This window comes from Arthrobacter glycogeni, assembly GCF_054511155.1.
The window spans coordinates 1-54,983 of record NZ_JBTNDE010000009.1 but is presented as its reverse complement, the minus strand read 5'-3'; the positions used below and the strand labels follow the sequence as shown (position 1 = coordinate 54,983).

58 protein-coding genes, 1 pseudogene and 5 riboswitches (1 of these 64 running past the window's edge) are annotated in these 54,983 nt (G+C 62.4%); of the genes and pseudogenes, 30 read left to right on the top strand and 29 right to left on the bottom strand.

Annotated features, from left to right (window positions below; translation table 11 throughout):
* From ACX80O_RS07940 to ACX80O_RS07930, 3 genes are all read left to right on the top strand, one after another.
* Positions 1 to 246: the end of an MOSC domain-containing protein gene (locus tag ACX80O_RS07940; RefSeq protein WP_459333103.1), read on the top strand. It extends 327 nt beyond the left edge of the window; 246 of the gene's 573 nt are visible here — the last part of the coding sequence; the start codon falls outside the window, past its left edge; its stop codon occupies positions 244 to 246.
* 95 nt (positions 247 to 341) lie between these two features.
* Positions 342 to 1,388 (top strand): NAD(P)-dependent alcohol dehydrogenase, encoded by a 1,047-nt coding sequence (locus ACX80O_RS07935; protein ID WP_459306487.1) that lies wholly within the window; start codon positions 342 to 344, stop codon positions 1,386 to 1,388.
* A 68-nt stretch (positions 1,389 to 1,456) separates the two neighbouring features.
* Positions 1,457 to 2,035 carry an HhH-GPD-type base excision DNA repair protein gene (locus ACX80O_RS07930; RefSeq protein ID WP_459333102.1) on the top strand — a complete coding sequence of 193 codons (579 nt, stop codon included), beginning with the start codon at positions 1,457 to 1,459 and terminating at the stop codon, positions 2,033 to 2,035.
* Between the two features lie 94 nt (positions 2,036 to 2,129).
* On the opposite strand, the gene ACX80O_RS07925 is transcribed toward ACX80O_RS07930, so the two are convergent.
* Positions 2,130 to 2,975: a nitrilase-related carbon-nitrogen hydrolase gene (locus tag ACX80O_RS07925; protein WP_459333101.1), complete on the bottom strand. Its 846-nt coding sequence runs from the start codon at positions 2,973 to 2,975 to the stop codon at positions 2,130 to 2,132.
* A gap of 115 nt (positions 2,976 to 3,090) precedes the next feature.
* On the opposite strand from ACX80O_RS07925, the gene ACX80O_RS07920 reads away from it, so the two are divergent.
* From ACX80O_RS07920 to ACX80O_RS07890, 7 genes are all read left to right on the top strand, one after another.
* On the top strand, positions 3,091 to 3,264 hold the full coding sequence (locus ACX80O_RS07920; RefSeq protein ID WP_459306482.1) for a hypothetical protein: 174 nt from the start codon (positions 3,091 to 3,093) through the stop codon (positions 3,262 to 3,264).
* On the top strand, positions 3,261 to 4,721 hold the full coding sequence (locus tag ACX80O_RS07915) for a purine-cytosine permease family protein (protein ID WP_459333100.1): 1,461 nt from the start codon (positions 3,261 to 3,263) through the stop codon (positions 4,719 to 4,721). Before ACX80O_RS07920 ends, ACX80O_RS07915 begins: the two co-directional genes overlap by 4 nt.
* Entirely contained in the window at positions 4,718 to 5,815 is a 1,098-nt protein-coding gene (locus ACX80O_RS07910; RefSeq protein WP_459333099.1) for an alcohol dehydrogenase catalytic domain-containing protein, read from the top strand. The genes ACX80O_RS07915 and ACX80O_RS07910 overlap by 4 nt, the downstream gene beginning before the upstream one ends.
* Positions 5,816 to 5,841: 26 nt before the next feature.
* Positions 5,842 to 6,477: a TetR/AcrR family transcriptional regulator gene (locus ACX80O_RS07905; RefSeq protein WP_459333098.1), complete on the top strand. Its 636-nt coding sequence runs from the start codon at positions 5,842 to 5,844 to the stop codon at positions 6,475 to 6,477.
* 160 nt (positions 6,478 to 6,637) lie between these two features.
* Positions 6,638 to 6,755, top strand: a riboswitch (SAM riboswitch).
* Positions 6,756 to 6,957: 202 nt separating this feature from the next.
* Positions 6,958 to 7,839 (top strand): MetQ/NlpA family ABC transporter substrate-binding protein, encoded by an 882-nt coding sequence (locus ACX80O_RS07900; protein ID WP_459306475.1) that lies wholly within the window; start codon positions 6,958 to 6,960, stop codon positions 7,837 to 7,839.
* Positions 7,840 to 7,908: 69 nt separating this feature from the next.
* Positions 7,909 to 8,937, top strand: a complete 1,029-nt coding sequence (locus tag ACX80O_RS07895; protein WP_459333097.1) for a methionine ABC transporter ATP-binding protein — start codon at positions 7,909 to 7,911, stop codon at positions 8,935 to 8,937.
* On the top strand, positions 8,937 to 9,596 hold the full coding sequence (locus tag ACX80O_RS07890) for a methionine ABC transporter permease (RefSeq protein ID WP_459333096.1): 660 nt from the start codon (positions 8,937 to 8,939) through the stop codon (positions 9,594 to 9,596). The genes ACX80O_RS07895 and ACX80O_RS07890 overlap by 1 nt, the downstream gene beginning before the upstream one ends.
* A 20-nt stretch (positions 9,597 to 9,616) precedes the next feature.
* Here ACX80O_RS07890 and ACX80O_RS07885 read toward each other — a convergent pair whose 3' ends face one another.
* The 7 genes from ACX80O_RS07885 to ACX80O_RS07855 form a co-directional block, all read right to left on the bottom strand.
* Entirely contained in the window at positions 9,617 to 10,366 is a 750-nt protein-coding gene (locus ACX80O_RS07885; RefSeq protein ID WP_459333095.1) for an endonuclease/exonuclease/phosphatase family protein, read from the bottom strand.
* Positions 10,348 to 11,817: an MBL fold metallo-hydrolase gene (locus ACX80O_RS07880; RefSeq protein ID WP_459333094.1), complete on the bottom strand. Its 1,470-nt coding sequence runs from the start codon at positions 11,815 to 11,817 to the stop codon at positions 10,348 to 10,350. The genes ACX80O_RS07885 and ACX80O_RS07880 overlap by 19 nt, the downstream gene beginning before the upstream one ends.
* Positions 11,807 to 12,709, bottom strand: a complete 903-nt coding sequence (locus ACX80O_RS07875; protein WP_459333093.1) for an HAD family hydrolase — start codon at positions 12,707 to 12,709, stop codon at positions 11,807 to 11,809. The genes ACX80O_RS07880 and ACX80O_RS07875 overlap by 11 nt, the downstream gene beginning before the upstream one ends.
* A gap of 10 nt (positions 12,710 to 12,719) precedes the next feature.
* Complete coding sequence (locus ACX80O_RS07870) at positions 12,720 to 14,066, bottom strand: extracellular solute-binding protein (RefSeq protein WP_459333092.1); 1,347 nt, start codon at positions 14,064 to 14,066, stop codon at positions 12,720 to 12,722.
* 74 nt (positions 14,067 to 14,140) lie between these two features.
* Positions 14,141 to 15,112, bottom strand: a complete 972-nt coding sequence (locus tag ACX80O_RS07865) for a carbohydrate ABC transporter permease (protein ID WP_459333091.1) — start codon at positions 15,110 to 15,112, stop codon at positions 14,141 to 14,143.
* A gap of 56 nt (positions 15,113 to 15,168) precedes the next feature.
* Positions 15,169 to 16,203, bottom strand: a complete 1,035-nt coding sequence (locus ACX80O_RS07860; protein ID WP_459306462.1) for a carbohydrate ABC transporter permease — start codon at positions 16,201 to 16,203, stop codon at positions 15,169 to 15,171.
* Positions 16,204 to 16,459: 256 nt separating this feature from the next.
* Positions 16,460 to 17,098, bottom strand: a complete 639-nt coding sequence (locus tag ACX80O_RS07855; RefSeq protein ID WP_459306460.1) for a hypothetical protein — start codon at positions 17,096 to 17,098, stop codon at positions 16,460 to 16,462.
* Positions 17,099 to 17,339: 241 nt separating this feature from the next.
* On the opposite strand from ACX80O_RS07855, the gene ACX80O_RS07850 reads away from it, so the two are divergent.
* Positions 17,340 to 17,939, top strand: a complete 600-nt coding sequence (locus ACX80O_RS07850; RefSeq protein WP_459306458.1) for a sigma-70 family RNA polymerase sigma factor — start codon at positions 17,340 to 17,342, stop codon at positions 17,937 to 17,939.
* Positions 17,936 to 18,604, top strand: coding sequence for a zf-HC2 domain-containing protein (locus tag ACX80O_RS07845; RefSeq protein ID WP_459306457.1), 669 nt, complete (start codon positions 17,936 to 17,938; stop codon positions 18,602 to 18,604). Before ACX80O_RS07850 ends, ACX80O_RS07845 begins: the two co-directional genes overlap by 4 nt.
* 57 nt (positions 18,605 to 18,661) lie before the next feature.
* Here the strand turns inward: ACX80O_RS07845 and thiC are convergent, their stop codons facing one another.
* The gene (gene thiC / locus ACX80O_RS07840) at positions 18,662 to 20,392 is read right to left on the bottom strand and encodes a phosphomethylpyrimidine synthase ThiC (protein WP_459333090.1); all 1,731 of its coding nucleotides are present in this window, start codon (positions 20,390 to 20,392) and stop codon (positions 18,662 to 18,664) included.
* Positions 20,385 to 20,494, bottom strand: a riboswitch (TPP riboswitch). It overlaps the preceding gene by 8 nt.
* Positions 20,495 to 20,601: 107 nt before the next feature.
* Positions 20,602 to 20,709: riboswitch (TPP riboswitch) on the top strand.
* On the opposite strand from thiC, the gene ACX80O_RS07835 reads away from it, so the two are divergent.
* Positions 20,702 to 21,994: an MFS transporter gene (locus ACX80O_RS07835; RefSeq protein WP_459333089.1), complete on the top strand. Its 1,293-nt coding sequence runs from the start codon at positions 20,702 to 20,704 to the stop codon at positions 21,992 to 21,994. Its footprint overlaps the riboswitch before it by 8 nt.
* 15 nt (positions 21,995 to 22,009) lie before the next feature.
* On the opposite strand, the gene thiD is transcribed toward ACX80O_RS07835, so the two are convergent.
* From thiD to ACX80O_RS07805, 6 genes are all read right to left on the bottom strand, one after another.
* Positions 22,010 to 22,873 carry a bifunctional hydroxymethylpyrimidine kinase/phosphomethylpyrimidine kinase gene (thiD, locus tag ACX80O_RS07830; RefSeq protein WP_459306451.1) on the bottom strand — a complete coding sequence of 288 codons (864 nt, stop codon included), beginning with the start codon at positions 22,871 to 22,873 and terminating at the stop codon, positions 22,010 to 22,012.
* Positions 22,870 to 23,541, bottom strand: a complete 672-nt coding sequence (gene thiE / locus ACX80O_RS07825) for a thiamine phosphate synthase (RefSeq protein WP_459306449.1) — start codon at positions 23,539 to 23,541, stop codon at positions 22,870 to 22,872. Before thiE ends, thiD begins: the two co-directional genes overlap by 4 nt.
* Complete coding sequence (gene thiM, locus ACX80O_RS07820) at positions 23,538 to 24,371, bottom strand: hydroxyethylthiazole kinase (RefSeq protein WP_459333088.1); 834 nt, start codon at positions 24,369 to 24,371, stop codon at positions 23,538 to 23,540. The genes thiE and thiM overlap by 4 nt, the downstream gene beginning before the upstream one ends.
* A riboswitch (TPP riboswitch) is annotated at positions 24,363 to 24,465 on the bottom strand. (Overlaps the previous gene by 9 nt.)
* A gap of 61 nt (positions 24,466 to 24,526) precedes the next feature.
* Entirely contained in the window at positions 24,527 to 24,994 is a 468-nt protein-coding gene (locus ACX80O_RS07815) for a VanZ family protein (protein ID WP_459306445.1), read from the bottom strand.
* Positions 24,995 to 25,343: 349 nt separating this feature from the next.
* Positions 25,344 to 25,685, bottom strand: coding sequence for a TfoX/Sxy family protein (locus ACX80O_RS07810; protein ID WP_459333087.1), 342 nt, complete (start codon positions 25,683 to 25,685; stop codon positions 25,344 to 25,346).
* A gap of 55 nt (positions 25,686 to 25,740) precedes the next feature.
* On the bottom strand, positions 25,741 to 26,238 hold the full coding sequence (locus tag ACX80O_RS07805; protein ID WP_459306442.1) for a DUF4188 domain-containing protein: 498 nt from the start codon (positions 26,236 to 26,238) through the stop codon (positions 25,741 to 25,743).
* 68 nt (positions 26,239 to 26,306) lie between these two features.
* On the opposite strand from ACX80O_RS07805, the gene ACX80O_RS07800 reads away from it, so the two are divergent.
* Complete coding sequence (locus tag ACX80O_RS07800) at positions 26,307 to 26,885, top strand: TetR-like C-terminal domain-containing protein (RefSeq protein ID WP_459333086.1); 579 nt, start codon at positions 26,307 to 26,309, stop codon at positions 26,883 to 26,885.
* A 177-nt stretch (positions 26,886 to 27,062) separates the two neighbouring features.
* Here ACX80O_RS07800 and ACX80O_RS07795 read toward each other — a convergent pair whose 3' ends face one another.
* The 9 genes from ACX80O_RS07795 to ACX80O_RS07755 all read right to left on the bottom strand — a co-directional run bounded on the left by ACX80O_RS07795 (position 27,063) and on the right by ACX80O_RS07755 (position 35,374).
* Positions 27,063 to 27,647 carry a dTMP kinase gene (locus ACX80O_RS07795; protein ID WP_459306439.1) on the bottom strand — a complete coding sequence of 195 codons (585 nt, stop codon included), beginning with the start codon at positions 27,645 to 27,647 and terminating at the stop codon, positions 27,063 to 27,065.
* Between the two features lie 34 nt (positions 27,648 to 27,681).
* Positions 27,682 to 28,065, bottom strand: a complete 384-nt coding sequence (locus ACX80O_RS07790) for a winged helix-turn-helix domain-containing protein (RefSeq protein ID WP_459306438.1) — start codon at positions 28,063 to 28,065, stop codon at positions 27,682 to 27,684.
* Between the two features lie 102 nt (positions 28,066 to 28,167).
* Positions 28,168 to 29,271, bottom strand: a complete 1,104-nt coding sequence (locus ACX80O_RS07785; RefSeq protein ID WP_459333085.1) for a TerC family protein — start codon at positions 29,269 to 29,271, stop codon at positions 28,168 to 28,170.
* A 238-nt stretch (positions 29,272 to 29,509) separates the two neighbouring features.
* Positions 29,510 to 29,893, bottom strand: a complete 384-nt coding sequence (gene rbsD / locus ACX80O_RS07780; protein ID WP_459306434.1) for a D-ribose pyranase — start codon at positions 29,891 to 29,893, stop codon at positions 29,510 to 29,512.
* Complete coding sequence (locus ACX80O_RS07775) at positions 29,890 to 30,855, bottom strand: ribokinase (RefSeq protein ID WP_459333084.1); 966 nt, start codon at positions 30,853 to 30,855, stop codon at positions 29,890 to 29,892. Before ACX80O_RS07775 ends, rbsD begins: the two co-directional genes overlap by 4 nt.
* Positions 30,852 to 31,793 (bottom strand): substrate-binding domain-containing protein, encoded by a 942-nt coding sequence (locus ACX80O_RS07770; RefSeq protein WP_459333083.1) that lies wholly within the window; start codon positions 31,791 to 31,793, stop codon positions 30,852 to 30,854. Before ACX80O_RS07770 ends, ACX80O_RS07775 begins: the two co-directional genes overlap by 4 nt.
* 62 nt (positions 31,794 to 31,855) lie before the next feature.
* A complete protein-coding gene (locus ACX80O_RS07765) occupies positions 31,856 to 32,836 on the bottom strand; it encodes an ABC transporter permease (RefSeq protein ID WP_459333082.1) in 981 nt (326 codons plus the stop codon).
* Positions 32,829 to 34,364 carry a sugar ABC transporter ATP-binding protein gene (locus ACX80O_RS07760; RefSeq protein WP_459333081.1) on the bottom strand — a complete coding sequence of 512 codons (1,536 nt, stop codon included), beginning with the start codon at positions 34,362 to 34,364 and terminating at the stop codon, positions 32,829 to 32,831. Before ACX80O_RS07760 ends, ACX80O_RS07765 begins: the two co-directional genes overlap by 8 nt.
* Positions 34,361 to 35,374, bottom strand: a complete 1,014-nt coding sequence (locus ACX80O_RS07755) for a LacI family DNA-binding transcriptional regulator (protein ID WP_459306428.1) — start codon at positions 35,372 to 35,374, stop codon at positions 34,361 to 34,363. Before ACX80O_RS07755 ends, ACX80O_RS07760 begins: the two co-directional genes overlap by 4 nt.
* A 170-nt stretch (positions 35,375 to 35,544) precedes the next feature.
* On the opposite strand from ACX80O_RS07755, the gene ACX80O_RS07750 reads away from it, so the two are divergent.
* From ACX80O_RS07750 to ACX80O_RS07715, 8 genes are all read left to right on the top strand, one after another.
* Positions 35,545 to 35,889 (top strand): lycopene cyclase domain-containing protein, encoded by a 345-nt coding sequence (locus ACX80O_RS07750; RefSeq protein ID WP_459333080.1) that lies wholly within the window; start codon positions 35,545 to 35,547, stop codon positions 35,887 to 35,889.
* A complete protein-coding gene (locus tag ACX80O_RS07745; protein WP_459333079.1) occupies positions 35,886 to 36,236 on the top strand; it encodes a lycopene cyclase domain-containing protein in 351 nt (116 codons plus the stop codon). Before ACX80O_RS07750 ends, ACX80O_RS07745 begins: the two co-directional genes overlap by 4 nt.
* A gap of 170 nt (positions 36,237 to 36,406) precedes the next feature.
* The gene (locus ACX80O_RS07740) at positions 36,407 to 37,042 is read left to right on the top strand and encodes an AmiS/UreI family transporter (protein ID WP_459333078.1); all 636 of its coding nucleotides are present in this window, start codon (positions 36,407 to 36,409) and stop codon (positions 37,040 to 37,042) included.
* A 32-nt stretch (positions 37,043 to 37,074) separates the two neighbouring features.
* On the top strand, positions 37,075 to 37,365 hold the full coding sequence (locus ACX80O_RS07735; RefSeq protein WP_459333077.1) for an FmdB family zinc ribbon protein: 291 nt from the start codon (positions 37,075 to 37,077) through the stop codon (positions 37,363 to 37,365).
* Positions 37,366 to 37,396: 31 nt separating this feature from the next.
* The gene (gene fmdA, locus ACX80O_RS07730; RefSeq protein WP_459333076.1) at positions 37,397 to 38,653 is read left to right on the top strand and encodes a formamidase; all 1,257 of its coding nucleotides are present in this window, start codon (positions 37,397 to 37,399) and stop codon (positions 38,651 to 38,653) included.
* 98 nt (positions 38,654 to 38,751) lie between these two features.
* On the top strand, positions 38,752 to 39,669 hold the full coding sequence (gene ypfJ, locus ACX80O_RS07725) for a KPN_02809 family neutral zinc metallopeptidase (protein WP_459333075.1): 918 nt from the start codon (positions 38,752 to 38,754) through the stop codon (positions 39,667 to 39,669).
* Between the two features lie 126 nt (positions 39,670 to 39,795).
* Positions 39,796 to 40,653: an acetamidase/formamidase family protein gene (locus ACX80O_RS07720; protein ID WP_459333074.1), complete on the top strand. Its 858-nt coding sequence runs from the start codon at positions 39,796 to 39,798 to the stop codon at positions 40,651 to 40,653.
* Positions 40,654 to 40,714: 61 nt separating this feature from the next.
* Positions 40,715 to 41,185: an acetamidase/formamidase family protein gene (locus ACX80O_RS07715; RefSeq protein ID WP_459333153.1), complete on the top strand. Its 471-nt coding sequence runs from the start codon at positions 40,715 to 40,717 to the stop codon at positions 41,183 to 41,185.
* Between the two features lie 14 nt (positions 41,186 to 41,199).
* Here ACX80O_RS07715 and ACX80O_RS07710 read toward each other — a convergent pair whose 3' ends face one another.
* Positions 41,200 to 41,343, bottom strand: coding sequence for a hypothetical protein (locus tag ACX80O_RS07710; protein ID WP_459333073.1), 144 nt, complete (start codon positions 41,341 to 41,343; stop codon positions 41,200 to 41,202).
* Between the two features lie 174 nt (positions 41,344 to 41,517).
* On the opposite strand from ACX80O_RS07710, the gene ACX80O_RS07705 reads away from it, so the two are divergent.
* Positions 41,518 to 41,730: a helix-turn-helix domain-containing protein gene (locus tag ACX80O_RS07705; RefSeq protein ID WP_459333152.1), complete on the top strand. Its 213-nt coding sequence runs from the start codon at positions 41,518 to 41,520 to the stop codon at positions 41,728 to 41,730.
* A gap of 11 nt (positions 41,731 to 41,741) precedes the next feature.
* On the opposite strand, the gene ACX80O_RS07700 is transcribed toward ACX80O_RS07705, so the two are convergent.
* Positions 41,742 to 42,014, bottom strand: a complete 273-nt coding sequence (locus tag ACX80O_RS07700; RefSeq protein WP_459333072.1) for a hypothetical protein — start codon at positions 42,012 to 42,014, stop codon at positions 41,742 to 41,744.
* 1,075 nt (positions 42,015 to 43,089) lie between these two features.
* A riboswitch (cyclic di-GMP riboswitch) is annotated at positions 43,090 to 43,166 on the top strand.
* A 9-nt stretch (positions 43,167 to 43,175) separates the two neighbouring features.
* On the opposite strand from ACX80O_RS07700, the gene ACX80O_RS07695 reads away from it, so the two are divergent.
* The 3 genes from ACX80O_RS07695 (at position 43,176) to ACX80O_RS07685 (ending at position 45,594) form a co-directional block, all read left to right on the top strand.
* Positions 43,176 to 43,565, top strand: a complete 390-nt coding sequence (locus tag ACX80O_RS07695) for a hypothetical protein (RefSeq protein WP_459333071.1) — start codon at positions 43,176 to 43,178, stop codon at positions 43,563 to 43,565.
* Between the two features lie 66 nt (positions 43,566 to 43,631).
* Positions 43,632 to 45,206 carry a signal peptidase I gene (locus ACX80O_RS07690; RefSeq protein WP_459333070.1) on the top strand — a complete coding sequence of 525 codons (1,575 nt, stop codon included), beginning with the start codon at positions 43,632 to 43,634 and terminating at the stop codon, positions 45,204 to 45,206.
* Positions 45,207 to 45,456: 250 nt separating this feature from the next.
* Positions 45,457 to 45,594: a helix-turn-helix domain-containing protein gene (locus tag ACX80O_RS07685; RefSeq protein WP_459333069.1), complete on the top strand. Its 138-nt coding sequence runs from the start codon at positions 45,457 to 45,459 to the stop codon at positions 45,592 to 45,594.
* Between the two features lie 211 nt (positions 45,595 to 45,805).
* Here ACX80O_RS07685 and ACX80O_RS07680 read toward each other — a convergent pair whose 3' ends face one another.
* On the bottom strand, positions 45,806 to 47,392 hold the full coding sequence (locus ACX80O_RS07680; RefSeq protein ID WP_459333068.1) for an alkaline phosphatase D family protein: 1,587 nt from the start codon (positions 47,390 to 47,392) through the stop codon (positions 45,806 to 45,808).
* Positions 47,393 to 47,672: 280 nt separating this feature from the next.
* On the opposite strand from ACX80O_RS07680, the pseudogene ACX80O_RS07675 reads away from it, so the two are divergent.
* From ACX80O_RS07675 to ACX80O_RS07660, 4 genes and pseudogenes are all read left to right on the top strand, one after another.
* Positions 47,673 to 48,104 (top strand): annotated as a pseudogene (locus ACX80O_RS07675) (phosphodiester glycosidase family protein).
* A 154-nt stretch (positions 48,105 to 48,258) separates the two neighbouring features.
* Positions 48,259 to 49,110, top strand: a complete 852-nt coding sequence (locus ACX80O_RS07670) for a phosphatidylinositol-specific phospholipase C/glycerophosphodiester phosphodiesterase family protein (protein WP_459333067.1) — start codon at positions 48,259 to 48,261, stop codon at positions 49,108 to 49,110.
* Between the two features lie 372 nt (positions 49,111 to 49,482).
* A protein-coding gene (locus ACX80O_RS07665; protein WP_459333066.1) for an IS3 family transposase occupies positions 49,483 to 50,666 on the top strand; the annotation gives its coding sequence in 2 pieces (ribosomal slippage) (positions 49,483 to 49,744 and positions 49,744 to 50,666; 1,185 coding nt in all).
* Positions 50,667 to 50,905: 239 nt separating this feature from the next.
* Positions 50,906 to 51,301, top strand: a complete 396-nt coding sequence (locus ACX80O_RS07660) for a hypothetical protein (RefSeq protein WP_459333065.1) — start codon at positions 50,906 to 50,908, stop codon at positions 51,299 to 51,301.
* Between the two features lie 139 nt (positions 51,302 to 51,440).
* Here the strand turns inward: ACX80O_RS07660 and ACX80O_RS07655 are convergent, their stop codons facing one another.
* Positions 51,441 to 54,002, bottom strand: coding sequence for a sensor domain-containing protein (locus tag ACX80O_RS07655; RefSeq protein WP_459333064.1), 2,562 nt, complete (start codon positions 54,000 to 54,002; stop codon positions 51,441 to 51,443).
* Positions 54,003 to 54,252: 250 nt separating this feature from the next.
* Positions 54,253 to 54,459, bottom strand: coding sequence for a DUF1059 domain-containing protein (locus tag ACX80O_RS07650; RefSeq protein ID WP_459333063.1), 207 nt, complete (start codon positions 54,457 to 54,459; stop codon positions 54,253 to 54,255).
* Positions 54,460 to 54,983 lie beyond the last annotated feature (524 nt).

Here is a 54,983-nt window from a genome sequence, read left to right as displayed (position 1 = left end):
GAGCTGGAGTCCCGCGGCGACGTCGTACGGTTGAAGGCCGGACGCCCCGCACATCCGTGCGTCTGGATGGATCGCATGCTCGCCCCCGGAGCCCACGCGGCAATGCGCGGCCGTGGCGGAGTGCGCTGTCAGCCGTTGTCGGATGGGGTGTTGCACCGTGGTCCGGCGGTATTGATCAGCCCGGTTCCCCTGGAACCGGATCGTGCCGGCGAAGCCACGCTCCGGCAACCATCCCGGTTGCCCTGACAACTTTTCGCTACTGGTGAGGAATACGTCGTCGTTCGCTGGCGTTGAGACAGGGGAAGTAAATTTTCCAGCACCCTAATCTGCAGGAGTCATCTATGCCTACGACCGTAAACGCCTACGCAGCCCCATCTGCGTCCGGGGACCTCGTCAAAACCACCATCGAGCGCCGCGACGTCGGCCCTGATGACGTGCTGATTGACATCAAGTTCGCTGGAATTTGCCACTCTGACATTCACACCGTCCGCGGCGACTGGGGACCCCAGTCCTACCCGCTGGCACCGGGCCATGAAATCGCCGGCATCGTCACCGAAGTCGGCTCCAACGTCACCAAGCACTCCGTGGGTGACCGCGTGGGTGTCGGCTGCATGGTGAACTCCTGCGGCGAGTGCAAGAACTGCGAGGCCGGCGAGGAGCAGTACTGCCTCGAGGGCAACACCGGCACCTACGGCGCCAAGGACCGCGACGGCACGATCACCCAGGGCGGTTATTCCACCCACATTGTGGTGACCGAAGCTTTTGTGATCCGCATCCCCGAAGGTATTGAGCTCGACGTCGCCGCGCCCCTGCTGTGCGCCGGCATCACCACGTTCTCACCCCTGAAGCACTGGGGCGCCGGACCGGGCAAGAAAGTCGCCGTCGTCGGACTCGGCGGACTCGGCCACATGGCCGTGAAGCTGGCCGCCGCGATGGGCGCCGAGGTCACCGTCCTTTCGCAGTCCCTGAAGAAGCAGGAAGACGGGCTCCGTCTGGGCGCCAAGCATTACTACGCCACCAGCGATGAGAACACCTTCAAAGACCTTGCCGGTTCCTTTAACCTGATCATCAACACGGTCAGTGCGTCGCTTCCCATCAGCGACTACCTCGGCCTGTTGGACCTGGACGGTGCGCTGGTCAACGTTGGTGCGCCAGCCGAACCGCTCCCCGTCAACGCTTTCGCGCTGATCGGTGGGCGCCGGTCGTTCGCCGGGTCCCTGATCGGTGGCATCCGCGAAACCCAGGAAATGCTGGATTTCTGCGCCGAACACCACCTGGGTGCCGAGGTGGAGGTCATCTCCGCTGACAAGATCAACGAGGCCTACGAGCGCGTCCTGGCTTCGGACGTCCGCTACCGTTTCGTCATCGACACCTCAACGCTGAACTAGCGTTTGGCAGTGGCGAACCCCCGGCAGGAGCTACTCCTGCCGGGGGTTCGCGCGTTAAACTGGGGTTCATGACTGCGCACCTGAACATCACCGACGACCCCGACGCCGACCGGCTACTCTCCGAGGAGCCGCTCGCCCTGCTGATCGGGATGCTGCTGGACCAGCAAGCGGCCATGGAAACTGCGTTCATCGGTCCCGCGAAGATCAGGGACAGGCTCGGTGCGTTCGACGCTGCTACGATTGCCGGTCACGATCCGGATGCCTTCGCGGAGCTGTGCCGGACGCCGCCCGCCGTCCACCGCTATCCGGGGAGCATGGCGGCGCGCATCCAGACCCTTTGTGCCACACTGCTCGAAGACTGGGACGGCGACGCCTCCCAGATCTGGACCCGGGACGACCCCAACGGCGCGGAAGTGTTCAAGCGACTGAAGGCGCTGCCTGGGTTCGGGGAACAGAAAGCCAGGATCTTCCTCGCGCTGCTTGGCAAGCAGTACGGGTACGACGGCGACGGCTGGCGAACGACTGCCGGAGCCTACGGCGAGAAGGGCAGCTACCGATCCGTCGCCGACATTGTGGATCCGGAATCCCTGACAAAGGTACGGGAGACAAAGCGGGCAGCGAAGGCCGCCGCGAAGGCGAAGGGCTAACCCCCAACCCCCTACCTCCCAGCCCCCTCCCACCTTCCGTTGAGAAGTCAGATCGGGCGACTCGGCGGATTCAAGCGCCCGGATCCGCCAGATTTCACCCCTCGGCGGTGGGGTCTTGCGTCAAAGTGCCTGAGGGAGCGCCAGAGGTGGGGTAAGCGTCCTTCACATCATCGAGGTACGTGTTGATGCGGCGGGCACGCCGCACCTCCTCGGCGTCGACGTCCGCCATGATCAGCACCTCAGCATGGCGAGCCTCTGCCAACAAATTCCCGTGCGGACCGGCGATGCAGCTCAGACCGGTGAAGTGCGGCGGCGTGTGATTGGCATACGCCACGTAGATGCCGTTTTCCAGCGCGCGGGACGGCACCATGAGGGTGGAAATGCGTTCCGCGTTATATGTCCGGTCTCCTGGTAAGCCGTCGACATCACCCGTGAACGGCACCGCCGTGGGAACGAGAAGCGCGTCGGCGCCGCCCTGTGCTGCGGCTCTGACAAACTCCGGAAATTCGACGTCGTAGCAAATTCCCAGCGCCAATCGCAGGCCTGCATAGTCGAACACCCGCGGGGGTTGGACACCAGGGTGGAAAACTGACTTTTCCTCGGGTCCGAACAGATGAGATTTGCGATACCGGGTCCGCTCGGAACCTTCGTCGTCGAAAAACGAGGCGCTGATATAACGCTGCCCATCCTCGTCATCAACGCTGGACCCGACGATTGCGATCTGACGAAGCCGGGCAATGTCGCTTATCTGCTCGCGCACGGCCTTGCCGTCAGAAGCGCACATTCGTGCCGGCGCATAGCCGGTGACGAACAGCTCAGGAGTGACGACGACGTCCACCCCCTGGCGAGCCGCGTCAGCTGCCATCTGATCCAACCGCGCCAGATTCTCCTCAATCTCGGCTACCTTTCCGGTAGCTTGCCAGACGCCGATCCGAGCCACGGTATCTCCTTCACATTTGGATAGATTTGATTAAGTCTATTGACACCGCCCAGCTTTAGGGCTCTCATGAACCAGGAAACCGAAAGATATTCGATTATTTGAAGAGGAGGCAGACGTGGTCAGAGATTCCGCCCAGGTGCAACAGGAACTGCAGCGCCGTATAGAGGTGATTCGCACCGTCGAGGCCGCTGACCCGGCGCGACGCGCACTCAGCCGTAACGACCTGGCCGTGTATGTGGGCACCACCGTCCTGATAAGCCTGCTCGGAGTGCTGGTGATGGTCCTGTGACCGGGTCTAAAAGCACCGCTGCGGAAGAAGTAACGAACGCCAATACTTTCGGTTCCCTCCCCCTGCTGAAATCCGAGCGAGTATGGACCGCACTGGACTTCAGCTGGGTGAACGTGGCGCTCGCTATCGCGACATGGGCGTTCCTGGTGGGTGGCGCAACCGCCTCGTTCGTGGGCTTCCAGCAGGGTGTAGCTGCGATGATCATCGGAAATGCGATCGGGCTATGTTTTATGGTCCTCGCCAGCACCGTAGCCAGCCAACGGTACGGAGTAGAGCAGTACACCATTCTTCGGCCGGTCTTCGGAGTAGCGGGGGTTGGGGTGCTGGTCTTTACAGTTGTGCTGATCACCGAGATGGGGTGGTCGTCACTGCTGGGCATCATGGTGGGTCGTGCCACAACCCAGGTAGCAGGTGTTGCTAGCGGGATGGAATTCGATGAGTATGGCCTGATGGTCACTTTGGGGGCCTTGGTGGCGCTCGGCGTTGCCTGGTATGTCCTCTCCCGCGGCCCCATCACGATCGGCCGTCTGAACAAGTTCATTGCACCTGGGCTTTTGATCGTCACCGCGTTGCTGATGGTCTTTCTGGTCCTTAACACTTCCTGGACAGCACTGCTGGAAGCAGCACCGCTCGCGCCATTCGATGATCCCCAGCTGAACTTCATGATCGCGGTTGAGTTCAATGTTGCTGTCGGCGTTTCGTGGTACCCGGTGATGGGCTCGCTCGCTCGGATGACCACGTCGCCGAAGGCCGCCATCTGGCCTGCCTACGGTGGACTGCTCATCGCCACCCTGCTGGCGCAGATTGTCGGCATGGGAGCGGCCCTGACCCTGGGTGACTCGGATCCCACGGTGTGGATGATCCCCTTCGGCGGTCCGCTCTTGGGTGCGTTTATCCTGTTGTTCATCTGCTTCGCCAACATCACCAGCATGTCCTCGATTGTCTACTCCACAGTGCTTGCCCTAAGGCAGTCCAGCGGTCAGTTACTCACCGGTCTGCATTGGAAATGGCTGTGTGCCGGGTTTTTCGTATTGCCTGCGTTGCTGGCGTTTTTCCCCCAGTTTATGTACGAACGATTCGTCTTATTCGTCACGCTGAGTGGTGCATTTCTCGCTTCAATGTGCGGGGCAATCATTGTTGACTACTTCATCCTGCGGAAGCAGCACATCGACTTGGCCGAGCTCTATGCCCCCGGAGCCAAGAGTGCTTATCACCTGCCCGGCGGGGTTAACTGGGCTGGCATGGCAGCCGTGATTGCAGGCGCTGTGTTCTACCTATGGATCTATAACCCCGTCACCCTCGAAACCCAACCCGCGTTCAACGTCATTTCCGCTTCGCTGCCCGCCGCCGTCGTCGGAGGAATCGTGTATTGGATTCTGGCGGTCGCGCTTTACCAGCGGCGAGGAATTGGTGGCTATGACCTGGCAGAACCAACCGATGTGGAGTCGCACTCATGAGCATCAGCTCGCGTGCCGCGGTGCACCGCGGCAGTGGATCCGCTCTGGAGATCATCCGGATTGACGTGGCCGCGCCCGGACCGGGAACGGTGCTGGTTCGACTCGGCGCGTCGGGCGTCTGCGGCTCCGACAGGCACGTTCTCGACGGTGAATGGGAGATGCCGTCTCCCACCGTGATGGGCCATGAAGGCGCGGGTGTCGTCGAGGCTATTGGCGGGGGCGTCGAGGACGTAGCTGTTGGGGATCATGTGGTGCTCAGCTGGTTTTACCCGTGCCGGCGCTGTACCGCCTGCCTTTCCGGGAGGGCCTTTGTGTGCACTGGTAGTCGCTCGGAGGAATGTGTGCTGCCCGACGGGAGCACGCCACTGTCGGAGAACGGTGCCCGAGTGTTTCCCTATCTGGCGGTCGGGTCGATGAGCGAATATGCGGTCGTTCCCGAATCGGCGGCGGTGAAAATCCCGGCGGAGGTGCCCTTTGATGTTGCTTCACTTCTGGGATGTTCCGTATCCACTGGCGTTGGAGCAGTAGTCAACGACGCGCGGGTGGCGCCCGGTCAGTCCGCCGTCGTCGTCGGGACCGGTGGGGTGGGCCTGTCCATCATTATGGGGCTGAACCTGGTGGGAGCGTCCCCAATTATCGCTGTCGATCTGAGTGAGGAGAAACTTGCGATAGCGAAACGGTTCGGGGCCACTCATACGGTGATCGCGGGTTCGGGTACCGAGCAAGTGATCCGTGAGATCACCGGTGGGGGAGCGGACTATGCGTTCGAGGCGATTGGCCGGAAAGAAACAATTGAATCGCTGCCCGGGCTGCTCGTGCGAGGGGGCACTGCCGTCCTGGTTGGTCTGCCCCCGGCCCACGAAACTATTAATTTCGATGGGCTGGCCTTGGCTGAAGGCGGGCTCCGGATCGTCGGATCCAATTATGGGTCGACTGTCCCCGGGCGTGACTTCCCCCGGCTGGCCGAACTGTACCTGGCCGGAAAGCTCCCAGTGGACGAGCTGATCTCAAACCGTATCGGTCTTGACGACGTCAACGAAGCATTCGATGCGATGCGTCGTGGGGAGCGGGCACGCAGTGTCATAGTGTTTTAGCCTCCTCCCAACCACAAAGGAAGTCGATGGCCAGGCCCAGCACCCGAATCCTCACTCGCGGAAAAATTTTCCGGGCAGCCTTGGAACGGTTCGATGAGAACCGGGAGTTTTCGATACCCTTGCTGGCCAAACGGCTCGGTGTTAGTCCTTCCTCTCTCTACCACCATGTGAAGGGAGGAAGGACTGAGATCCTTGAGGGCATTCGTGCTCTCATCAGTCAGGATGCGCATGACCGGGGGGACTTCCCCCGCGGCGGTGGGAGCTGGCAAGAACAGACGCGCCGCTGGGCGATCAACTATCGCTACGCCATGGGACTTCACCCCATGGTCATTCCAGCTCTCGTTGGCGAATCAGTTGACGACGAGCCAACGTTGGAAATTTATGAAGCTCTGGCTCAGATCCTTGAGACGGCTGGGTTCCGCGAAGGACTCCTGCTGGACGCGCTGTCCGTCGTGGACCTGCTCGTTCTTGGCTCCGCGATTGACGCAGCCTCCCCTGAACCGCCCTGGGAACCATCAGAACACGACCACCCCGCCCTGTCCCGGGCATTGGCGGCTCGCGCGGATATCGGGCGTCAGGATAGCGCTTTCACCCTCGGGCTCGATGCGGTCGTCACCGAACTGGAACGAAAGCTCAACACCCCAACCCCCTCCGCCGGGTAGTTACTTCCGACGACTCACAGGCGCTTTGATGGCGGATCCACCCGATCTCACACCTCGGCGACCCGGTCAATGAACGGAATGGGCTTGACAAGGCATTTTATGACGATCCATAACGCCAAGGTTTTGACCCGACAAAATTTCTGCTTTAGCGTGATCTCAGAATCAAGAGTTCAACCAACGGCTCCCTGGCCGGTTGAACAGCAACCCTCTCCCGTAGTGGGGTGCTTCAGGTGAAGATTCGGCCACCGGAACAAATCCCCGGACGGCAAGTACGGCGTACCCGGTACCGACCCTCATTCAGGGCTCGTAGTGGCTACCGCCCGCGATCTTGAAGCGAGCCAGCATGTAACCTCTGAGCCACCTCCACCCGAATGTCGTTGCAGTTCTCGCAGCACTTCGCACACCTTCTTATCTGCCGACCCAGCGGCCGCGCCCATCCAATATCCCCGGCCGGCTGGACTCCACTCAAAGGAAACCATTATGAAATCCCGCAAACTCCTCACCATCGCCATCGTCCCCTTTCTCGTCTTCACCGTAGCGTGCGGCGCTGCAGAGGGCTCCGAGTCCGGCAATGAGAGCATCAAACTCGGCGTCGTCGGCGCCAGCGACCCGGAGTGGGGCCTGCTGACCGAGGCCGCCGCCGAGGAAGGCATCGACCTTGAGGTCATCGACTTCGCCGAATACACGCAACCCAACCCCGCGCTGAGCGAAAGCGAACTGGACCTGAACCAGTTCCAGCACCTGGTATATCTGGCCCGCTACAACGTCTCCAGCGGTGAAGAACTCGCCCCGATCGGCTCGACCGCCATCTACCCGCTCGGCCTGTACTCCACCCAGTACGGGTCGGTGGAGGAAATACCCGAAGGCTCAACGGTCGCCGTCCCCAACGACGAGAGTAACCTCGCCCGCGGTCTGCTGGTGCTCCAGTCCGCGGGGCTGGTGGTGCTCGACGACGGTGGCAGCGCTTTCTCCACAATCGACGACATCGACGAGGAGGCCTCCAAGGTCACCGTCACCACCCTCGAAGCCTCACTGACGCCCACATCGCTGCCCGACGTCGCGGCCGCCATCATCAACAACGACTTCGTGCAGGATGCTGGCCTGAACTTCGAGGATGCCATTGCCCAGGATGATCCGGCCGATCCGGCAGCCGCCGCGTACGTGAATGTGTTCGCAGCCCGCGCCGGCGAGGAAACCAACGAGACCTATCAGAAGCTCGTCAGTATCTACCAGGAAAACCAAGAGGTGCAGGACGCCGTTCAGGAGACCTCGGGTGGGACCGCCGAGTTCCTCCAGGTCACCCCCGAGGAGCTGCAGACGACCCTCGGCACCGTCGAGGAAGACACCCGCGCCCAAGGCTAATTAGCCCTCTCTCTCCTGTGGCCGGCCGGTGATCCCGGCCGGCCACAGGGTCTTTCACCAAGGAACTTCATGCCTCTCATTTCACTGCAGGGCGTCACCAAAAGCTTCCCGCCGGGCCGCCGCGGCGACGCCCCGGTACACGCCATCGACAATGTCAGCCTTGACATCGAGGCCGGGGAAATCTACGGGATCATCGGCTACTCCGGTGCGGGTAAAAGCACCCTGGTCCGCCTGATCAACGCCCTCGAAAAGGCCACCAGCGGAACCATCATCGTCGACGGTCAACAGGTCACCAACGTCCCGGATAGACAGCTCCGCAAGCTGCGTCTCGACATCGGGATGATCTTCCAGCAGTTCAACCTGTTCAACGCCAAAACGGTCTGGAACAACGTCGCCTACCCCCTGCGCGTCGCAGGGAAGAGCCGCGACGAGATCCGGGCGCGCGTCACTGAACTCCTCGACTTCGTAGGGCTGGCAGACAAGGCCTCCAACTACCCTGAACAGTTGTCCGGGGGCCAGAAACAGCGGGTCGGCATCGCCCGGGCGCTGGCCACCTCACCGAAAATCCTGCTCGCCGATGAGGCGACGTCGGCCCTGGATCCCGAAACCACCCACGAAGTGCTCCGGTTGCTGCGCCGGGTCAACGAGGAACTGGGCATTACCATTGTGGTGATCACCCACGAAATGGACGTGATCCAGACCCTCGCCACGAAGGTGGCGGTGATGGACAGCGGCCGGATCGTGGAGCAGGGTGACGTGTTCGACGTCTTCTCCACCCCTCGCGAAGCCTCCTCGCAACGGTTCGTCGCCACCGTGGTGCGGGAGATCCCCTCACCCGACGAACTCGCGGTCCTGCAGGAACGACATCTCGGCCGGATTGTCACCTTCTCCTTCCGCGACGGCGACTCCTCCCAGGCCTCGGTCTTCCTCGAACTGGCCGCTGCCGGCGTCGAGTTCGAACTGATCTACGGCGGTATCAACGACATTCGGGGCCGGGCGTTCGGCCATCTCACCCTCGCACTCACCGGGCCCGACGGCGCCATTGACGCGGCGCTCACCGGGCTGGCCGGACGTATCACTGTGAAGGAGCTCAGCTGATGGATTCGCTCATCACCCTCACCCCGGAACTGTGGGAGGCCACCTACGAAACCCTTTACATTGTTGGGTTCAGCCTGCTCTTTGGCGGGTTCGGCGGGCTCCTGCTCGGCATCGGCCTTTACACCACGCGGGCCGGCAGCATTCTCGGTAACAGCGCCGTGTTCAGCACCCTGAACATCATCGTCAACATCTTCAGGCCCATCCCCTTCATCATCTTCCTCGCCGCCGCGCAGCCCCTGGCCCGGGCGGTCACCGGAACCGGGATCGGCAACAGTGCAATCATCTTCACCCTGTCCCTGGCCGCTGCGTTCGGGATCAGCCGCATCGTCGAACAAAACCTACTGACCGTCCAGCCCGGGGTTATTGAGGCGGCACGGTCCGTCGGAGCCGGACGCCTCCGCATCATCCTGACCATCCTCATCCCCGAGGCGCTTGGGCCGCTGATTCTCGGCTACACGTTCATCTTCGTGGCACTGGTCGACATGTCGGCGGTCGCCGGTTATGTGGGCGGCGGCGGGTTGGGCAACTTTGCTATCCAGTACGGCTACCGGCAGTTCAACCCGTGGGTCACGTGGGCTGCGGTGATCGTAATCATCCTGCTGGTCCAGGCGGTGCAGTTCCTCGGCAACGTGCTCGCCCGGAAGGCGCTCAGGCGTTAGCCGACCGAACGCGGCCCGGCTCAGAGATCGAACCCGTAAGTGGTGACCACTGGTTTATGGTCGGAGGGCGCAATATCCCCCTCGAAAAAATCCACGATCTCAGTGCTGAGAGCGCGGATATTTCCATAGTGGAACTGGAAGTCAATGACCCAGGGTGTGGTTGGTTTCGGCCAAGTGGGAACCGTGGGCCAAGTGGGGCCGGGAGTTACTCCAAGAGCAGAGTAGGAATCCTGTAATCCCGCGGCATGCAGGATCCGGGTGACGTGCCACGACTCGTTGAGATCGCCCATGAACAGTACGGGATCCCCGTGCGCACCCAGCAGGGTGACTGCAGCCCCTGCGGCTTCGGACTGGGCGATCCTCGGGTTGATGTGCTCGGTCAGCTCGCGTTCCGTCCCGGGGAAACAGAAGTGGGCGGTACTGACAACGAAAGTGGTCCCGTCCCGGGCGGCGAGCCGAACCCAGAAGAGCTTCCGGTCGCGGTGGATCTCGTCCACCCCGATACCGATGTCCAAGGCGCCATGCTCCACCTCGGTGAACAACCCGGCGTCCCACCAGATAGAACTTTCGTGGGTCCAGCCTCGGTCTTCGTCCTCGACCCGACTGTGGTGAGGGAGTTCACTATCGATCACTGCGCGGGTGGCTGGACGAAGTTCCTGGACGGCGTAGATGTCGGGACGACGTGTGCGCAGCAGCGCCCGGAGCGCGGGTTCGCGTTCTGGCCATCGGGTGTCCGCCCAGATGTTGTGGGTCATGACAACGAAACGCATGGAATCATCGTCCTTTCTGAATCGGCGCCGCGTGCGCCGGGCGCGAAGGGGCCGGGCTGGGATAGCTGGAAGGACTGGCCGCGTGCGGGAAGGATGAGGGGTGTGGAGGTGCGCGGGAAGAGGTTCGGGTGGGAACTGTGCACGGCCGCGACAGCTCCCGGACGAATGGTGTCCACGAGCCAGGCGAGGTCATCTGGACTTGCATGCCCGCCGGAGTCGAGCCAAACAAAGTCCAGTCCGAGCGTTGCCACCCAGGCCTGCAATGAGGTCCATTCCGGGGCCCAGGCGCCCAACGGCTCCCCATTGGAGTGAATCAGCACATCGCCCCGGCCGGCCCCGGCGGCCAGCGCCACCCAGCGGTCTGGTACCTGCAGTTCCACGAGGAAGCTACCGCGGTTCCGTTGAAGGTCGTCGATGGTTACCTGCGTCTCACCGATGGTGACGCGGTCCGCATCGCCACCTGTCGCAAGGACGGCGACGGCGGCGCCGTCGTCGTCGGGGTGGGGACTGCTCAGCCCGTGACGCACCGCGGCGCGCCAGCCTGCGAGAGTTTCCGGACGGAGTACCAGGGTGCGCCCGTTCGCGATGGCCGCATCACGCAGACTGGCCAGGCGGCGCAGGTTACGGGGGTAAGGGGTAACGAACGCCAGCCCGTCGGTGGACGCCAGGATTCCGTCCACCCGCTCGGACACCTCAGCTTCGGATAGTGGCCTGACCGGGCTGGTGTCAGGTCTGAGGGTGGTGCCCTCGGTGATGAGCAAGTCGACCCCAGACGCGCGCTTCGCGAAGGCTGCCATGCGTTCCGGTGCGTGCCCGTGGCCACGCCAGTCCCCCGTCCAGGCAATCCGCCGGTCCCCTGCGCGGAGAACAAACCCGGCCGCGCCGGGGACGTCATGATCGACGTGCACGAGTTCCAGATCCAGGTCACCGACGAGCACGTGTTCACCTTCGTCCAGACCGCGGACCGTGGCCGGAGTGCCTGGCAGAACCCCCACCTCTGTCAGGCCCGCGTGCAGCGCTGCACCGTCGGAACTCATCAACACGGGAACCGCCGGGTTGACGAAGGGGAGGAGCGCGCAGTGGTCATTGTGGTTGTGGCTGACGAAAATGCCCATCGCCTCGGGCTGTTGCAGGAGGGAAGCATTCTCCAACAGTCGTCCAGGCGTCCGCATCGGTTTCACCGCGGACGCAACACTTCCTCCGAAAGGGGCAAGTTGGTCCGGGTCATAAAGGCCTTCCACCAATGGGGCCATTCCAGCCCGCAACTGAGCCACGAGGTTTCCCTCCGTAGGTGCGGGGGAGGTGCGGGAGAACAAGGAACCGGTGGGATTCGGGGTTGTCCCGAAGTCGAAGAACAGGGTTGAGGTGCCCAATTGGATGGCGGCTTGGACCCCGCCGATGGTGGTGGTGCCATTGAAAAAGGTCAGGATCGGTTCGTGGTCAGATGCCATCGGGTATCTCCTTAAGTGCGGTGGCGAACGAGGAAAAATCAGCGTGCCGGGCGCTGGACCAGCGCGCGCCCGGATCAATATTCAGCGGGTCGATGTGAACGGTCAGGCAGCCCCGCTCCGCGGGCGGCAACAGGTCATTCCACAGGTTGTCCCCCACGACCAGCACCTCTCTTGGGTCTGTGTCCCAATGGTCCTTCGCATGGGTGATGAGTTCCGCGCATCCCGCCGGCTTGTGGGCGTCAAACCGCACCATTTCGAATGGCTCGCGCAGGTCCAGTCGTTGCACCAAGGGGCCGGCGAGCTCCTCAGGAGTGTTGGTGGCCAGCAGCAGCCGGCGTCCCTCTCCGAGCCGCTGCAAAACATCATCCAGGTGTTCGGATCGGAGGAGCGAGGTTGCCTCAGCGTTGATGAACCGGCGGGCGCCGGTGAACGCTTCACGCAACAGACGCTGGTCGGCTCCGCGCCGGGCAGCCAGCGCTCCGATGATTTGCCATTGATCGCCGAGATAGCGCAGCGGTCCGTCATGGCTCACGCCACCGTGCAGGTCGTCGGGAAGGGGCACCGGGTTGCCGGCCCAGTCCGTGGCAGTGGTCGCCGTCCACTCGGGGGCGTGGACGACGACGCCGCGGGTTGGCTCGACGAAACAGCCCGGAGCTAGGGCGGGGTGGGTTCGTCGAAGCACAGCAGCAATTTCTCCCCGGAAGCTCTCGCCATCCCCGTTGGGTAGCGACTTCTCCAACGCCGCAGCGTAATGGTCCGTCATGCGCGGGTCATCATGGAGGGTGCCGTCCAGGTCAAACAGCACCACCTTGATCCCGGCGAGGTTCTCGAATGGTGCGGGAAGCGTCGCCCCAACCCGGGCCGGTAGAAGATTCGCGGAACGTTCAGGCATGGTGGAGACCTCAGTTCTGGGGTGCGGTTTCGAGGAGACTGGTTGCCTCACTATCCATCCGCTCCGCCGCTTCCTGCGGGGTCAGCCGACCCAGCACCACTTCTTCGACAACCCCGGTGACCATGTCGTCGATGGCGTTGCCGGCAGCGGTGGGCGGCATGATCTGGGCGTTGACGAACACGTTGTCGAAAGCTTCAGCCTTCTGCGGGTTTTCCTTATAGTTGGTACTCAGAATGTCGGTGTCGAGGGCGCTTTCCACGGCCGGTGAATAGCCGGTGCGGGCCGCATAGATGGACTGGGCTTCTGTATCGGCAAACCACCGCATGAAGAGCCACGAGGCAAGTTCCTGCTCAGGATCATCGGAGGAGAGGATCACGTGATTCCCACCGAAGAGCTGAGTGATGGGTTCGGCCGATTCCTGCGGCGTCATGGCCACGGACCACTGAAATTTGTCCTGAATCTGCTCGATTTTCGTTGAGGTCCGGGCTGTGGTGCCCAGTTCGGAAGCGGTGCGCTCATTGGTGAATTCCTGCTCGGTGTCCGCCGCAGTGTAGACGAGTTCCTCTTCGAAAAGGAGGGCAAGCAGCTCCAGGGATTCGATGGATTCGGGTGAGGTGAACTGGGTGGTCGCTGCTTTGGGGTCATACGGGTCAATGCCTTTGGAGCGCAGCATGTTGTAGAAGACGCCGTTCTTGCCGGTGCCCATGGCGGAATAGGGTAGCCCGGTTTTGTCCTTCATCTGACGTGCCTGTTCCAGGAATTCCTCCCAGTCAGCGGGGGGCGCTTCGATGCCCGCCTCGGCGAAAAGGTCGGCGTTGTAATACATTCCCATGCTGGAGTTGCCGTGGGGCCAGGACAGTGTGCTTCCGTTGTAAGCGTCCACCCGCTGCCGGGCCAGGACGCCGTCGACCAGATCATCCATGTCCTCGTCGGGCACGCCGTACTGTGTGCTTTCAAGGTACGGATCCAGGGGTTCGATCACACCGTTTGCCACGTACTCGAGAGTGTCATTTTCGTAGGCCATTGTGACATCGGGGGCGCCACCGCCGGCCAGGGATGCGCGGACGGCCTGGTTGAGTTCCTGGTAGGAGCCCTTGAAGGACTCGTTGACCACGATTCCCCACTCATTCGTCTCGTTGAACTCCTGAACCATTTCGGTGATCGCTTCACCGTAGATGGTGGCCTGGATGTGCCAGAAATCTATTTCCACCCCCTCCGGAAGCTCGATGCTGTCGATACTTTCCGTACTGGCTGCTGCGTTTTCCGAGGCACCTGCGCCGCCACCGGCGCAGGATGTGATCACCAGTGTGCTGGCGAGAAGAAAGGAGGGAAGGGCGGCTCTTTTGGACAGACTCATGGGACGGGCACCTCCGGTGCGGTTAGCTGGTTGTTGTGCGATGAGTGGGATGGTCAGTGGACGGGCGGATAATCTCAGCCCTTGACGCCGAAGGCAGTGAGGCCTTCAACGAAGCGGCGTTGAACAAAGAGGAAAAAGATGATGCCCGGTATGGCGACCAGTGTCGTGGCAGCCATCAGCAGGTGGTAGAGGGAGCCTTCGTCGCCGGAGAACGCCATCAGTCCGAGCTGGACCGGTCGGATGGACTCGCTCTGGGTGGCAATTAGGGGCCACAGCAACTCGTTCCACCTGCCAATGAACCCGAACAGCACCACGGTGAGTACCGCGGGCATGGTCATGGGAACCAGTACTCGCCACAGAAAGGTCCAGTGGGATGCCCCGTCCATGCGGATGGCGTCCCAGTAATCGCGCGGCACCGCCATGAACGCCTGTCGCAGCAGGAAGATTGCGAATGCTCCGGCGACGCCGGGCAGGATCATCCCGGCATAGGTGTCGTATAGCCCGGATCCGCCTTCCCCGAAGAGATCATTACCGCCCACGAGCGGGATCTGGCGGATCAGCACATAGTTGGGCACAATTCGCGCTTCGAAGGGGATCATCATGGTGGCCAGCACCACCAGGAAGAGGAGATTGTTGAACCGGAACTTCATCCGGGCGAAGGCATAGGCGGCCGTGATCCCCGTGACGAGCTGCAAGACGGTGCCGAGCACTGCCACTATCAGGCTGTTGAGGAAATAGCGCCCGAACCCGGACGGCGGCCCACCCCAAGCCTCGGCGTAGTTGGACCATTGCGGATCCGATGGCAGCATCGTCGGCGGCGACAAGTTGACCTCCTGGAAGGTCTTCAGGGAACTTGTGATCATCCAGGCGAAGGGGAACATCATGACGGCCGCCCCGGCGATCAATGCGGTGTACAGGACAACCCTTCCGGCGATCCGGCGCCAGCGCTGGATCGCGTAGGTCCGGTTGGGCTGGTTGGGAGGAGCGGCCGGATGTGGGGTGCTGGTAGGGACGTCAGTCGTACTTTCGATGGTGTGCAGTGCCACGGACAGTTCCGCCTTCTCAGTCTGATGGTGGTGAGGTCTGGAATTCCGAAGGGGACTCAGTCGTAATGCACCCGGCGCTCAGCGAACCGAAATTGCACCAGGGTGACGATCAACAGAAGGAGGAACAGGAGCATCGACAGCGCCGCGGCGAATCCCACCGAGCTGGGACGCTCGTAGAGGTGGCGGAAGATGAGCACCGGTAGCGTCAGGGTTGAATCCAGTGGCGAGCCTGCACCTGCCCCGTAGCCACCGCCGCTCGTGAGAACGTATACCTCATTGAAACTCTGGAAAGACCGGATGGTGGACACCACCAGGAGCAGGAACAGGGTTGGTGAAACCAGCGGCATGGTGATGCGGGTGGCCATCTGCCAGGAGTTCACCCCATCCATCCTCGCGGCCTCTTTCACCTGAGGATCGATCGTAATCAAGCCGGCCAGGATGATGACGACGGCGAAACCGAGCGTGTTCCACACGCTGAACGCCATGACGCACACCAAGGCAACGCTGGGACCCGCCAGGAACCCGGGAACGCCGTCGGGCCAGCCAATACCCGCTGCACCGAGCAGTTTGGGTACTAGAGGGTCGGGGTCCAGAAGCCACTGTTGCGGGGGCAGTCCCAGCCATTCCATGACCGAATTGAGGACTCCTACCTGGGGATTGAGCAGCCAGACAAACGCCAACCCCGCCGCGACTGTGGACGTGATATACGGGACAAAGTAGGCGGTACGCAGCGCCGCCAGGAACCGAACCTTCGAATTGAGCAGATTAGCTATCACGAAGGCGATCACGATGGTCGCAGGTACGGTCCCCAGGACGTAAAAGCCGGTGACCACAAGGCTCTGGCCAACTTCCCCGGGGGCACCTCCCGGGCGGTCACCGATCTGCTCGGCAATCCTGATGTAGTTGTCCAGACCGATGAATTGCTCGGGCTGGATGCCCCAGCGCCATAGGCTCATCCACGCGGATAGAAGAATCGGATAGATGTCAAAGGCCCACAGCAACACCAGGGTGGGGGCCAAATAGATTGCCGGTAGCCACAGGCGCTCCATGCGCTGCCGCTTTCGCCGCCGCACAATTACTTCTGATGCCATGTGGTCCGCTTCTCCCATCACAACTGCCTGATGAGAGCAACGCTATGGAGCTAGAGCGAATCTGAGATCAACCCCGGGTGACCTCGAAGGAAACAGTGGGCAACGTCCTGAAAGCCACGTTACCCACAGCATTGCGCGGGCGCGCAACGACTGGCGGGGAGTTCGGCAGAGTGTTCCGGCGGTCACCGCTGGCGCGGTGGGTCGCAGCCGATGATGTGGCTGCAGAGGCCCTCGCCTCCGCAGCCACGTCACTCGGTTAGCGGCTCCAGCTGTAACGGTCGCCGGTGGGCTGCCCGTTGTTCCAGTCAATCCTGATGTCGTCCTTGACGTCCTCGTCACGGCAGCCGTTCCTATCGGCGTCGGCGCACCATACGACGTACTGGCTGCCGGTGGTCGTGGTGTTGTTCAACCGGGCGTGGAACTCGAAGTCCCCCGCGGTTCCCCGTGTCTGATAAGCGGATTGGAAGCAGAGGTCGTTTCGACCGTCACCGTTGGTGTCGCGAAGGATGGCGAACTCGGGTCCAGCGCCGTCGGGGTCCGGGCAAGCACTGATGAACCCGGCACCGAAGCTTTGATAGGACGCCGGGCCGCTGACCTTATTGCCCCGGTTATCGAGGAAGCAGGCATCGTTGTGGACGTTACGGTTGGCGGTGCCGGGATCGCTCAGGCGCTGGTCATCGCGCTGGTCGGGGGAAAAGCAGGACGAGTCCCGGTTGACGTCGGCGTTCTCCGTCGCTGCGCCGATGTCCGGGTTGATGTAGGAGGCGGCCTTGACGCCTCCACGATCGTAATCTCCCCAGCCGCCGTCGTAATTGGCGAAGGCGAGTGGGGTGCCCAGGCTCAGGGCAGCGACGGTGATAGTCGCAATTGCTCCGGTACGGTTGCTGATGCGCATGAGGGTCTCCTACGGTTGTCGGCCGGTACGGCCGGTCCCAACGGCGTGGGTACACCTGTAGATACGTCGGCGGGTAGGCAGCCGTTGAAGAACTTGCTGACGAGTTTTTCCCATCGAGGTTCAACGCGGACTCCACCGCCTCCGTACATCCTATTGACAACGCGCTAGCCAGGTAGGAATCAAAAGGGGAGTCTCGTGCACAACCGACGAAGATCGACAGTCCGAAGGGCAGTTGTTTTCGATGGATCACCTGTCCGGGCGACGTGAAGCGCAACTGCTGAAGATGAGAAACCTGATTCGAGCGGCTAACCGAACGCCCTCGCTGTCACGCGAGGAAGGTGTGCATGATGCCTACGTCGCCCATGGTGCCGAGCTGTACCGGTTCGCGCTCAGGTCCTTGGGCGACGACGGCGTTGCCCAGGACGTGGTCCAGGAAACCTTCCTCCGCGCCTGGCGGGCGAGGGACCGTTATGATCCGTCACTGTCATCGCTGCGGGTGTGGCTGTTCTCGATCGCCCGCAACGTGGTCATTGATCACTCACGCGCCGCGGCCGCGCGTCCGTGGCAGAGTAACGTCGTGGATCTGACGTTCACCGAGCACACTGGACCGGTGGTACCCGACCCCAGCGATCGTCTATTGCGGGGATGGATCGTAGAGGAAGCACTGAGACGGCTGGGCCAGGAACACCGGCATGCCCTTACCGAAACCTACCTGGCCGACCGCCCGTACGCCGAGGTAGCAGCCGAGCTGGGGATCCCCGTCAGCACCTTGCGTAGCCGGGTGTTTTACGGGCTCAAAGCCCTACGAATTGTGATGGAAGAATTGGAGATGACCCCGTGACGGACCACCCCGATCATCGCGGACTGCGCGAATCCCTGGGCGCGTACGCCCTCGGCCACCTCTCACCGGCCGAGGAATACGACATGAGGGTCCACCTGACCGGGTGTCCCACCTGCCGCGCCGAGCTTGAGGAGCTGGCGGCGGCCGTTTCAGCGCTAGCCCTGGTACGGGGCCCTGTTCCCGATCCGGTGATGCCTCCCCTCGGACTGGGACAGCAGATCGAGGACCTGATCAAAGGGGAGGAACACCGGTCAGGCATGAACGGGACCGCCCGCACCGCGCTGGTCTCGGCGTTGGGTGCCGCAGCCGCTACGGCCGCCGTCGTGATCGGATTGAACCTTGCCGCGGCGGATCCGCAACCCAGGGTGCCCCTTGAGGCTGTCCAAATCGTCGAGACAGCAGACATCGAAGCAACGGCAGACCTGATCGACCATACGTGGGGGGTGGAAGTCCAGCTCACTGCAACGGGACTCCAGCCAGGCGGGCGCTACGAGGTTGTGGTGCTTGGAGAGGACGGGGCGGAATACCCCGCCGGGGCCTTCGTAGGCACCGACGGGGAGGTCCGCTGCAACCTTAACGCCGCCGTGCTGCGTGATGAAGCTGTCGGTTTCATCGTGCGCGACCAAGGTGGGGGTCAAGTGCTCTCATCCGACTTTTCGGCTTAATCCGGAGTTGAACCGACCCGCCGTCTCCACTGCGCTCCTTGGCCCGCCCGCTGACTCCTAGTTTCGGGGGAGGACCGGCGCGGGAAGATAGACCTTGCCCCCGGCGGCGCGAAATTCGGCGGACTTACCAGCCATCCCGGCAATAGCTTCCTGCGCCAAGGCGCCTCCAAACTGGTCCCTGATGTCCTGGGAGATCCGCATGGAACAGAACTTCGGTCCGCACATCGAGCAGAAGTGGGCAGTCTTCGCCGGTTCGGCGGGAAGTGTTTCGTCGTGGAACTGCTCAGCAGTCTCGGGGTCCAACGAAAGCGCGAACTGGTCTCGCCACCGGAACTCGAAGCGTGCCTTCGAGATGGCGTCGTCCCGATCCCCGGCGCCCGGGTGTCCTTTCGCCAGATCGGCGGCATGTGCGGCGATCTTATAGGTGATCACTCCGGTCTTGACGTCGTCCCGATTGGGCAGGCCAAGGTGTTCCTTCGGCGTCACGTAACAGAGCATTGCGGTGCCATACCGGGCTATTTCGGTCGCTCCTATTGCTGACGTGATGTGGTCGTAGCCTGGCGCGATATCGGTGACCAGGGGGCCAAGGGTGTAGAACGGCGCACCGTCGCACAATTCCTGCTGCCTTTCCACGTTCTCCCGAACCAGGTGGAAGGGGATGTGGCCGGGTCCCTCCACCATGACCTGGACGTCGTAGGCCCGGGCCCGCTTCGTGAGTTCGGCGAGGGTGTCCAGTTCGGCGAACTGCGCGGCATCGTTAGCGTCGGCGATGGAGCCGGGCCGCAGGCCATCTCCGAGTGAGAAGGCGACGTCGTATCGGGCGAAAATTTCGCATAATTCGTCAAAGCGCGTGTACAGGAAGTTTTCCTGATGGTGGGCCAGGCACCACCCGGCCATGATCGACCCGCCGCGGGAGACGATGCCCGTGACGCGCTCTGCGGTGAGCGGAACGTAGCGGAGCAGTACCCCGGCGTGGATGGTCATATAGTCGACGCCCTGCTCGCACTGCTCAATAACAGTGTCACGGAAGATTTCCCAGGTGAGGTCGCTAGCCTCCCCGTTTACCTTTTCCAATGCCTGGTAGATGGGTACGGTGCCAATGGGCACCGGGGAGTTACGGATGAGCCACTCACGGGTGGTGTGGATGTCATCTCCTGTGGAAAGGTCCATGACGGTGTCCGCGCCCCACTGGGTGGCCCACTGCATCTTGCTGACTTCCTCGGCGATCGAGCTGGTAACCGCCGAGTTGCCGATATTGGCGTTGATCTTGACGAGAAAGGCCTTGCCGATGATCATCGGCTCCGATTCGGGGTGGTTGATGTTGTTGGGAATGATCGCGCGCCCGGCTGCGACTTCGGCCCGGACCAGTTCGACGTCGCAGTTTTCGCGCAACGCGACGAACCTCATCTCCTCGGTGATGACCCCGCGACGTGCGTAGTGCATCTGGGTAACAATCCTGCCGTCGCGGGAACGCAGTGGGATGGACTGCACACCCTTCCACTCCCGGGAGGAACGCCCGCGACGGATCGCCGACTTGCCGTCGTCGAACAGGTTCCGTTCGCGCCCCTGGTACTGCTCGACGTCGTTCCGGCCGGTGATCCAGGGCTGCCTCAGTGGCGGCAGGCCCACCACCGGGTCGCTGCCGGGGCCGGCGGTACGGTAGACGCGGAGTGGTTCGTTGGGACGGTTGCCCGGCGAGTTTTCGAGGGCGATTTCGGTGACGGGCACAGCAATGCTGTGCCCAGAATCGTGGACGTATGAAAGGGACTGCGAATTAACGGCACTCAAGGTTCCTACTTCCTTCGCCGGCATGACCCGGACAGGTTCGACGGTCAAGGGCTGCATCAACCCAATCTCAGCCCTTGCAATAGGGCACCCGTGTGGATGTCACGACACTAACATCCCGTCCGCCCATGTCGGACATGACGCAGGCACCTGGGGCTGTTCAAAGGAAAAAAAGTCGGAGAAGCGTTCAACGTGCTCTAGTGTTTGCAGAACAAACATCACACGGGAGCCCGCGCCACGGGCTGAGAGGAAGCTGAAGCAGCTTCGACCGTTGAACCTGTCCGGGTAATGCCGGCGAAGGAAGTGAGATCGATGCCTCATATCCGCGCACTTGACGCGCCCAGGAAGACCATGCCGCTCGATGCGCGGCGAGCCGTACGCGGTGGGATCTTCGGCAACTACGTCGACCAGTTCGACATTTTCCTACCCGTCATCGCCCTGGCACCCGCGGCCGCCCACCTGTTCGGTCCGGAAAATCTGGCAGGCAACGCAGGACTGATTTTCATTGCGACCCTCCTTGGAAGACCGTTGGGGGGCGCAATTTTCGGTCCGATAGCGGATCGGATCGGCCGAACCGCCACGACCCAGGTGGCGCTGTTAGGCATCGTGGTGACGACCCTGCTCATCGCCCTGGTTCCCGGTCATACCGTTCTTGGCGGCGGGACACTGGTGGCTATTGTTGCCCTACGATTCGTCGGAGGGATCTTCCTGGGCGGCGAGTACACATCGGCGATTCCGCTCGCGATGGAATGGTCGGAACCAAGACGACGCGGCCTGATCAGCGGACTCATCATGTGGATGTCGCCGTGGGCCAATGCCAGCATTGCGGCCCTGGTGTTCGGCCTTCTCACCGTGCTGGACGAGGACGCGTACAACGTTTGGGGTTGGCGGATCCCGTTCCTGCTCGGATCCTTGCTGGCATTCGGCATGCTGGTCTTCTACCGGAAGCGTGTTGCGGATTCTCCCGTCTGGAAGCGTTCGCCCAAGCGGGTAAACCCACTGAAGGACATTCTGGTTGGTGAGCACCGCCGCGAGCTGTGGCAGGTCTTTTTGTTGATGAGTGGCTTGTGGCTTTTCACCTATATGGCGATCCCCACGCTGACCAGCGAACTGGCATTGGATGGGCTCCTGGGTGCGAAAGCCATTTCTTTCACAATGATGTGTGCCACCGCGGCGTCCGCTGTGTTCATGGCGGCCTGCGGTCACGCGTCGACCTACACCGGGCGGCGCTTCTTCTTCATCGGGTTCGGTCTGCTTGGAGCGGTTCTGGCCCCGATAACGTTCCTCGGCGTGTTTTCCACCACCAGCATCGGCGGCTTGGTGGTGCTGGTGGTGGCCCTGCAGATAGTGACGGTTTCCGGATACGGGCCCGTGGGCGCCTACCTCGTTGAACGCTTCCCGGCGGCGGTGCGGTCCAGCGGGTATGGCGTCGGGTACAGCCTTTCCATCGTCCTTCCCGCCCTCTACCCGTACTACCTCCCCCCGTTGCAGGACATGATGGGACGGCACGAAGCCATCGCGGTGCTGCTCGCTTTCGCCGGGATTCTGGTGGCCGTCGGCGGATTCATCGGACCCGAAACCAACAGGACACGCCAACTCTGCTGATGGTGGTTACCGCCTTCAGCGCGTTGTTGTTCCCGTTGCGGTCCATAACCGATGGAAGTGGTTAATCGGCCCGTTGCCCTGCCCAACGTCTAATTCGTCGGCGTGGATAAGTGCGTCCTGCAGCCAGTCCTTGGCCTGGGTAACAGCAACGGACCACTCACCGGTGCGAGCCATGACGGTGGCGACGGCGGAGGACAGCGAACATCCAGTTCCGTGAGTGTTCCTTGTGGATACCCGCGCGGAAGAGAACTCGACAACGTCTCCTCCCATAGCACCTAGGACGCCGGTAGCATGCACGAGGGCGTCGGGACTGGTTACCCCTGCCAGGTGACCTCCCTTGACGAGCACAACGGTCCCGCAAGCCCGGGACAAGTTCCGGCCCTGTTCAATAGCTGCGAGCCAATCCGCGGCGACAGGTTCATCCAGGAGGCCCGCCAGCTCGGGAAGATTAGGGGTGACCAGATCCGCCTGGCCTACCAGCTCCCGCAGTGCGGCCTCGGCGTCGACGGCAATGAGCCTGTCCCCGCTGGTGGCGATCATAATCGGGTCCAGAACCACCACCGGCGGCCGCACCCGGTCAAGCCACGCGCGAACGACGGCAATAGAGGCGGTATCCCCAAGCATGCCGATTTTCACCGCATCGATCGCCACGTCATCACTGACCGCTTCAAGTTGTTCGGCCAGAAACTCTGCCGGGGGCGTGTGTACGGAGCGGACACCACGGGTGTTCTGCGCCACGAGGGAGGTGACAACGGCCATCCCATATCCGCCCAGGGCGGCGATACTTTTCAGGTCTGCCTGAATCCCGGCCCCTCCGGTCGGATCTGTCCCGGCAATGCTGAGGACCCGCGGAACACTGCGTAAATCGTGATTTTTCACCGGCGCCACTCCGCCCCAAGGTCTTCGGCCGCTGCCTGTGGATCGATGGCGGCGCAGACCGCGGACACGACGGCCATTCCGGCAGCTCCTGCATCCCGCAGTGGACGCGCGTCAGCACAGCTGATGCCGCCAATCGCGACGCAGGGTAGGGTGCTTGACCTAACAAGGGCTCTGAAACCGTTGACGCCGATCGGTGGGGGGTGATCCGCCTTCGTGGCAGTGGCGTGAATGACCCCAATTCCCAAATAGTCCACCGTTCCTTCAGGCAGGCGATGCGCCGTCTGGATCTCCGGTCCAGTTGCTGCACTCAATCCAACAATGGCTTCCGGCCCTACGAGGGTGCGAACCAGCTCCGCGGGCAGGTCGGACTGGCCGACATGCACTCCGGCCACCTGTGCCCCTGCCGCCCGCGCCGCAAGAAAGATGTCCACCCGGTCATCGACCAGCACCGGGACCACGTCTCCTACAGAGTCCGCGACCGCCATCAGCAGGTGCAGCAAATCCCGGGATGACGCCTCCTTGTCGCGCACCTGAACCACCGTTGCTCCCCCCGCCACTGCTGCGGCAGCAACAGCGGTTACCGTTCGCGGAACGCACTGGCTGGTATCGGTTACCAGGTAAAGCGGGAGGTGCTGTCTAAAATCTGTTCTGATATTCGGCTGGTTCACCGGATGCCGTCCGGCGTGTCCGCGTGGCGGAGGTTTAATGGCTTGATGACGTCGTCGGGAGCGACGCCTGATAGTTGGTCCAGGAACTCGACTGCAAAACTCCCCGGGCCGTGCGCTCGCCTGGCCGCCTGCTCGGCGGCAACGGTGTAGACGGCTGTTGCCGCCATGGCCGCAAGCAGAGGATCATCGGTCAGGGAAGCGAAGGCGGCCATGACTGCACCGAGGGCGCACCCACCACCTGTCACCTGGGTCAGCAACGGGTGTCCGTTCGCCACGGTGACGGCCTCGCCGTCGGGGCCCGTGATCAGATCCACTTCACCTGACACCGCCACCGCTGAGGAAAACGCGGCCGCGAGATGTTTTGCAGCCTCCCTGGCTGCCAAGGGGCCCTCCAGCGAATCCACCCCTCGGCCTCCGGCTCCAGCTCCGGCCAAAGCCAGAATTTCCGACGCATTGCCGCGGATGATGCTCGGTCGACGCTCAACAAGTTGACGCGCCAGCCCGGTGCGGACCGTCAGAGACCCAATGGCCACGGGATCCAAGACCCATGGAATCCCCGCATCGCTGGCCGCAGAAACGGCCTCAACCATCGCGGCCCGCTGTTCCTCCCGGGGAGTCCCCAGATTAATCAGGAGTCCGGAAGCCACGGACGTGAACTGTCCCGCTTCCGAGGGGATATCCACCATTGCGGGGGCCGCACCGACGGCCAGCAGGACATTCGCTGTGAAATTTGTGACGACAGCGTTGGTAATACACTGCACGAGCGGTCGCTGGACCCTCAACGCGTCAAGGAGCACGGCACAGTCAGATGATGTATAGCGAATAGCCATCCGCGACATCCCTTCGCTAGTTCGAACTAGATCAGGTTCAACGGGTGTGGATTCTCAGCTGCACCATTGGCGGTCAGCACCCCGTGTCACTACCACCACCCTAGAGGACGTGAGCTCGGCGGGCGGAAAGAGGACATTACACAGTCTCTTTTGGATCAAGGCTGTTCGCTTGCGCGGCGCCTGCGGTGGGTCTCCAAGGCGCCAATTCCAGCCGCCAGTAGCGTGCCGATAGTGGCGCCTAGGGTATTCATGAACCAGTCGTTCGTGTCGCAGGTGCGGCCAAGGCTCGGCGTGAGCGCCTGAATAATCTCGATAAGGGCGGACAGGCCTGAGACTGCGATGAGCACCGGCAGCGGGCGTCGCCATCCAAGAGTTGCGAACAGTGTCAGTGGAAGCAACATTGCGACGTTGGCCAGGGGTTCAATCCCTTGGAACGGTCCCGAGAAGTGGACTAGGCAAAAGGTGGTGGGCTGGCTGGTCGACGGGGTGACGGTCAGCGCGAGAGCACCGATCAGACCAATACACGCAAGGACCAGAAGCGCACGGGACTTCCCAAACCGGTGGAGCAGCCATCCGAGGAAAGCGCTAGCGGCGACTGCACTCCACAAGAAAATAGGTGCCACTGATGAATGCTGTGCGAGGAATGAGTTAATCACCGCAGACTCCTTCGCTCAAAGGCGGACAGCCCCCGGATCGAAAGTCCAGGGTCCCATTCCACGAGTGTAGATGGTGAGTTCCTGCCGGCTGTCGACGTTACACACCCACCAAGTGTCCCGGGCGGCAACCTCGTTAGGATAGGTTCTCCGTACGGTGGTGCATGGTGGCGAGGGGCGCGTGCTGAGATGACGGCCACTTCCAGGCTGTGCGGGCTATGGCAGTGAGGAGTACCGCTTCGAGGGCGCTACCCACCAGGTAATAGGCCCATTGTTCGCCGATGCATGACACGAGAATCTGCGGTACCCGAACCAGGGTTCAGTTCGGCGCGTTCCCGGACTCGATGCCTACGGTGACCCAGTAAGCGAGTTCCGCGTCGTCGTCGAACTGTTGACGGGGCACCGTCAGCCAGCCGCGCCCCATCGGCTTCTGCCGACCCATCAGTGCCGGCACCCCGCCGCGACGAAGTAGATTGTCGTAATCTGCCGGGTTGGTGCGCACCTGCAGGTTACCGACGCGATCGGCGGCAACTGCCATGCGGTCATCAATCATGAACGAGACGCCGCCGAACATTCGTACCTCACGCACATTCTGGTGGGCGGCGAAGAGGTCTCGAAGCCGTTGGGTCAGAATGTCACGTGCAAAAGCAGTGGTGGTCACGGTAGCTCCCTTGCTCGCAGCTGCACTCTGAATATGAAGCGAGGGCCGTTATCTGTCAAGGGACGGTGTGCGGCGGGACCTGCGCCATCCGTTGTTTTGCGGTGGTGTTGCGTGACCCGATAGGGATCAGCGCCGTTGCCTTGGCCAGCCCGAACAGAGGCATTCCGTTGTAAACTGCCTCGATTCCGACGGCGGGTACCTGATAGGTCTCATGCCAGACACCAACGTCCCCAGTCCCGGCGACTTCCTTCATGAATCGGCGCCAGGGCTCCAAGTGGGGCGACTCCTTGTCCGCTGCAAACTTCCGCAGATGTTCGGGGCTTTCCCAGTAGCTGAGCAGCATGGTGGTGCGGCCGAACCATTGCTCATAGCCGAGCATTCCCGCGGATGGGTCGGCCGCGAGATGTTGAAGCATCCGTGGCATGGCGGCGGCAACCCTACCCACGGTCCCCACCTTCCACCACCGGTTGGCCCGCATCCCGATCAGGAACACTGTCACGTTGTCTCTTCCCGGATAGGCAGTGTGCCGTCCGGGAAGTATTTGCTGTGCCATGAGGATCTCCTATAGTTTTCTTGTTGTATAACATTGTTACAGAACAAGGTTATGGAACACTGGGTGCTATGGCAAGACCTATCGTGCACAATGATTCCCTCCGGCAGGATCTGCTGGCAGTCACAGCCGATTTGGTGGATCTCGAGGGCCCAGCGCGGGTGACGCTCCGCGATGTCGCCGCGGCGGCCGGAACGTCCACCTCGGCCGTGTACTCGCTGTTCGGCGGGAAGTCCCAGCTGCTGACAGCGGTGGTGGACGATGGGTTCGTGTCGTTCCGTGATTCGCAACTCGCGGCTGCCTCCGGCGGGCTTGAAGCACTGGGCGAGTCCTATCGGACCTGGGCGCTGGAGCACCGGGCGCTGTACCGGCTCATGTTCGGCGGCGCGCTGGCCGCCTATGTGGAGTGTCAGCCGAACCCCGTCGCGGCCGCCGATGCCATGCAACCGTTGATGGATGCGGTCGCTGCCGCGCAGACCGCCGGGACTTTGCGTGAAGCGCCCGTGGAACTCGTCGCCGTCGCGATCTGGGGTCAAGTCCATGGCCTGGTCAGCCTGGAGCTGGCGCAGATGGGCCGTCCTGACGCAGATTGGCCCGCCGTCTATAGCGCTGCCCTCGACGCGACCGCCCGCGCCTGGGCCATTGTGTGAGCTAGAGACTGCCGAAGTGCCGGTATCGACGAAGTGCCATCGCCTGTCAAGCGAATGAGTGATTCCTGGTGGTGTCCCGGCCGCGCGGGCAGGGGACACTCAGGGACAGAACTCGGGTAACGATTGGGCGGTAGCGTTTGTTGGGCAGGGGTCGAGGGTGAAGATGCCTGGGTTTGTTCACGCCTGAAGCCCCAGGCCGCACACCCCAAGTTCCTGCAAGATGTCCTCGACAACCCGCTCCGAAGAGTGGTTTGCATCAATGCTGACGAACGACGAAAAGTCATCAAGTTCCCTATACGCCTTGGCCAGGGCCCCGAGATGTTCAAGGGTCTCAGTGTCCGCGGCGCGGCTGCTGACCCGTTCGTAGGCGACGTCGGCGTCAACCTCGAAGTAGAGCACCACATCCGGGGTGGGGAGGACCTTGATCAGGGTCGGCAGGAACCGCCCCGGACGTAGCCTCCGCACTCGCCGAAGCGCGAGCTGACAGTAGAGGTACCGGTCCATGACGACAACACCGGGATTCTTCCTGGCGCGCAGGTGGGAGATCGCCACATTGACACAGCGAATACCGGTTTCTATCCCGTCCAACACGGCCATAGGCAGCCGAAGACCGGTCCGGTCGAACCACGCGGTCATGCTTCGGCGGCCGGATGGGTTAGCGGTGAAGATTGCGGGATAACCGGCCGCGGCGAGCTGCTCGGTCAGCAGTTTCCCGGCTGTGGTCTTACCCGCGCCATCGACGCCGGCGAGAACGATGATCACGGCTCGCCGTGCAGGTGGCCCAGGTCCTGATCTTTCACGGCAACTCCTTCCTTGAATGTCCGTCGGTGGGGGCGAAGATCGCCAGAAGTGCACCAATCTCCTGGTGCGCGGTGGCAGGGTGGCGGAAGTGCTGGTTGGGTTGGATCACATACCGGGTGCGGCGACCCTCCCGGAGACGCTGTAGGTAACCGGCGTGCTCTAGATCCGCAAGGATGTGAAGTGTTGCTCTCGGAGTGATTCCTACTGTGGCGGCAATCTCTTCGACGAGCGCATTAGGGTCCCCGTTGATGGTCAGCAGCACGTGGCTGTGATTGGTGAGGAATGTCCACGGCGGACGTTGGGTTGGAGCAGTGCCGTGGTTTGCTGCATCGGTGGCCTGATGGTTGACCATAAAGCCGTCTGGGCTGGGGTGGGACATAGGAGTGATTCTTTCCTTTGATGTACTTAGATTGTCCTCCTGTGTCCGATTGCGGAGTAACAACGACGGCGACGGGGCGCCCCTGGATGTGGTGGGAGGCATTCATCGGGTACCTCCGTCCTTCTCTGCCCGCTCCCGGCTGTCGTGCACTGGGAGCGTGTCTTCGGAGCCCTCCCGGCGGGCTCGGTCGACGGTGCTGCCCCGACCGCGCCACACTGGTTCCAGTTCGGCGTCCTCTTCCTCGGTGGCGACCCGGAAAGGGGGTTCCGGTGGCGCAGGAAGTGCTTGCCTGCCCTGTCCGCGGGTGGCGCGGAGGCTTGCCACAATGGAGATCGTGAGAATGGTAGCAACCACGGCCAGCGAGATGGTGGTGGGGATGTAGAACAGGTCGATCTTGAGGAGCATCTTGATGCCTACCCAGATCAGCACCAGGGCTAGCCCGATTTTGAGGTAGATGAACCGGTGGATCAGATCGGCGAGCAGGAAATACATGGCGCGCAGACCCAGGATGGCGAAGGCGTTGGCGGTGAAGACCAGGAACACTTTGTCGGTGACGGCGAAGATCGCGGGGATGGAGTCGACGGCGAAGACCACGTCGGTGACCTCGATGAGCACCAGTACCGCCAGTAGCGGGGTGGCAAGCAAGATGCCGTTCCGCCGGACCAGTAGCTTCTGTCCGTGATAATGCTCGGTCATGGGAACCCAGCGGCGGAACAGGCGGAGCACCCCGGATTTCTCGGGGTCGAGGTGTTCATTGCGCTGTCGGATCATCTTGTAGCCGGTGTAGAGGAGAAAGGCGGCGAAAACGTAGAGGATCCAGGCGAAGTTCTGGATGAGTACGGGGCCAGCGGCGATGAAGATCCCCCGGAAGATCAGCGCACCCAGCACGCCGAGGAACAGCACCCGGTGCTGGAATTCCCGCGGGACAGCGAAGTAGCTGAAGATGATGGCCCAGACGAAGACGTTGTCCACGGCCAGGGACTTCTCGATGAGGTACCCGGCGAAGTACTGCTGGCCGAACTCGGCACCCCAATTTATCCAGACCAGCACCCCGAACGCGACGCCGAAAGCAACCCACACTCCCGACCATGCCGCTGCTTCCCGCACACCGATGACGTGGGCCCGGCGGTGAGCGAACAGGTCAACGGCAAGCATGACCACGATGAAGCCAAGAACCGCAGCCCAAATCCAGAATGGGACATTCATGAAAAACTCCTCCGATCGAATCGATCGGAGGTCTTTCCCGGCCCGTTTAGGGGCCTGTCCGCCGGGCCGTTAAGGGCCGTAGTGACGACGGGACAATTGTGGGGATACTCCCCTCCGTGTACTCAACAAGTGAAGCACAGTTCATGTTTTACCGTCAAGAAGGCACCGCGGGAGGCGCTACCCGACCACGTCGACACAAACCGTCGCGAACAGTGATCGGCAACCAATGCGCCGAACGCTAGAAGGTCACACCGCAGCGCAAAACCACGTTCGCGAACGGTGTCGCCTCGCCGGTCCTGATGATCAGCCGGGCAGACGGCAGGAGAGCCTTCAGATCCTCGTGGCTCACGAAGTCGGGATTCAACCCTTCAGCGCGGACAATGTCCTCAACGAGAGAGCCAGTCGCTTCCGAAGCCAGCAATGACGATTCGACTTCGACGTCGGCCAGCACCGCCTGGAGCACCTCCGTGAAGGACGGGATGCCCTTCACCAGGGCCAGATCGACGACGGTGCCCGCGTCCGGGAGGGGCATCCCGACGTCGGCAATCGCCACGAGGTGCCCGTGCCCCAAGGTACCGAGGATCCCGTTCAACGGTCCGTTGAGGATTCCGGTCTTCTTCACGCGGCATCGTCCTGTCCAGTGGTGATCGGTGAGGTGGGCGCTGCGGGCAGCTGATCTGTTAGGGACGGGTACGACGGTTGAGCGCCCTCGGTCCCGACGGCGAACGCCCCGACCAGCACGGCAACCCGGACGGCGTCGGGCAGTGAATCCCCGGCGCTGAGCCGGGCGGCCAGGGCGCCGGTGAAGGCATCGCCGGCCCCGGTGGTGTCCACGACCGGCACCTTCGGGGCAGGGATCTCCAGCAGGTCGGCAGCGGACGCCAGCAGGGCCCCACTCCCGCCCAAAGTCATCACCACGGACGCGAAGCCGCAGTCCAGCAGGGCCCGGGCCGTCGCAACATGACCGGAGGGGTTAGCGATGTAAGCTGAACCGGTCAGTTGCCCCAGCACCAGCGCGCCTTCATGTTCGTTGACGACCAACGGATTAGCTCGCAGCAGAGTAGCGCGGTCCAACGGGATGACCGGCGCCAGATTGATGACCACCCGCCCGGTGGCCAGGGAAACGGCCGCGGCCACCGACGCAGCAGGGATCTCGCCCTGCAGCACCAGCACGGCGGCGCCGGCAATCACGTCAGCGGAGGCGGCAACCAGCTCGGGGGTCACCTCGGCGTTGGCTCCGGGGATCACCACGATAGTGTTCTCGCCGTCGTCGTCGACCTCCACAATCGCGACGCCAGTGCTAATCCCAGCGACGCGCTGCACGGCGCCGGTATCAACACCCGCGGCGTGCAACCCGGAAAGCGCGACGTCGGTGTAGGCGTCCTGCCCCACCGCGCCGATCATAACGGTCCGGGCGCCGAGCTTCGCCGCAGCTACGGCTTGGTTGGCGCCCTTGCCGCCGGGCATCACGGTCATGGTCCGGCCCAGCAGGGTTTCCCCAGGCGCAGGGTGGCGTTCCAGGGTGACTATGAGGTCGGCGTTGATAGACCCTACGACGACGACGCCCGACGGCTCGGTGCTCATTCGGTGAATTCTCCGACATTGTCGGCGTTCACTGTGGTGACGGGAACGGGGATTGTCTCTTCGACGGTTTCGCCGGCGAGGAGCTGTTCCAGAACTTCGATTGCCTGCTTGCCCAGTTCGGCGGGCTGCTGCGCGATGGTCGCGGTCATGGTGCCCGCTTCGATGGCGGCCAGGCCGTCCTCGGTGCCGTCGAAGCCGACCACGCTGACGTCGTCACCCGCGCGGTCGCCGAGCGCCTGGATGGCGCCGAGGGCCATTTCGTCGTTCTCGGCGAAGATGCCGGTCACGTCGGGGTTAGCCTGCAAGAGGTTCGTTGCCACGTTCAGTGCTTCGGCGCGGTCGAAGTTCGCGGTCTGCATGGCCACCACGGTGATGTTGGGGTACGCGGCCATGCCCTCTTCGAAGCCGGCGCCGCGGTCGCGGCTCGCCGAGGTGCCGGCGACGCCCTGCAGGACAATCACTTCGCCCTCTTCGCCCATGGCTGCTGCCAGTTCGTCGGCTGCCTGGCGGCCGCCCGCCACGTTGTCGCTGGAGACGAGGGACTGGACCTCGGCGCCGTTGACGGCGCGGTCCACCGCAACCACCGGAATGTCGGCGTCGATCAGCGGTGCCACGGAGGCTGCGGCGGCGTCGGAGTCCACTGGGTTGATCAGGACGGCGTCCGTGCCGCTGGTCGCGGCGGTGGCCAGTTGGTTGGTCTGGGCGGCGGAGTCGTTTTGGGCGTCGACGACCTCAAGTTCGATGCCAGCAGCCTCGGCAGCCGCCTCGGCGCCGTCGCGCAACTCCACGAAGAACGGGTTGTTCAGGGTGGACAGTGCCAGAGTAGCGGAGGCGGACCCCTCGGCTGCCTCGTCGCCCCCACGGTTGCAGGCGGTCATGCTCAGGGCCAGCGCGAGGGAGACGGTCAGTGCTGCGGTTTTGCGGGAAGTGAACTTCATTGTTATTTCCTTACTCGGTGATTGAACTACTTGGTGACGGAACGGGTGACGTGAGGGAAGGTTTAGTGGGGTGCGTTCTTGCGGCGCAGGGAATCGATGCCGACGGCGACGGCGATCACCACGCCGATCACCACCTGCTGCCAGAACGAGGAGACGTTGAGCAGGTTCAGGCCGTTGCGGATGACCACGAGCACCAGTGCGCCGACCAGCGTTCCGGTGATGCGGCCCACGCCGCCGGCCAGCGAGGCGCCACCGATGACGACGGCGGCAATCGCGTCCAGTTCGTAGCCGGCGGCGGCCTGGGGCTGGGCGGAATCCAGCCGGCCGGAAAGTAGCAGGCCGGCGACGGCGGCGAACAACCCGGACAGGGCGAAGACCGTGACGAGGACCTTGCGGACCGGGACGCCGGAGAGCCGTGCGGCTTCAGTGTTGCCGCCCACCGCGTACATGTAGCGGCCCATCACCGTGAAGTTCAGGATGAACGCGGCCACCAGGCCAGCGATCACCAGCACCACGATCGGCATCGGGATGACGCCGAGGTTCCCGCCGAGGAAGGACACCTCGGGTGCGGTGGCGATGGGCCGGCCGTCCGAGATGACCAGGGTCAGGCCGCGGGCGATGCTGAGCATCGCCAGCGTGGCGATGAAGGAGGGCAACCGGCCGAACGCGACGGCGTAGCCGCTGACCGCGCCGCTCAGGGTGCCGATCGCAAGGCCGCCGATCACGGCGACCCAGCCCGGCATGGAGCCCTGCGAGAAGATCCACGCGGAGCCCATCGCGGAAAGCGCCGCCACCGAGCCGACCGACAGGTCGATGCCCGCCGCGACGATCACGAAGGTCAGCCCGAACGCCAGGACCGCGATCACCGAGGCCTGGATGCCGATGTTCAGCAGGTTGGGGCCGGTGAGGAAGTCGGGGGTGGCGATGAACAGGGCCAGGCCAAGAATCAGCAGGCCCACCAGCGCCCCATTGTCGGCGAGGAGCTGCTTGGCCCTCGCCCCGCCCGACACCTTGGGCGTGGTAGCGGTTGCAACCTTATTCATGACCGTCCTCCATTGACTTGTCTTCGAGATCGCGCTGCACGTCGCGGACGGCAAGCGTCATGATGGCGTCCTGGGTGGCCTCTTCGGCCGTCAGCTCGCCGGAGATATGTCCGCCGCTCATCACCAGGATCCGGTCGCTCATCCCCAGCACCTCGGGGAGCTCGCTGGAGACCATGACGACGGCGCCGCCGGCGGCGGTGATCGCGTTCATCAGTTCGTAAATTTCCACTTTGGCGCCGACGTCGACGCCGCGGGTCGGCTCGTCGAGCAGCAGGACCGTCGAGTTCGCCACAATCCAGCGGGCAAACACGGCCTTCTGCTGGTTCCCGCCGGAGAGTGATCCCACTGGCTGGTCCAGGGTGTGCATGCGGATACGAAGTTTGTCGGCAATCTCCTGGGCGCGGCCGCGTTGGCCGGAACGATCCACCAGCCCGGACTTCGCCGTCGACGCGAGCGTCGCGTAGCCCACGTTCTCGTTGACCGTCGCGCCGAGCACCAGGCCCTGGCCCTTCCGGTCTTCGGGGACGTGCCCGACGCCGGCCCTGATGGCCGCGCCGATGTTGGACTTGGGGAGGTCCTTGCCGCGGACCTGGACGCTGCCGCCCACGTAGGGGTCGGCGCCGGCGATGGCGCGGATCACCTCGGTGCGGCCCGCCCCGACGAGCCCGGCCAGGCCCACGATCTCGCCCGCGCGGACGGAGAAGGTGACGTCATTGATGACGCCCTTCGTGGAGAGCCCCTTCACGTCCAGGAGGGTGTCAGCTGGGCCGTCCCATTCGCGGCGGCGGGGGAACTGCGCTTCGATTGAGCGGCCCACCATCAGGCGGACCAGTTCGTCCTCATGCGTGTCAGCGGGCACCTCGGCGATGAAATCGCCGTCGCGCAGGACCGACACCGAGTCGCCGATGGCGGCGATTTCATCCAGGTGGTGGGAGATGAAGACCATCCCGACGTCGCGCTGGCGGAGGTCTTCGACGACGGCGAACAGTGCAGCGATCTCGCGCTTGGTGAGGGCTGCGGTGGGTTCGTCGAGGACGAGCATGCGCGCGTTGAGGCTGAGGGCCTTCGCGATTTCGACGAGCTGCTGGCGGGCGATGCCCAGGTCGCCGACCCTGTGGTCGACGTCGATGTCCAGGCCGATCAGCGCGAGGGCCGCCCTGGCAGTTTCGCGCATTGTGCGTTTGTCCACCAGACCGAAGCGGTGCGGGAACCGACCCATCGAGATGTTCTCGGCGACGGTCATGGAGCCCACGAGGTTGAGCTCCTGGTGGATGGTGGCGATGCCGAGAGCTTCGGAGTCCTTGGTGTTGGTAATTCGGGCCACCTCGCCGTCGACGAGGATGCGGCCACCGTCTGGCTGGTGCACGCCGGCCATCATCTTGATCAGGGTGGACTTGCCGGCACCGTTTTCGCCCAGCAGGACCTGCACCTTGCCGGGGTAGACGTTGACGGTCACCCCCTTGATGACGGTGACCGGACCGAAGGACTTGGTGACGTTGTCCAGGGTAAGGATGGGTTTGGTGTTCACGGTGTTGTGCCTCCTGGGAGGGGCGGGGTGGAGCCACGGATGATGAGTCTGCTGGGGAGGATGACTGATGCGGGGGTCTCGCCGGCGATCACCTGGGTGAGCATCTCGACGGCCTGGCGGCCCATGGCGTCGACGTCGTGGGCGATGACGGTGAGGGCGGGGTTGAGGAGGGTGAACGCTTCGATGTCGTCATAGGCGACGAAGGCGACACCCGTGCCGATGCCGATTCCGCGTTCGTTGCAGACCCCGATGGCACCGATGCTCATCAGGCTGTCCGCCGCGAGGAGGGCGGTGGGCGGCTGGGGAAGTTCGAGCAGGTGCCGCGCACCGGCAGCACCACTGGCGGCCTGGAAGTCACCGAAGAAGATGAGGTCGCCGTCGTCGTCGGCTTCGGTGGTGGCGAGGGCATCATGGTAGGCGGCGAGGCGTTCGCGGCCGGTGGAGGTGGACTGCGGTCCGGCGATGTAGCCGATGCGTCGGTGGCCCTGCGCGGTGAGGTGGCGGACGGCTTCCCGGATGCCGGTGACGTTGTCGGGGGTGACGCTGGGGACGGCGGTGTCGGCGATGACGCGGTCCACGAAGACGGTGGGGATGCCACTGTCGAGGATGCTTTTGAGGCTGTCGAGGTCGCCGAGGGGTGCGGCGATGAGGCCGTCGACGCGCTGGGAGAGCATCACATCGAAGTAGCGATCCTGCTGTTCGGCGCTTTCGTTGGCGTTGCCGAAGAGTGTGAGGTATTTGAAGTCGCGGGCCCGCTGTTCGACGGCGTGGGCCAGATCAGCGAAGAAAGGGTTGCGGACGTCGGGAAGGACCAGGCCGATGGTTTCGGTGGTGGTCTTGCGGAGGGAGCGGGCCTGGGCGTTGGGCCGGAAATCCAGCTGCTGGGCGGCCTCGGTGACGGCTGTGCGGGCTTCGGCGGAGGTGGAGGGGTGTCCCGAGAGCACACGGGAGGCAGTTGCTACTGAGACACCCGCCTTATCGGCGACGTCCTTGATCGTCAGTGATCGCACCTGTTGCTCCTCGGCCGCCATGGAATCGTTTCCATGGAATCGATTCCAAACTATGCCAGACGATGAGAAGGCGGTCAATGCTCTTTCAGGCGAGGTCCAGGAGGCACCCACCTGTGCCGGTGGGGAACAATGAGTTACATGTGCGGAAAAATTGTGGTTGCCGGGAGCGCATGGCAGTCGGTTGGCGGTGCGGCATGGGCGTGATCTATCTCGGCGCGCTCCTCTTCTCGCTGGGTGGCTCGGTGCTCCTGGACTGGAGGTTTGGCCTCACCTTCTGGCGTGACGCCCGCAAAGCCGCCTGGGCCATGACCCTGGGGATCATCTTCTTCATCATCTGGGACCTCTTCGGCATTGCATTCGGTATTTTCTTCCGCGGCGTCACCGACCTCATGACGGGAATCCTCTTGGCCCCGGAGCTGCCCCTTGAGGAACCGTTCTTCCTCGCTCTGCTGTGTTACACAACCCTTAATGTGCTGGGTGTCGTCGCCGTCCGGGAGCGGAGGGTGGCTGCGTGAGGTACCTGGTCCTCAACGTCATCTTCTTTGTTCCGATTCTGGCCATTGCCGCCTGGGCGTATCGAACGAGACGCAGCCTTCTTCCCAGCTGGGGGGCTATCGGAATCACCCTGGTTGTTCTCCTGCTAGCGACCGCCGTGTTCGACAACGTACTGATCGCTGCTGGCATCGTCGACTACAACGCCGACCTCATCCTCGGTGTGCGTTTGGCTCTGGCCCCGATTGAGGACTTCGCCTACACCGTCGGGGCGTGCATCCTGCTCCCATCGCTGTGGGCTCTCATTCCGGGCCGCTCCTCAAAGTCGAATGACACCGGGGATCGTGCCAAAAGAAACCACGGCGCATAGGCAGCTCGAGAGGGCGCGACCGGCCGTTGACAGCCAATTTGGGCACTACTAGAGTCGCGGTCACAAGTGAATATCCGGAGACTCATCTACTGCTTCTGAACCAGCTGTCCGGCGTCGTGAAGCAGCTCTCGTAACCTAAGCTTCATCTCTTCGCCCTTTCGAGGAGCGCCATGAGCAGTGTCGGTTTGTTGTACGTTGGTGCGGTTCTTTTCATAAATGGACTCATGCTGATCGGGCTGGTCCCGGGCAAGTCCGCCGCGATCCTCAACTTCTTCGTCGGGATCATGCAGGTAGTTTTCCCGACCATCATCCTCATTCAGTCCAACAACGAGTTGTCGGTCATCTTCGGTGCGGCCGGGCTCTACCTTTTCGGGTTCACCTACCTCTATGTCGGAATTCTTCAGATGACAGGGATCAGCGGGGAGGGCCTGGGCTGGTTTTCCATCTTCGTCGCCGCCTGCGCCGTGACCATCGGAGTACTCCAGTTCACGCTGGTGGGAGACCCGGTCTTCGGGGCGATCTGGCTGACGTGGGCGGTCCTGTGGTTCCTCTTCTTCCTGCTCCTGGGGCTGGGCAAGGAATCCTTGACCTTCGTGACCGGCTGGTTCACCATTTTCGTCGCACACATCACCGGGACCATTCCTGCCTTCTTCCTCCTGAGCGGCAGGTACGAGACGAACGACGGGTACGCCGTCATCGTGGCAATCGCAGCGGCCGCCGCTCTGGGCGCGGCCTTCGTCCTTGGCCGCCGCGGCATCCCGCGGAGCAGGACGGCGCGCCAGGGCCAAGCCGTGGCGCCAGCCTAGAAAACCCGACCGCAGGAAGGACAACCCGTTCAATGCCGATTTACGAGTACCGGTGCCCCGGTTGCAGTACCTTCGAGGTCATCAGTCCGATGGGTGCAACGCCAGACCTGCAATCCTGCCCGGCCTGCGGCCAGGCGGCCCGTCGGAAGATCAGTGCACCCAACCTGTCAAAGGCCGGATCGGCGGCCTTTCAGCTCATCGATTCCACCCGGCGCAGCGCAGCTGAACCGGGGGTGGTTTCGGGGGCACTGCCGTCCGCTTCCAGCCGCAAGAGGCAGCTCTATACGTCCAATCCGCTTCACAGTAAGCTGCCGCGGCCCTAGTCCTTGGCGCGGCTAACCCAGAGGAGACGAAATGCCCGACGTCATATTTCCACTCGACTCAACAAAGAAGTTTGAGGATCAGGAAAAGATTGGACACAACCGGTGGCACCCGGAGATTCCGCCGGTGGCGACCGTCAAACCAGGGGATTCGTTCAGGGTCCACTGCCGCGAATGGTTCGACGGCGCGATCGTCAACGACGATTCCGCCGACGACATCCTCAACGCCCCGCTGCTGACCGTCCACAAGCTCAGCGGGCCGTTCGCCGTCGAGGGTGTGAAACCCGGCGACCTGCTGGTCGTCGACATTCTCGACGTCGGCCCCATCCCACAGGAAGAGTCAGGTCCGCTGGCCGGGCAGGGCTGGGGGTACACCGGCATTTTCTCGCGGAACAATGGCGGCGGCTTCCTCACCGAGCAGTTCCCCGACGCCTACAAGGCGACCTGGGACTTCACCGGCCAGGTGGCCACCTCACGACACGTACCCAACGTCTCCTACGTGGGGCTGATCCACCCGGGTTTGATGGGAACCGCGCCCTCCGCCGAGCTCCTGGCCAAGTGGAACAAGCGCGAGGGTGACCTGATCGCGACGGACCCCAACCGGGTACCGCCGCTGGCGCTGCCGCCCGAGCCGCAGTTCGCGGTGCTGGGAGGCCTGCCGGCGTCGGAGTTCGACAGGGTCGCGGGCGAGGCTGCCCGCACCGCACCCCCACGGGAAAATGGCGGCAATCAGGACATCAAGAACCTGTCGAAGGGCACCCGCATTTTCTACCCGGTGTTCGTGGACGGTGCTAACCTGTCGCTCGGGGATCTGCACTTCTCCCAGGGCGACGGCGAAATCACCTTCTGCGGCGCCATCGAGATGGGCGGGTTCATCGACCTCCGGGTCGACGTCATCAAGGGCGGCATGGAAACCTACGGGGTGAGCGAGAACGCCATCTTCATGCCGGGCATCGTGGATCCCCGCTACAGCGAATGGATTGCGTTCTCCGGTACCTCTGTGACCCTGGAGGGGGAACAGCGCTATCTCGACTCGCATCTGTCCTACCAGCGGGCCTGCCTGCACGCCATCGATTACCTGACCAAGTTCGGTTACAGCCCGGAGCAGGCCTACCTGCTGCTCGGGTCGGCGCCGATCGAGGGCCGGCTCTCCGGGGTCGTCGACATCCCCAACTCGTGTTCAACGGTGTACATCCCGACGTCGATCTTCGACTTCGACGTCCGTCCGTCGTCCGCGGGCCCACACCAGATCGACCCGGGAATGGGCGCGCCGAAGTCCAACAACGTGTAGGTGCCCTCCGCAAACCGCCGGTGCCAGTGCGCGGCTACGCTGCTGGCGCCGGTGCTGCGTGCCCACGCTCTGTCGTATCCACCCGATATTATTGAGCCATGAGCTTCAACGACAGTGCGCAGTTGGATCCGTCCCGTGTCAGTGACCGCAGGGGGCGGGGCCGAGGCCGTGGCGTGGCCATCGGTGGCGGACTGGGCGGTGGGGTTATTCTCCTGCTGTCCCTTCTGTTTGGCCCGGGTGTGGTCAACGAGCTGGGGCTCGACGGCGGTGCTGCCGGGGGCGCGGACGGCGGGAACCAGCAGACTGACGCCATCAACGCCTGCCAGACCGGCGCCGACGCCAACGAACGGCTCGACTGCAGGATCCTCGGAACCGCAGAAAGCCTCGACGCTTTTTGGCTTCCCTACCTGGAAGACTTCGGCGTCCAATACAACCAGCCGGGCGTGGTGTTGTTTACCGGTCAGACGGACACCGGGTGCGGCAACGCCACCAGCGCCGTCGGTCCGTTCTACTGTCCGCTCGATGAACAGACCTATTACGACACCGAGTTTTTCGACGACCTGGTTACCCGCTTCGGCGCCTCCGGGGGGCCGCTCGCTCAGGAATACGTCATCGCCCACGAGTTTGGGCACCACATCCAGAAAATCACGAACACGCTGAACGCAGCACAGGAGGATCCGCAGGGGCCCGAATCGGGTGCGGTTCGGGTCGAACTGCAGGCAGATTGCTATGCAGGGATGTGGGCCGGTCACGCCATCAGCGTCCCTGACGCGGAATCCGGGGAACCGTTCCTGCGCGAGTTCACCTCCACGGATCTTCAGGATGCCCTTTCCGCGGCCTCAGCGGTGGGTGACGATCGGATCCAGGAAGCCTCCACCGGCCAGGTCAATCCGGAAGGATGGACTCACGGTTCCAGCGAGCAGCGCCAGGCCTGGTTCCTGCAAGGCTACGAAACCGGCGACATCAACGCTTGCGATACCTTCAGTGCCGCAGACCTGGACGCCCCGGGGGCGTAGCCCAGGTCCATCGTCACCGGTCTGGTGAATATCCATCTGGGTCCATTCCGTTAAGACTCGTGATTGAAATCACTGCGAAACAAACACTCCGTACGGTCGGCGATACGACCTGCGGAGGGAATCACAATGAATGACAGTTTCAATAGGGAAGCAGCCGAAGCTCTTGTCAAGGGTCTCGGCAGGCGACGGTTTATGGGAGTCGTTGCGGCGTTCGGAACGCTAGCAGCAGCAACCGGGTGCACCTCCCAGGCGGTGGGCGCTAGCTCCGCTGGTACCGCCTCGGCGTCAGCGTCAGGTACCGGGGGAAACACCGCATCTTCTGGTGGGTTCGGGCAGATCCTGCAACCCAACAGCGGCACAACCAGGGGTGACGCGTATCTGGCTTCCACCCCTGAAGATGTCCTTTGGGGGTACGTGCCCACGGTCCATGCCTCGCCGGTACTGTCCATCCGGTCCGGCCAGACGGTCACCATCGACGCCTTGTCCCACGAAGGAATCCTCGAGGATCAGGGCCGGAACCCGCTCGAATACTTCGGTGGGCTGGGTGTGCCGGAGAGCAGCATCCTCGAGGACGCAGTCAGCATCGCCGCCGGGTACAACCGCACTCCCCGGGACTTCGACACCGACGGCCCGCACATCGTCACCGGCCCGGTGTCCGTCGAGGGGGCGAAGCCCGGCGATGTGTTAAAAATTGAGACGCTCGAAGCTGTCCCACGGGTGCCCTATGGTGTTGTCTCCAGCAGACACGGAAAAGGCGGCCTCGCTGTGCAGGCGGATGTTCAGCCGCCGGACGGCATCAGCCTTGAGGAAGTGATGCCTCCCGTAGCTACCGACAACAGGACATCCGGTGTCCCCTCGGACTACGGCAACGTCTCGGTCTTCACAGCTGTCGAAGACGGCAAGGGAGTCATGGTCAGCGGTGACATGACTGTCCGGTTTCCGCTGCGCTCGTTCATGGGGATGATGGGGTGTTGCGTTCGCTGAATCCGATGGACTCACCTCACCGGAAGCGAATTCCGTTCCGCCCACGCTCGGCGGCGGCAACATCGATATCCGGCACCTCGGTGCAGGCTCCACTTTCTACCTGCCGGTCAAGGCGGATGGAGCACTCTTCTACATCGGCGATCCGCACATGGGTATGGGCGACGGCGAAGTAGCCCTCACCGCGATGGAAGGATCGCTGCGCGGCACTTTCCGGTTGACCGTCTGTAAGCCCGGATCCGGTGACGCCCCCTCTGTGGCCTACAAGTACCCCTTCGGGGAAACGAAAGACGCGTGGATACCGATCGGACTATCGGATCCCGACGGCCTGGATGAGGGAGGGGTCAGCGGAGATCTGAACGTCGCCATGCGGCGAGCCATCATCAATGCCCTCGACTTCCTACAGAACGATCGAGGCATGGATCGGGCCGTCGCCTACGCCTATCTTTCCGCAGCTGCGGACTTTGCGGTGTCGCAGATCGTCGACCGCACCGTCGGCGTCCACGGCCTCATCAGCAAAGCCCACTTCGCCTAGCTGTATTACCCATTTCATCGACGTGAGCGCTGCTCATCATCATCCCAGCCATCAAGGTGTTCCTCATCTTCCAGCCAAGAACTCATCTGGCCGTTGCTGGTGCTGGCCCTGATCGGCGCGGCAGCAGCGGCGGTGCTGGCCTTGATTTGGCAGCGCAACAGACGACAATAAGCTAACCCAACAGATTTCTTTTCGCAGGGAAAACCAGAAGAAAAAACGGGGCCGGTAACTGTGTGGTGCAGAAGCCGGCGCCACCAACATTTAGTGATCCGCGCCCAGGTTCAACACCCACGGAGCATGGCCCAGTGAGCACAGCCGAACCCGCCCGGTTTATGACCATCCCCGACGTCGCCCAGGAACTGAACACCAGCACGAGCCAGATCCGCGCACTGATCAGAGCTGGGGATCTGCCAGCAATCCAGATTGGTGGCCGTGGACAATGGAGCATTGAACGGACCAGGTTGGAGGACTACATCACCGACGCCTACCAGCGCACAGCCGAGACAATCCGTCGTGGCGACCCGCCCGCCGATACCGAGCCCTAATGGCAGCTGTCCTACAGCTCATCCGGTGCAGCAGGAGTGACCGAGCCGCCCCACACCCAACCCTCCCGCTGGATTTTTATGCCAGGTTCAAAGAACGACACCTTGACCGCCGTTTTGGTCCACCCTGTCGAGTGTCCCTTCACCCAGTAAGCGCTCGATGGGTAGCGAATCCAGATGTGCACCCGGCGTGGTGTAGGGAACTCATGGGCGGGGTTAGCCGGTAAATCCAGTTCGGCGTCCGTGAGCATCACCGGTTCCTCACGCATCACCAGTTCCTCACGCATCACCAGTTCCTCAATCCACCCATCCAATAACCGGTCATAGTACTTCCTGGACCTTTTCGACGTGCCCACGGGACTGCCGCCGCTCTGCTAGCTTTCATAAACGGTGAGTACCCTTGGTGTGAGGGCCGTTAGAGATAGCGGCTCTCGGTGCCGGTGTCCTTTGAGTTCCCCCAACTCCTCAAACGCCGGCACCTTTACGTTAAATCCCGGCACCGACACTTACCCGCCGTCAGCTAGCACGCATAACCAGCGCGACGACCCATCAACGGGCCGGTCGAGGTCTGCTGATCCGTGCGATCACGATCAGAGCGGACCCTCGGGATCTGTGCCTCCAAAGCCTCTCGGGCCTCACCGTAGGTGGAGCCGCTGGCAATGATCGGGCTGGTTTTAGTCTCGCCACCACTGCGCACAGTTCCCGTCAGCTCCATCTTGAAACTTTATCCAACTTGTAGTTGCGGCACGTTCGCGCCGGTCGAGTTCGGCAGTCAAAGTTTTAGAGCCTGATTTGGATTTCAGATCAAGGTCAGCTGCGCGAATGGCGACACGGAGCAGCTGTCGCCGCCTGACTTGATTGGAAGCGTCAATCAGCCTGATAGCAACCCGCCCCTGTAAGAGCGGCGATTCCGGCCCAGGTTTCTAGTCCGCTGGATCGCCGGGATCGGATCATGGCGGACACCATCAACACCAGCAACGACCCCCATGAAACGAGCTTGACCCTTATTGGCCGATTCGGCTGGAGCCGAATAGATGCAGTGCAGCAGTTGGAAACCGACCTACTCCCGTTCATCCCGAGCAATCCGGTGCAGCCGCCATCCTTTCCACTGAGGATCCGCGAGAGTATCTAGCTTCAGAGTGGGGAAGACGATTTCTATTAGTCGAAGAATTTAGCCCGTTTAGTCAAGGGTTTGCGCAGGATTGACAAAGTATGGCGATTCCGGATTTATTCCGTTGTAGTTTCAGAGAGTGCTTCAGAATCGATCGGACCCGTTTCTTCCGATTTGATGCGGTCACACTCCGCACAGCGCTGGTTTAGGGGAGCCGCTTGCAGTCTCTTCTTCTCCGTTGCGGTGCATCCTCACTAAAACGGCAAACCCGGTGTGAACCGGGGACGCAAAGCCACGGAACCCGCTGAGGGTTCGCCGGGCTACTGAAATTGAGATAATGAAAAAATCCACCAAACTTATCGCTGCCCTTGCCGTTGCGGCCCTGGCCTTCACTGGCGGTTCCGCGCTTACAGGCACCGGACTGAGCAACACAGCTGGTTCAACCCAGTTCGTTGGGGGTACCGTCAGCCAGACCGTTACGGGCGCCACCTTGAGCAGCCTGGTCTACGGGTACACCGATAGCACCAAAACGGCCGTCAATTCCGTGACGCTGACATTCGCGGACGCCACGGGCGGTAAAACTCCCACCATTGCACTTACCGGCGGCACGGCGACGACCTTCACCTGCACGGCCATTAGCGCCACCACGTTCGTTTCCACCTGCAGCCCAGGCACCGGTCTGAGCCAGTCCGGTGTGAACAGCGCCGCTGTCACCGTCCCTAGCTAGTTCCACACCTTTAGGGGTGGGCCCGTACCTCTTACTGCGGGCCCACCCAAGGGCCTCTTATCAGTGATGAGACCAACTATTATGCTGAACCGGCTGTTCCGTCGTCTGCTGGTGGGTTTCCTTGCCGCCGCGGCTGTTGCCCTCACGGTCATCGGGGCGGCGATTATCGCTGGTCAGGCTGCGGTGGTAACCACAGACGGTGCCAGTATGAACCCGGTCTATAACGACGGGGACCTGGTAGCAATCGGCCGGGCACCATCGTATTCCGTGGGTCAGATAGCCGCCTACCGGCTGCCCGGCAGCAATGAGGTTGTGCTGCACCGTATTATCGGGGGCGGCCAAACCGCTTTCGTGTTCAAAGGCGATAACAGTCAGTCGATAGATACCGTGAAGCCCTCCGCCGAGGATCTCGTTGGCCGGGAGCTCCTGCATATCCCGCAGGGTGGGGTGTGGCTGGATCGGTTGGCCAGCCCGCCGATGCTGGCCCTGATGACTTTCGCGCTGGTAGCCGGCGGCGGCACCACCATAACCCGACGCAGACGCAGACAGAGCAGACAAAGGAGGGCGGATATGTCCCGCCACACCGTTACTGGAACCGGCTTGAGCGGGGCAGCTCGGGCGCTACCGCCACTGCTGCGGGTGGGCGCCGCCGTGACCCTCATTCTGGCAATCATTGCCTCGACGCTTGTCATCTTGGCCTGGACCGGACCGCTCAATCAACCCGCTGCTACCGAACCTGTCAGTGGCGCCCGGATGAAATTTTCCTACACCGCGGAGGTTGGTAACAGCCCAGCCTATGACGGAACTGTGGCTGAATCCCCGGATCCAGTTTTCCGTTCCCTCGCCGATACCGTCGATGTGCATTTCGCCTACCAGGGCGAACCGGGCAGCGTTACCGTGTCCGCTGAACTATCCACCCTTGGCGGATGGCGCACCACCATTCCTCTCCAAACTACAACCTCGTTCTTGGGCACTCAGTATGAAGGCACCGTAGAGCTGGACCTGGCAACATTCGAGGACAAAGCCCGGGCAGCGTCGGCCGTCACCGGCCTTCCGGAAAGCCCGATACTGATTACCCTCACTCCTCGTGTGCAGACAGCAGCGGGGCCCGACTTCGAGCCTGCGCTCACACTTGAACTAGCGCCTCTGCAGCTCAGCGTTCCCGGCGCACCGGATGCCCTCACTGTCACTAATGACGCCCCAGTGGGCCAGGCGCTTGCGGTGCCGCGGACCTTGGGACCGGAAATCTGGAACCTCACCGCAGCAAACGCCCGGATCATCTCGGCAGCCTTAATCCTCCTGACATTCCTCGCAGGCATCACTCTGACGTTGCTTGCACGACGGAACACACCAGTTGATGAAGGCGCAGCGATCCGCCGCCGCTATTCCGCGCTCCTGGTCCGGGTCCACCCGATGCCCGCTCCGCAGGGACAGCCCGTCATCGACGTCACCACTTTCGCGACGCTGGCCAAACTCGCCGAACGCTACGGCCTTCTCGTCCTCCATTGGGATAGGAGCGACGTCGAAACATTTGTCGTCCACGACGAAAGCACCACCTACCGATACCGTACGAACTCCGAAACCCCACCAACAGACGTCCTTGCCCTAACGACGGAAACAGACTCTCGGATCAACACCTAAAAAGTGAAAGCGGAACCTCTCTAGCCAAACGCCGCGCGGGTCTGAACACGAGGCTATCCATATCCAGTGCAACTATCCGCGGACGCCCGTGGACTACTGGTCTCTCTTTCAGTAGAACCCTCATTTTAGGGGGGCCCACTGTCTTAAATCTCCACAGCAGTTCAGTCTGCTGTGGCGTGATCACGTTGGTGAAGCGGCGCGGCGCTTACCGCGGTCGCAGTAAATCACTCTCCCCCTCCAGGCGGCAGAATTGAGGGAGCGAGTCACCGGCGGGGAACAGAAAACCAGCCTCGCACGAGAGTTCGGATTCAGCCGCGAGACCCTGTACCAGTATCTGAAAGCCGAGCAAATAGGTTCGCCAAGGACCAACCTCAACAGTGCAGGCTAGTCCTGACATCCAGTGCAGATGGTCTCTGCAACTGACAGTATGGATCTGGACGGCAGCAAAACCCGCCGAACTCTTCGCGGTCGCACTCCCACCCGTTCACCGAGCCGTCGACCGAGCTAGCAACGACACCGTCTAGAACCGAAAGCTCCGCCATCCGAAGCTGACACGCGCACCGGAACCTACTAAACATGAACTTCCGTACCGATGCTCCTCAGACCTTTAGTCCGGGAACCCGGTCGTTGATGTGGAATGATGCCTTGGTGCTGACTGGGGAACCTGGCGTCGTGACGTAGTCGAGCACCCGGAAGTCCGCGGTCATTGAGTCCAGGGTGATTCGGGTGTTTACGTAGCCGCGCTGATCGTTGTAGAACTTGAGGTGCGGGTTCCATGCCATGACTGGATCCATCGTTGACCCGGTGCCGTTGCCCGTCGAGGTGATAGACGTGCTGACGAGTTCGGTACCGACTATCGGCGATTCCGGGTCCTTGTAATCCACCTTGATGTCGTTTGCCCAGTTCCGGTGCACATCGCCGGTGAGAACGACGGCGTTGCGCACCTTCGAGTCCACCCAGCCTTGGGTGATGCGCTGCCGCGATGCCGCGTAGCCATCCCATCCGTCCATGGAGACGTCATCGATTTCGGGTGCCTGATCCCGGTCGCGCTCGGTGAAGAAGACCTGCTGACCCAGGATGTCCCATCGCTGGGTCGAGTTCTGGAAGCCGTTGAGGAGCCACTTTTCCTGTTCGATACCCGTGATGGTGCGGTTCCCTTCGAAACGCCCGGCCACGTTCTTCTTGAAGCCATCGCCCGCAAGCTGGTCGTCCCGGTACTGGCGGGTATCCATCATGTGAAAGTTCGCCAGCTGTCCCCACTGGAGGGTGCGGTAGATTTTCATGTCCGGGCCTGCTGGTACTGATGAAGCGCGTAGCGGCATATTCTCGTAATAGGCCTTGAATGCTGCCGCCCGGCGAAGACGGAAGCGTTCAAGCGTGTCGTTTTGCTGTGCTGCATCCATGTTCTCGGGGATGTCGTCCGCCCAGTTGTTATCGACCTCGTGGTCGTCCCACACAACCAGCCAGGGCGCGATCGCGTGCGCCGCCTGCAGATCGACGTCGGACTTGTACTGTGCGTGACGCTGCCGGTAGCCCTCCAGAGTGACGGTTTCCGGACCCTCATGATCGCGGGGATTGCCGCCGTTGATGACGTAGCTGTCTTTACGGTATTCATACAGGTAGTCGCCCAGATGCAGTACGAGGTCCGGGTGGTCTTCCGCGAGGTGCCGGTAGCCGGTGAAATAGCCGTGTTCGTACTGGGCGCAGCTGGCAAAAGCCATCGCCAGGGCGGCAGGTGTTTCACCAACTGCGGGGCTGGTGAGTGTCCGGCCCGTAACGCTGATGTGTCGTCCGCTGCGGAATCGATAGAAGTACTCTCGGCCCGGTCTGAGGCCGGCTAGCTCCACGTGCACCGAGTGGGCGTTGTCGAGGATTGCTTGTTCAACGCCGCGGGCCACCACCTTCGTCATCCGGGGATCTTCGGCAATCTCCCAGGCCACGGCGACCGGGCGGGAGGGCATGCCGCCAAGACCGTTTTCGGCGAGGGGGTCAACTGCGAGGCGGGTCCAGAGCACGAAACCATCCGGAGAAGGCTCTCCCGAGGCAACGCCGAGCATGAATGGATCCGTGCGCAGGCCCGCGTCCCGGGCAGTCGACACGCCGGCGACGGCGGCACCGGGGAGGGCGACGATGACGCCGGCACCGAGGCCGGCACTGATAAGTGATCTGCGTGAGATGGTGGTCATCGCTCGAGCCTAGGTGAAGCACTTGGACGCCTGTCGTTGCCTTGGTAAACGAGCAATGAACTGCTCGCGACGATCGAACGAACAGCCCTGTAGGCAGTCCACCAGCGATGGAAGCCAGGCCACACGGTTCAACTAGGAGAGCAGTGCACCCGCAGGGCAGTGGGGCCGATCCGAGCTCCATACCAGTTGGCGGTCATGCTGGCACTAGCGACGGGTGGGACGCTGGTCCTGTAGATTCAGCGAACCATCCTTCCAGCTCGACGCTTCATAAAAGTAGGACCTGGTAGGCCAGGACGGGCGAGACCTTAGAACCGGTGCTGCCGATCATGTGGTCAACGGCGGGCCGCTCCTGATTGACAATGGGCGCCTCGAAGTGACGGCCGCGCGGGACGGTATGGTGCATGCAAATAACCCCGGAATGTTCTACGGTTGGGCGCACAAACGAAACCCCCGCACTGTGGCCCGCACCGATACCGAGGGCCGCATCATCCTTATGACCGCCGACGGTCGTCAGACCGGTTCGCTGGGGCTCAGCATTTAGGAGGCTGCGCTGGTGGCCCAGGCGCTTGGCATGGTGGAACCCAATAACCTCGACGGCGGCGGTTCCACCACCATGATGGTCAACAAAACGGTGGTCAACGTTCCCTCGGACGCCGGCGGCGCTAAGCGTGCAGTGAAAGATGCGCTGCTGGTGCTGCCCGGCAGGAAATAGCTGACCTACCGCGGGCACCGGCGGCTTCTATCTCGCGACGCGCGCTGAGTTGGCGTCATGCGTTGTTCACTTGAGCGCCAGCGGACGTCAGCCTGCTGCTTACCTTAGCTTCCTAGCATAGGAGGACCATAAGCCCCCCAGGAAGTTGAGGATCATGTCCGTCACCCGGCCGCTCGCGCTATTGCTTGTCTGCTCTTCCCTTGCCGTTTCTGTCGCCGTTCCGGCAAACGCAAACCAGGCGCCGGAAGACGTCATCCTCGGCACGCCGCGCGAAGCAGCGCACGCCCATAATGACTATGAGCACGACCGCCCGCTGTTTGATGCCCTCGAGCATGGTTTCACTAGCGTCGAGGCTGATGTGTGGCTCGTGGACGGCGAACTGCTCGTGGCCCATGACCTCGAAGACGTCACTGCCGGCGTGACGCTCGAGAGCCTCTACCTTGATCCGCTTGACGAGCTCGTGGACGGCAAGGCCGGCAGCGTCTACCCGGGGTGGGACGGCGAGTTCCAACTGCTGGTCGACATCAAGGGTGACGCCGAGCAGACTTACGCCGCCCTTGAGGCTGAGCTCGACGAGCATCGATCCCTGCTCACGCGATTCAGCAACGGCAAGGTGAAGCAAGGGGCGGTAAGTGTCGTCGTCAGCGGCAACCGCCCCCTTGCAACGATGGCTGCCGACCAGAAGCGCTCAAGCTTCTATGACGGCCGCGCGACCGACCTGGGATCGGCGCTGCCATCCAGCCTCATGCCGCTGATCAGCAACAACTGGAACCAGCTCTTCACCTGGCAAGGTGTGGGCGAAATGCCGGCCGCTGCGCGCGAGAAGCTCCGGGCCTACGTCGCCACCGCCCATGAACAAGGCGTACGCGTCGGGTTCTGGGCGACCCCAGACCTACCCGGTGCGGCGCGTGAAGCTGTCTGGTCGGAACTGGCTGATGCCAGCGTTGACCACATCAACACGGATGACCTCGCAGCCCCCGAACGGTTCCTTGCAGCGCGCGGCTGAGCCCGATCAACAGGGTGGCCCGCCGGGCGGCTCCCGACCGAATCGCGGCCATCCTCAGCCGTTGAAGCGCCGGAGCTCAAGGTTAACTGTCGTTTAAGCCGATCTTCCGCCGCTTCACAGTTTTGCGGGCAGTTGAAGGGGTCAGTTGCGTAGAAGTCTGGTTCTGGCTCACGGAATTGGTTTGGCCCCCATAAAGGGACTGTGCGGGCGGCCACGGGCAACTCAGGTGTTGAGCCCTTGCCGGTTGGGCGTTTTGCTGGGTCATCCACCTGTGGGCGGGTGGAGTCCCCCGGGGGAGTTAGCTGAGCTGCTGTGGAGATCTCGGACAGTGGGCCCTCTTAAAATGAGGGTCTACCGAAAGTAGAGATCAGCATGACCGCATCACGCAGACGATTTACCCAGGAGTTCAAGGACGAGCTGTGCCGCGAGGTGATCAACACGTCCAAGCCGATCAAGGACGTGGCCATATCGTACGGTGTCGGTCCCGAGACGCTCCGCAACTGGTTGGTCAAGTACCGCGAGGCCAACGGCGGCACGGAGGCGGACCTGACGCTCTCGGAACGGGCCCGGCTGAAGGAGCTCGAGCGCGAAGTTCAAGAGCTGCGGGCAGAGACTGCCTTTTTGAAAAAAGCCAGCGCTTACTTCGCGCGGGAGCAGCGGTAGTGAGCAAGTATGAATTCATCGATTCCCAAAAAGCCGACCCGTCCAATCTGAATGCAGTGGTGAAAATGTGCCGCTGGTTGGCCGTCTCGACGTCCGGTTTCTATCACTGGGCCACCCGTCCGAAATCAGCCACGGCGGCCCGCCGCGAGGCCCTGACAGCCAGGATCCAGCACTACTTCGAGGAGTCCGAGGGTACCTACGGGTACCGGCGCATCCACGCCGATCTCGCCGCGGAACGAACCGAGTGCTCTCCCGAGCTGGTACGGCAAATCATGCGCTACCAAGGCCTGGTGGCCTGTCAGCCACGTCCGTTCCGCCTCACCACCGAGACCGACGCTGAGGCAGCCGCGGGCATGCCCGACCTCGTCAAGCGGGACTTCACCGCTGACCGGCCCGGCGTGAAGTTCGTCGGCGACATCACCTATATTCACACGTGGCAAGGGTTCGTCTACCTCGCCACCGTCATCGATTGTTACTCCAAGAAAGCTGTCGGCTGGTCCATCGCCGATCACATGCGCACCGAGCTCGTAGCGGATGCGCTCAAGAACGCCGCCGCTACGACCTGGATCGAGCCGGCCGCGATCTGGCACTCCGATCGGGGCAGCGTCTACACCTCGGCCGAGTTCAGGGCCTTGGTGACCGGTTTGGGCATGCGATCGTCAATGGGAAGCACGGGTGTGTGCTGGGACAACAGCATGGCCGAATCATTCTTCTCAGCACTGAAGAATGAGCGTGTCTACCGGACCGTTTACGCAACGAAATCACAGGCCCGCAGCGATGTCATCCGCTACATCGAGGGGTTTTACAACAGCCGGCGCCGTCATTCCGCGCTCGGATACCGTCGGCCTAACGAAGTCCACTATGGTTATCAACAGCCAGCCTTGGCAGCGTAGAAGAATCCACTCATTCCACTGTCCGAAATCCCCACAGCAGCCCAAGCTTAAAGCCGTGCAACTTGTGGGGGAGCGGCAGTTCCTGTGTGGGGGCGGGTTGGCGTATGTGTGTGTTGGGCGTGGTCGGAGGGTGTGTGGGGTGGTTACGAAAGAGTTTCGGATTCATACCAATCCGGTCACGGGGTGGGCCCCGAATGGGTAGTGTCCTTCAACTCCCAACAGAATTATGGAGGCACGATATGCAGAATCTTTTGACGAAGTCCCTGGCCGCAACCGCTATCAGCGGTGTGATGATCCTCGGAGGCGCCAGTATGGCCGCCGCCGACAGTACTGAGACCAGTGTGGACGAGGTCACCACTCAGGTGAGCGATAACCAAATCGCCGACAGCGGCAACGTGTCGCTGGATAACATCCTGGGTGATGCGCTGGACCTCGGTGATGTTGCGAGCAACAACAACGTGCTTAACGGGATCGACACCGATGTGTCGGATAACTTGAACGGCAATTTCAGCGGTAATGACGCTGATGTTGACGCCAATCCTGATGTGGATGCCGACGTCGATGCCGAGAACTCGGTCGACGGCTCTACTGACAGTGGCGAGGACAACGAGGGCCTGCTGGGCGGATTGCTCTAGCCAAACCTTCAATAATGGTGTGGCACCTACCCCGATCCTGGGGTGGGTGCCACACTCATGTCCTGCACCAATCACCGCTGGTCGGTCAGAGCCAGCTAGCCACTACCGCCATCCGGGTGACACTCATTTCATATCTCGATTATCTAACGACGCGGCCATGCAGGGGTGGGGTGCTAGCGGGTTTGCCGTCGGGGGTGGGGCGGCCGAGGAGGTACCCTTGGCCGTAGTCGCAGCCTAGGCCATGCAGAGCCTGGGCCTGGCTGGTGGTTTCGATTCCTTCGGCGATGATCCGCAGTTTTAGGGCGTGGGCGAGTCCGATGACGGCGTTGATGATCGCGAAGCTTTCCCGCCTGCGCGTGTCGTCGTCGAGCCCGGCGGTGAAGGAGCCATCGATCTTGATGGTATCGACGGGGAACTGGGCGAGGTAGGACAGCGAGGAGTAGCCGGTCCCGAAATCGTCGATGGCCAGATGCACTCCGATGGAGTGCAGATGAATGAGGATGTCCCGTGCCCGCTCGAGGTTGAGCATGAGAACGCTTTCGGTGATCTCCACACCGAGGACCGAACCGGGAAGCCCCTCAGTACGCAGGCTTTGCTCGATGCCGGCGGCGAACCCCGAGTTTTCCAGTTCGGACGCGGAGACGTTCACCCATACCACGGGGGTGGTTCCTCGGCCGAGGCGCCGCCGGGTGACTTCATGGAGGGCTTCGGTGAGTACCCAGTGGCCGAGGTCGGTGATCAAGCCGGCTTCCTCGGCGACGGCGATGAAGTCGCCGGGCATCAGGAGTCCATGGCGCGGGTGGTCCCACCGGACGAGGGCTTCGAGGCCGACAACCTCACCATTGGTGAGGGCGACCTGCGGTTGATAGTGCAGGCACAATTGTCCGTTCTGGATGGCGTCCTGTAGCTCTGACTCGAGCTGGACCCGCTTCCTGATCCGGGTGCCGAGGGTCTCGTCGTAAACGGCGGCGCGGTCGCGTCCGGAATCCTTCGCGGCGTACATGGCGTTGTCACTATCGCGCAGCAGCTCCTCGGCGGTGGTGTGCGCGGCGCGGGAGAAGGTAATGCCGATCGAGGCAGTGACCGTAATGTTTGTTCCGTTAACGATCAGTGGGGTCCGCAGGGCAGCCAGGAGCCGGGCGGCCGTCGCCGCCGCCCGGTCGGGGGTCGCGTCCCGGCAGAGGACCACAAATTCATCCCCGCCCAGGCGGGCCACCGTGTCGCCTTGCCGGATGACGGATTGCAGGCGTTCACCGACCAGGGTCAGCACGCGGTCGCCGGTGTGGTGTCCATGGGTGTCGTTGACGGCCTTGAAGCGGTCCACGTCGCAAAACAGCACCGCCACCCCGGTGTGGGTTGTACGGCCATCTTGTAGTGCCTGGTCCAGGCGGTCCACGAACAAAGCACGGTTCGGCAATCCGGTCAGGGTGTCGTGCAACGCCTGATGCTGCAGGGTCGCCTCGAACGCTTGGCGCTCGGTGATGTCCTCGATGTGATCGATCAACAATTCGGGAGTGTTTTCCGGGCTAGAGACGACGGAGGAAGAGTGCAGTATCCCCACAGTGGTGCCGTCGGCGTGGAGGAACCGGGTTTCGTGGCGGTGTCGGTTCGTGACTCCGCGCAGCAACGACTGGCGTTGTCGTTTAGCGTGGTCGGCGTCCTCGGGGTGGGTGACTTCCTGTACGGACATGGCTAGCAGCTCGGCCTCGTTTCGGCCGAGCAGTTCGGTCAGCGCCCGGTTGACCTGCAGGAAAGCTCCGGCGGGTGAGGTGACGGCCATGCCGATCGGAGCGTCGTCGAAGGCGCTGCGGAACAGGTGGTTCAAATCCTGCAGCGCGGCCTCGGTCTGCTTGTGCTCGGTCACGTCGGTGCAGGCCAGTACCAGGGAAGAACGCGAATTCTGGCCCGAGCCGGCGCCGGTCATGGTACCGAGGTCCGCGACACTGATTTCCAGCCACCGCCAGGTACCGTCGGCGTGTCCGAGCCGTAAGTCGGCGGTGGCGTTGCGTCCAAGGCGCAGTACGGGAGAAGGTGCCAGCAGTGCCCGGGCTCGGGCGTGGTCCTCGGGGTGAATCAGGGTGAAGAGGTCTGTCCCATCCAGGCTGTGTGGTTGGCGGCCTAGTATCCGTTCGCCGGTGGGGCTGGCCGAGGCGAGCGTATGCTGCTCATCGATGATGAGCAGCAGGTCGGAGGTGCTCGCGAGCATTCTCTGCACCGCGAGTTCGCGGTGCTTGCGGGTGGTAATGTCGCGCTGAATGGCGACCCAGTGGGTGTACCAACCCCGGGCATCAGCGACCGGTGTGATGTTAATCTGCGACCAGAACTCCACCCCGTCCTTTCTGACGTTCAACAGTTCCACCTCTACCGGTTCCCACCGATGCAACGCGGTCCGTAACCGGTCGAGTTCGGCCCGATCAGTTTTCGGCGACTGCAAGATCCGGGGGGTCAAGCCCACGATTTCGTGAGCCTCGTAGCCGGTCATCCGGGTGAACGCCGGGTTTACGTAGATGACCTTCGGCCCTCCAGAAGGTAAATCCACTGGTTCCGCCTCGGACACCAGGACGACGTCGTTAGCGTTGATGACGACCGACTTGAAGAGCGCCGCCATTTCGAACCCTGCCCCTTCAGAGCCGATGGGGAGGTCACCGTCAAAGGTCGCGGCGCTCCCGGGAAGAGCATCCAAAGGGCTAACGGCCGCCATGGAATCCTGCTGAAACGTTTCCTCTTCGTGCTGTGGAGAAGTCGACCCTCTTGAAGTGGCTCCTGAAGCACTAATGTCCTGATCACCCATGAGTTGGTGTCCCTTTCAAGGAACCGGTGGGATGGCAACCCGGTCTAGTAATCATCAAAGCGAAAAAGCAAGACGTCGTTGTCGCATCACGCACCATAGGAGGCATCGACCGTCGCCGGATACACCGCACGCGCGGACTGTAACCCAACTTTTGTGGGGATCAGCTAACCATCCAGATGGAGCGGCGAACCGAGAAGATGAGATCACCGGGCAGGTCCACCAACCCATGCACGGACGCGGCGTGCGCCCCGACATTAACCGGAATCTCGTCCCCCGCGCTGCACACCCACCGGGCATCGCAACCGGGAATCACATCTCCACAGGCAAACGACTTCACAGAGAACCCCTTATATTCAACGGCGAACATATCAAGTAGCAAACAGCATCACTTTACGTGGTAAAGAACCAATTTTGGTTCGCCAGCCAAACTATTTTTGAGTTCTCGGCAAAACGCTACGCGAAATCGTGTGGCCCCGCCCCCGACAGCACACCGGGAAAAGATCTCTTCGGTGGACGCTGCGGCACGACGCCTTGCTGATCTGGAGTCAACGCGCTCCCATCTGGTGCTTAGCGTGCTGAACACTCTCGCGGCCTGTGTTAGAGCCGATTCGGCCACTAATCCCAGCCCATACACTTCAGCACGGGGCGAGTAGCGACTACTTAGCGCAGCAATACGTGACCTGGCAGCGTAGAAGAATCCACCAATTCCGCTGTCCGAAAACCTCGCAGCAGCTCAGGCGCAGGTCCGAAATGGTTTGGGAAGTTCTTTAGGGGTGTGTGAGGCGGAATTCGGTCCATAGGGGGTAGTGGTCGGAGATCCGCAAGGATACTTCGTTTTTGGTGAGCCCGGTGAGGACGAGGGGTAGGAAGCCGATGTGGCCGGCTTTGCCG

What these genes read in the sequence shown, in the direction of transcription:
- ACX80O_RS07935 (WP_459306487.1), top strand. Translation starts at nt 342, where the DNA reads ATGCCTACGACCGTAAACGCCTACGCAGCCCCATCTGCGTCCGGGGAC.
- ACX80O_RS07930 (WP_459333102.1), top strand. Translation starts at nt 1,457, where the DNA reads ATGACTGCGCACCTGAACATCACCGACGACCCCGACGCCGACCGGCTA.
- ACX80O_RS07910 (WP_459333099.1), top strand. Translation starts at nt 4,718, where the DNA reads ATGAGCATCAGCTCGCGTGCCGCGGTGCACCGCGGCAGTGGATCCGCT.
- ACX80O_RS07905 (WP_459333098.1), top strand. Translation starts at nt 5,842, where the DNA reads ATGGCCAGGCCCAGCACCCGAATCCTCACTCGCGGAAAAATTTTCCGG.
- ACX80O_RS07900 (WP_459306475.1), top strand. Translation starts at nt 6,958, where the DNA reads ATGAAATCCCGCAAACTCCTCACCATCGCCATCGTCCCCTTTCTCGTC.
- ACX80O_RS07895 (WP_459333097.1), top strand. Translation starts at nt 7,909, where the DNA reads ATGCCTCTCATTTCACTGCAGGGCGTCACCAAAAGCTTCCCGCCGGGC.
- ACX80O_RS07890 (WP_459333096.1), top strand. Translation starts at nt 8,937, where the DNA reads ATGGATTCGCTCATCACCCTCACCCCGGAACTGTGGGAGGCCACCTAC.
- ACX80O_RS07885 (WP_459333095.1), bottom strand. Translation starts at nt 10,366, where the DNA reads ATGCGTTTCGTTGTCATGACCCACAACATCTGGGCGGACACCCGATGG.
- ACX80O_RS07880 (WP_459333094.1), bottom strand. Translation starts at nt 11,817, where the DNA reads ATGGCATCTGACCACGAACCGATCCTGACCTTTTTCAATGGCACCACC.
- ACX80O_RS07875 (WP_459333093.1), bottom strand. Translation starts at nt 12,709, where the DNA reads ATGCCTGAACGTTCCGCGAATCTTCTACCGGCCCGGGTTGGGGCGACG.
- ACX80O_RS07870 (WP_459333092.1), bottom strand. Translation starts at nt 14,066, where the DNA reads ATGAGTCTGTCCAAAAGAGCCGCCCTTCCCTCCTTTCTTCTCGCCAGC.
- ACX80O_RS07860 (WP_459306462.1), bottom strand. Translation starts at nt 16,203, where the DNA reads ATGGCATCAGAAGTAATTGTGCGGCGGCGAAAGCGGCAGCGCATGGAG.
- ACX80O_RS07855 (WP_459306460.1), bottom strand. Translation starts at nt 17,098, where the DNA reads ATGCGCATCAGCAACCGTACCGGAGCAATTGCGACTATCACCGTCGCT.
- ACX80O_RS07850 (WP_459306458.1), top strand. Translation starts at nt 17,340, where the DNA reads ATGGATCACCTGTCCGGGCGACGTGAAGCGCAACTGCTGAAGATGAGA.
- ACX80O_RS07835 (WP_459333089.1), top strand. Translation starts at nt 20,702, where the DNA reads ATGCCTCATATCCGCGCACTTGACGCGCCCAGGAAGACCATGCCGCTC.
- thiM (WP_459333088.1), bottom strand. Translation starts at nt 24,371, where the DNA reads ATGGCTATTCGCTATACATCATCTGACTGTGCCGTGCTCCTTGACGCG.
- ACX80O_RS07805 (WP_459306442.1), bottom strand. Translation starts at nt 26,238, where the DNA reads ATGGCACAGCAAATACTTCCCGGACGGCACACTGCCTATCCGGGAAGA.
- ACX80O_RS07800 (WP_459333086.1), top strand. Translation starts at nt 26,307, where the DNA reads ATGGCAAGACCTATCGTGCACAATGATTCCCTCCGGCAGGATCTGCTG.
- ACX80O_RS07790 (WP_459306438.1), bottom strand. Translation starts at nt 28,065, where the DNA reads ATGTCCCACCCCAGCCCAGACGGCTTTATGGTCAACCATCAGGCCACC.
- ACX80O_RS07785 (WP_459333085.1), bottom strand. Translation starts at nt 29,271, where the DNA reads ATGAATGTCCCATTCTGGATTTGGGCTGCGGTTCTTGGCTTCATCGTG.
- ACX80O_RS07775 (WP_459333084.1), bottom strand. Translation starts at nt 30,855, where the DNA reads ATGAGCACCGAGCCGTCGGGCGTCGTCGTCGTAGGGTCTATCAACGCC.
- ACX80O_RS07770 (WP_459333083.1), bottom strand. Translation starts at nt 31,793, where the DNA reads ATGAAGTTCACTTCCCGCAAAACCGCAGCACTGACCGTCTCCCTCGCG.
- ACX80O_RS07765 (WP_459333082.1), bottom strand. Translation starts at nt 32,836, where the DNA reads ATGAATAAGGTTGCAACCGCTACCACGCCCAAGGTGTCGGGCGGGGCG.
- ACX80O_RS07750 (WP_459333080.1), top strand. Translation starts at nt 35,545, where the DNA reads ATGGCAGTCGGTTGGCGGTGCGGCATGGGCGTGATCTATCTCGGCGCG.
- ACX80O_RS07740 (WP_459333078.1), top strand. Translation starts at nt 36,407, where the DNA reads ATGAGCAGTGTCGGTTTGTTGTACGTTGGTGCGGTTCTTTTCATAAAT.
- ACX80O_RS07735 (WP_459333077.1), top strand. Translation starts at nt 37,075, where the DNA reads ATGCCGATTTACGAGTACCGGTGCCCCGGTTGCAGTACCTTCGAGGTC.
- fmdA (WP_459333076.1), top strand. Translation starts at nt 37,397, where the DNA reads ATGCCCGACGTCATATTTCCACTCGACTCAACAAAGAAGTTTGAGGAT.
- ypfJ (WP_459333075.1), top strand. Translation starts at nt 38,752, where the DNA reads ATGAGCTTCAACGACAGTGCGCAGTTGGATCCGTCCCGTGTCAGTGAC.
- ACX80O_RS07720 (WP_459333074.1), top strand. Translation starts at nt 39,796, where the DNA reads ATGAATGACAGTTTCAATAGGGAAGCAGCCGAAGCTCTTGTCAAGGGT.
- ACX80O_RS07705 (WP_459333152.1), top strand. Translation starts at nt 41,518, where the DNA reads ATGACCATCCCCGACGTCGCCCAGGAACTGAACACCAGCACGAGCCAG.
- ACX80O_RS07700 (WP_459333072.1), bottom strand. Translation starts at nt 42,014, where the DNA reads ATGCGTGAGGAACTGGTGATGCGTGAGGAACCGGTGATGCTCACGGAC.
- ACX80O_RS07695 (WP_459333071.1), top strand. Translation starts at nt 43,176, where the DNA reads ATGAAAAAATCCACCAAACTTATCGCTGCCCTTGCCGTTGCGGCCCTG.
- ACX80O_RS07690 (WP_459333070.1), top strand. Translation starts at nt 43,632, where the DNA reads ATGAGACCAACTATTATGCTGAACCGGCTGTTCCGTCGTCTGCTGGTG.
- ACX80O_RS07680 (WP_459333068.1), bottom strand. Translation starts at nt 47,392, where the DNA reads ATGACCACCATCTCACGCAGATCACTTATCAGTGCCGGCCTCGGTGCC.
- ACX80O_RS07670 (WP_459333067.1), top strand. Translation starts at nt 48,259, where the DNA reads ATGTCCGTCACCCGGCCGCTCGCGCTATTGCTTGTCTGCTCTTCCCTT.
- ACX80O_RS07660 (WP_459333065.1), top strand. Translation starts at nt 50,906, where the DNA reads ATGCAGAATCTTTTGACGAAGTCCCTGGCCGCAACCGCTATCAGCGGT.
- ACX80O_RS07655 (WP_459333064.1), bottom strand. Translation starts at nt 54,002, where the DNA reads ATGGCGGCCGTTAGCCCTTTGGATGCTCTTCCCGGGAGCGCCGCGACC.
- ACX80O_RS07650 (WP_459333063.1), bottom strand. Translation starts at nt 54,459, where the DNA reads ATGTTCGCCGTTGAATATAAGGGGTTCTCTGTGAAGTCGTTTGCCTGT.